Raw genomic sequence first — 57,671 nt, 5'->3', positions numbered from 1 at the left:
GCCTCGTCGGCCAGCAGGGTGCAGGCGATGCCATGGCGCTCGACGAACTCGTCGCGCAAGCCCTGCAGCGCGAAATACAGGCCGCCTTCGTCGAGGGCGCGCGGGCGCAGGTTGGTGGCGATGCGGCGCAGCGAGACGATGGCGGTGAGCAGATTGGTTTCCATGCCGGCGATCAGGCGTAGGCTGTCGTCGGGCAGTTGATCGACCCGGGTCAGCAGGGTCAGGTCCATGCGCAGCGAGGCCAGCAACTGGCCGAGGTCGTCGTGCAGCTCGCGCGCGATGTGGGTGCGTTCTTCTTCGCGGATGCTCTGCAGCGCCGAAGACAACTGGCGCAGCTGGTCGTGCGAGCGCGCCAGCTTTTGCTGCACCAGGTGGCGCTCGGAAACGTCGCGCAGGATCACCGTAAAGACAGGGTGGCCCTCGTGTTCGACGCTGGAGATCGATCCTTCGATCGGAAACAGCTGGCCGCCGGCGCGGATGCCGGTGACGGCGTAGTCGGTCGCGCGCCGGCCCGCGCGGCCGCCGCCGGCCGGGAAATAATCGAACGGGGTGCGCGCGTCTGGCGAGGGCGGCTGGATAAAGCGCGACAGGCGGCTGCCCTGCATGGCGCTCACGCTCGAATTGAACATCTGCGCCGCAGCCGGGTTGGCCAGCAGGATGGTGGCGTCTTCGTCGACCGACAGGATGGCGTCGCTGGCGCTGTGGACGATGCGGCGGCTGTCGAAGCCGCGCCCGTTGCGCTGCGGACCGCGGGCGCGCCGCAAGGCGGCGGCCATATTGCCAGCGCAATAGCCGCCCAGGAAGCCTGCCACCAGCACGGTCGGGCCGGTGCGGCGACTGCGTGCCCTGCGCTGAGATCTCATGCGGGATCGTTAGAGAGAGGAAGGCCGCGGACGCGGACCTGTCCTCTACATTACGCGCATGGAGGAGTGCGGGCGTTGAGACGAGACAAGGCCCTGGCGCTCGGGCGCGCCAGGGCCGGTTTTACATCTGCTTGAACAGGTGCAGGAAGCTGCGGCTGACCTCAAGCTTCTCCGGTCGGCCCTTGACCAGCACGAGGTGGCGGCCGCGGATGTCGCGCGTCACGCCCTCGATCGCATTCACATTGACCAAGGTTGCGCGGTGGATCTGCCAGAACAGCGAGGGATCGAGCTCATCGGCGAGGTCGCGCACCGGCTTGCGGATCAGCGCTTCGAAGCCGGCCGTCTGCACGGCCGTGTATTTCTCGTCCGAACGGAAGAACAGGATCTCCTCGACCGGGATCATGCGCAGGTCCTGGCCGATGCTGGCCTGGATCCATTGCAGGTGTTTCTGCTTCGGCGCGGCGATCTTCTCGGCCAGCTGGTTCAGCATGGCCGACACGCTGTCATTGACGCTGCCGGCGACCTGCGGCTTGTCCAGGCGCTCCTTGAGGCGGTCGACCGTGATCTTCAGTCGGTCCGGCTCGGTCGGCTTGAGCACGTAGTCGATCGCGCCGCGTTCGAAGGCTTCCACCGCGTACTGGTCATAGGCGGTAACGAACACGATCTGGCTGCCGTCGCCGATCTCGCGCGCCGCTTCCATGCCGGTCTTGCCCGGCATGCGGATATCGAGGAAGGTGAGGTCGGGATTCAGCTCGGCGACCAGTTGCACGGCTTCTTCGCCATTCTTCGCTTCGCCGACGATCTGCAGTTCGGGCCAGGCTTCCTGCAGGCGCATGCGCAGCTGGTCGCGCATCAGTCTTTCGTCATCGGCAATAATCGCGGTAGGCATGGTGAGTCTCTTCTCAGGTTTATTATGCAATGATTATTCAATGAAACCGGGCGTCAGGCAAGCCGGGCCGCCAGCCAACGCGAATTTCGAGCCCGAATCTCAAACCCGAATCTCAAGCTCTACCTTCAGGCCTGTTTCGACAGCTGATAAGGCACTTCGATCGTCGCGATCACGCCGCTCGGGCTGTTGGCGCCGATGTGCAGGCGGGCGCTGTCGCCGTGCAGCAGCTTGAGGCGGTCGCGGATCGTCTGCAATCCCAGGCCGGTGCCGTCGCTCGGCACCACGCCGAAGCCCACGCCGTCGTCGGTCACGGTCACGCGCAGCTTGCTGTCGGCCACCTCGGCCACGATCCTGAGGGTGCCGCCTTCGGGCTTGCACTCCAGGCCGTGCTTGATCGCGTTCTCGACCATCGACTGCAGCATCATCGGCGGGAAGGCCGCACTGCGCAGGCCGTCCGGGATCTGCAAGTCGACCGTCAGGCGTTCTTCCATCCGCATCTTGAGCAGGGCCAGATAGGCGCTGACCATGTCCACCTCGCGCCCGAGGCCGGTGAGCACCGCGTTGTCGCGCATCTGCGGCAGCACCGCCCGCAGGTACTGGATCAGGCTGCGCTGCATGGCCGAGGCGCGCGGCGGGTCGACCCGGATCAGGTGCTCGACCGAGGCCAGCGTGTTGAACAGGAAGTGCGGCTCCACCTGGGCCTGCATCATCTGCATCTTGGTTTCCGACAGCTGGCGCTGCATGGCTTCGCGCTCGGCGGCGGCGTTGGCGACCTGGGCCTCGGCATCGGCGCGCTTCTTGCCGCCGACCAGGGCCTTGGTCCCGAACAGGGCGAGCAAGAGGAGCAGCACGAAGTTCATGAACCAGGTAGAGGCCTGCTTGTGGTAGCGCGACACCTTCTGCTCGGCGGCGTCCTCGACCGCAGCTTCGATCGCGTTCGACAGTTCTTCGCCGATCTGGGGCGGCAGCTCGATGTGGACCGAATCGTCACCCGGGTGGATATTGACGCCGCTGCCGCCGATGGCGGGCGGTTTCGGTGGCAGCGGCGGACGGGGCGCCTCCGGCGCATCCGGATCGGCTGGCGGAACCGGTTCGGCAGGTTCGGCAGCTTCCGCCGGCTCGGCCGCGCCGCCGCGCGCACGGGTGCGCGGATTGAAGCGGATGCCGCTCTCGTCGATCAGGATGCTGGCTTCGCTGCGCCGCCCGGCCTCGCGCTCGGCGCGCGCGATCTCTTCCTGGGCCGGACCGTTGAACAGCTCTTCCTGCAAGATGCCGGCGGCGGTCAGGGTCAGGCAGGCGAACAGGAGGAACTTCCACCACGATAGCTGGGTGACCCAGGTCGCCACCGCGTCGAAGGCCCGGTAGAGCCAGGACAGGATGCCCGTCAAATACTGTTGTGTCGAACTGCGTGCTTGCATGGTCGTCAATCTTGTATGTCCGCCATCATCGATCGTCGCGGATGGAGCGTTGGAATGATGCAACTTTAACGCGCCGGACGCGTCAGGGCCAGCCCCCTGCGACAGCCTGCAGGATTCGGGGAATGGACGGTACTCATGCGCTGGAAATGATCGAACTCAACAGCTATTAATTAGAAACATTGCAAGGTATGATGATCTTCTCCGATGGCCGGGCCATGCCGGGACCAATCACAACCGATGAGAAAGGGTGTGCTAGATGTCCGCTATTCCCCATAAATTCCGCCTCGTGACCCGCAGCGACTTCGACGGTCTCGTTTGCGCCGTGCTGCTCAGGCACCTCGAACTGATCGACGACATCCTGTTTGTCCATCCCAAGGACATGCAGGACGGCAAGATCGTGATCACCGCCCGCGACATCACGACCAATCTGCCTTATGTCGCCGGCGCCCACCTGGTGTTCGACCACCATCTGTCGGAAACCATCCGCAACACCGGCCGCCGCGAGAACCACATCATCCACCCCGAAGCGCCTTCTGCGGCGCGCGTGGTGTATGACCACTACGGCGGCGCGCGCACCTTCCCGGCCGCCTGGAACACCATGATGGCGGCGGTCGACAAGGGCGATTCGGCGCGGTTTACACGCGAAGAGGTGCTCGATCCGCAAGGCTGGGACCTGCTGAACTTCCTGATGGATGCGCGCACCGGCCTCGGGCGCTTCCACGATTTCCGCATCTCCAACTACCAGCTCATGATGGACCTGATCGGCTACTCCGCCACCCTGGACATCGAACAACTGATGGCGCTGCCGGACGTGGTCGAGCGCAGCACCCTGTACCGCGAGCACAGCGAGCGTTGCAAGGAGCAGATCCGGCGCTGCGCGGTAGTCGAAGGCAACCTGGTGGTGCTCGACCTGCGCGAAGAACCCGTGATCTATGCCGGCAACCGCTTCATCATCTATGCTCTGTTTCCCGAGACGAACATCTCGATCCACGTGCTGTGGGGCGTCAAGCAGCAAAACACCGTGTTCGCCACCGGCAAGTCGATCCTCAACCGTAGCTCGAAGACGAATATCGGCGCGCTGATGCTGGAATATGGTGGCGGCGGGCACGAGAATGCCGGTACCTGCCAGGTGGATAACGAGCTGGCCGAGGACGTGCTTGGGGCGTTGGTCAGGCGGATTACCAGGGAGGGGTAGGAGCGGCCAGTACCGCCAGCCCGTCATTCCCGCGCAGGCGCACTGCTGTCCGGAATATTCATACGCAAAGTATGCATCGTCATCCCCGCGAAGGCGGGAATCCAAGTGAAGTCACAGAATGTTCATGCTCTTGCGTGGCCCGACCGTTCATCGGAGGTCGATTTTTAGGCCACTGACCAGGCACACTTAGGTTCCCGCCTGCGCGGGAACGACGTGCTGGCGCTGCTGGCTGATGTCTGGCGGCACAAGTGCACGCCCGCCCGACTACGCCATATGCTGCCGCTGCGCCAGCAAATGCCGCGCCGCGTCGGCCGACAGCGGTTCGCAGAACCATTGGCCCTGCATCTGGTCGCAGCCGTGGCTGCGCAGGAATTCCACCTGGGCCTCGGTCTCGACCGCTTCACCGACCACCGTGATGTCGAGGTTGCGGCCGATGTCGATCAGGGCCTTGGCCAGCGAGCCGCCGCGGCCGTGGTCGGCGATATTGTGCACCGCCGCCTTCGATAGCTTGACCTGGCGCACCGACAACTGCTGCAGGAAGTTCAGGTCGGAGATGCCGCGCCCGAACTGGTCGATCGACAGCATGGCGCCGACGTCGCGCAACTGGGCCGCCAGGTCGCGTCCCAGTCCTGGATTCCAGATCAGGTCGGCCTCGGGGATTTCGATCTCGATGGTGCCGGGCGGCAGGCCGTAGCGCGACATGCGTTCGGCGATGCCGGCGATGAAGGTGGGCCGGCTGTATTCGCGGTGCGAGACGTTGACCGCGACCGGAAGCGCCGTATAGCCGGCATGGCGCAGATCGCGCGCGAAGGCGCAGGCCTGGTCCAGCACCCGATTGCCGATCTCGACGATCTGTCCACTTTCCTCGGCCTCGGCCAGGAAGGCCGCCGGCAGCATCACCCCGTTGACCGGATGGCGCCAGCGCAGCAGCGCCTCGAAGCCGCGCACCTTGCCGCTGCGCGCGTCCATCCGCGGCTGGAACAGCAGGAACAGTTCGTCGTCGTCGAGCGCGCTCTTCATATTGCAGGCCAGGGTCGCGCGCGCCTCGCTGGCCAGGCGCATCTCGCTGGAATAGAAATGCACGCCGCCGCCATTGTTCTTGGCCCGGTACATGGCCATGTCGGCCGCGCGCACCAGGTCGGGCGCGGTGCGGCCGTCGTGCGGGAAGGCCGCCACGCCCAGGCTGGCGCCGACCGGGATTTCGCTGCCGCCGAAGGCCACCGGCATGGTCAGCGCGCGGCGCACGCGTTCGACCATGCGCAGCGTGAAGCGCAGGCTGGGCTGGTCGACCAGCACCATCACGAACTCGTCGCCCGACATGCGCGCCACGGTGTCGCTGTCGCGCACGCTCGCCTGCAGGCGCCGCGCCACCACCTTCAGCACCGCATCGCCGGCGTCGTGGCCGAAGGTGTCGTTGATGGCCTTGAAGTTGTCGAGGTCGATCAGCACGGCCGCCACCAGCGTCTGGTGGCGCTGGGCCAGGTGCACCGCGTGGTCGAGCCGGTCCCACATCAGGGTGCGGTTGGCCAGGCCCGTCAGGCTGTCGTGGTTGACCTCGTGCTCGAGGCGGTCGGCGCGCTGCTTGCTGGCAGTGACGTCGACCAGGATGCCGACGAAGTGCGTCACCAGGCCATTGTCATCGTGCACCGGCGTGATGTGCAGGTCGTTCCAAAATACTTCGCCGTTCTTGCGCAGGTTGCGCATCACCACGTGCACCGAGCGCTGCGCGTGCAGCGCCTGGCGCATGCGGCTGCGCTCGTCCGTGTCCATCCCGGGCGCTGCCATGAAGCGCGAGTCGCGGCCGATGACCTCGTCGGCCCCGTAGCCGGTGATGCGTTCGAAGGCCGGGTTGACGTATTCGATCGGATGGTCGGCGCCGCCGTTCTGGGCGATGATCACGCCGTTGCTGGCGGCGTTCAGGGCCCGCTTGTACAGGTTCAACTGGCGCTCGTGCGCGCGGCGCTTGGAGATGTCGATCCCCATGCCGAACAGGTACTGGCCCCCGGTGCAGTCGATGCGGGCGCCCCGCAGCAGGACAGGGGTCTCGCGGCCGCTGCGCGCGACGTAGTCGACTTCCATCTCGAGTTCGGTATTGTCCTCGAACATGCGATGGACCCTGTCGGCGAATTCGACCCGGTCGCGCGCGTCGAGCATCTCGAAAGCATTGGCTGTCGCGAGTTCCTCGGGCATCATTTCACAAACGCGCTCGAGGTTATCGTTCCACATCAGGATGCGGCCCTCGGGGTTCAGGATGTAGAAGGTGCCGGGCAACAGGTCGACCACGTCCCTGAGCGCGGTGGCGCCGAGGCGTTCACTTTCGGACGGCGCGCCGGCGACCGGGATGACGGTGACGCTGTAGCCGCGCGCAGCGCCGCTCGCATCGAGTTGGGCGGCCAGCGCGACGATGGCCGTGCGTGGCGACGGGGCAGGAAAGTCGACCCGGGCCGTGCCATCCTCGCGCAGGACCGGCCATGGGGGTGAACCCAGCAACTGGGCGGCGTCCCGGCCGAGGGCGTCCGCGGCGGGTAGACCGAACAGTGTGGCGCACTGGGGATTCCAGGTAATGATCGTACCTGCCTCATCGGCCAGGAAGCTGGCCTGCTCGGAGGGGTCGAACGCTGACATGTCGGTCCGCCTTTCTTGCAACGCAGTGCGTGCCGCAGCAGCTCGCGCTTGCGTGAAGCCAGCTTACACCTGTTCCAAATTCGCTTGGCAAGCGTTATGTGACGTGCGCAACAGGTACGCCATCCAGACGCTGTGGATGCGTGTAGACCACGTGGCGGCCTGCGCGCACGAAACCGGCCAGGGTCAGCCCGGCGCGGTCCGCCAGCCGAACCGCCATCGCTGTCGGGGCGGAGATGGCGGCCAGCAAGCCAATGCCGGCGCGCGCCGCCTTCTGCACCATCTCGAAGCTGGCGCGGCTGGTGACGAGCGCGAAGCCGTCTCCGGCGTCGATGCCGGCGCGCGCCAGCGCCCCGACCAGTTTATCCAGCGCGTTGTGGCGGCCTACGTCTTCGCGCACCAGCAGCAGGCGGCCGTCGCGGTCGGCCCAGCCGGCCGCATGCATGGCGCCGGTGGCCTGGTGCAGGCGCTGCTGGCCGGCCATGGCCGCCATGGCGCGCTGCAGCGCCTGCGGTGTGAACGGGCTGCCGGTCTCGTGAGCGCCGCCGCCGCGCGGGTCGTGCAGTTCGGTTTCGCGCCCGAACCAGGCCAGGCTGTCGATGCCGCACAGGCCGCAGCCGGTCTGGCCCAGTCGCGCGCGCCGCGTCGCCTTCAGGCGCGCCATGGCGCCGGGCGCGATGTGGATGGCGAGCGCGATGCCGTGCGGGCCGGCTTCGACCTCGACTTCGCGCACGTCTTGCGCCGCGCGGACGATGCGTTCGGACAGCGAGAAGCCGATGGCGAAGTCTTCCAGGTCTTGCGGAGACGCCAGCATCACGGCATGGCTGATGCCGTTATAGACCAGGGCCACCGGCACTTCCTCGGCCAGCAGCTCACTGCCGTGGTCGATCGCGCCGTCGTGCCAGCTTGCCGCCGGCACGCTGCTGGCGAGGGCGAACGCGGCATCGCCGGTCCCCGTAAAAGGTGCGCGCGCGTTCATGGCGCGGCCACGGCGGCGCCGCGTTCGAGCAGCACGTCGATCGACTTGGCTGCCGGCACCTTGCTTTCCTTGGCGTGGTGCCATAGCGGAATCAGGGGATTGCACTCCGGGTAGTAACCGGCGATGCAGCCCGCCGGCACGTCGTAGGGCACGATCTGCAGGCCGTCGACGCGGCGCTCGACGCCGTCGTCGGCTTTGGTGCGCAGCGCCACCACGTCGCCCTTGTTCAGGCCGTATTTCGCCATGTCGGCTTCTCCCATGAACAGCACCATACGGCTGCCGTGCACGCCGCGGAAGCGGTCGTCGTGACTATAGATCGTGGTGTTGAACTGGCCGTCGCTGCGGATCGTGAACAGGCGCAGCACCTCGGGGCCGCCGTCCATGTCCGGGTTGCCGGGCAGCTCGTCCGGCGTCGTGAATTCGGCCTTGCCGCTTTCGGTCTTCCAGATCCGTTCGGCCGCGCCGATGGGCTTGCGGAAGCCGCCAGGCGTCCACATGCGTTGGTTGAAGTCGTGGAAGATCTCCGGGAAGGTGACGCCGATGGCGTCGCGGATCGTGGCGTAATCCGCCACCCAGGCGTCCCAGTCGACGCGCGGGTTCGGATCGAGCGTGGCCTTGGCGATGCCGGCCACGATGGCGGGCTCGGACAGCAGGGTAGGGGCGGCCGGCTCGGCCATGCCGCGCGAACCGTGCATGCACGAGGTACTGTCCTCGACCGTCACCGCCTGCTCGCCCGTGCGCTGGCGGTCGATCTCGATCCGTCCCAGGCAGGGCAGCAGGTAGGCGGCCTTGCCGTGGATGACGTGATTGCGGTTGAGCTTGGTTGCCACCTGCACCGTCAGCGGCAGTTCGCGCCAGGCCGCTTCCATCAGGCGGGTCTCCGGCACCGCGCGCAAGAAATTGCCTCCCAGCCCGACGAAGGCTTGCAGCTCGTGCTTCAGGATCGCTGCGCAGGCATCGACCGTGGTCAATCCCTCCTCGCGCGGCGGCTCGAAGCCGTACTGTTCCTTGAGTTGATCGAGCGGGGCGAGTTCGGGCTTTTCGGTGATGCCGACCGTGCGCTGGCCCTGCACGTTCGAGTGGCCGCGCACCGGGCAGATGCCGGCCCCGGGCTTGCCGATATTGCCGCGCAAGAGCAGCAGGTTGACCAGCATGGTCACGTTCTGCACGCCGTTGCGGTGCTGGGTCATGCCCATGCCGTACACGCCCATCGCGGCGCCGGCCTGGCAATAGACTTCGGCCGCCTGTTCCAGCGCGGCGCGCGGCAGGCCCGATTCGCGCTCGATCGCATCCCAGCCGCAGGCATGCACGGCGCGCTCGAATTGGTCGAAGCCGTGGGTGTGCTCCTGGATGAAGGCGACGTCGATCACGCGCTGCGCGCCGCTTTCCCTGGCGACGTCGTCCAGCGCGAAGACGGTCTTGCACATGCCCATGATGGCGGCCGTGTCGCCGCCCGGCCTGATCTGGTGGTACTGGGTGCTGATCACGGTCTCGTGCCCGGTCAGCATCTCGACCGGCGATTGCGGATTGGTAAAGCTCACCAGGCCGCGCTCGCGCAGCGGATTGAAGGTGACGATCGGCACGTCGCGCTCGCGCACTTCTTGCAACTGGTGCAGCATGCGCGGGCTGTTCACGCCCACGTTCTGGCCGAAGAACAGGATGCAGTCGGTGTGCTTGAAGTCATTGAGCCCCACGGTGCCGACGCCGACGCCAATGGTCTTTTGCAGGCCGACCGAGGTGCTTTCGTGGCACATATTCGAGCTGTCCGGCAGGTTGTTGTTGCCGTACATGCGCGCCAGCAGCTGGTACATATACGAGGTTTCCAGCGAGGCGCGGCCGGACGCATAGAACACCACCTGCTTGCGCTCGCAGGCGCGCAGTGCGGCGCCGATCTCGGCGAACGCCACGTCCCAGTCGACCGGACGGTACTTGTCGCTGGCGGCGTCGTAACGCAGCGGCACCGTCAGGCGGCCGTGGTCTTCCAGGTCGTGGTCGCTCCAGCTTTCGAGCTCGGTCAGCGTGTGGCGGTCGAAGAAGTCAGGGCCGATCGCACGGCTTGTGGTTTCCCAGGCGGTGGCCTTCGCGCCGCTGGCACAGAATTCGAAGGGATGCGGATCGGCCGGCTTGGCCCAGGCGCAGCTGACGCAGGCAAAGCCGTCGGACTTGTTCTGCTTGAGCAGCAGGCGCGTGTCCTTGAGCACCACATGCTGGCTGCTCAGGGCGTTCTTGACGTCGTCGACCGATCCCCAGCCGCCGGCGGGCATGGTGGCGGCTTCGATGCGGACGGTTTTTTCTGGCGGGCTCATGGGCGTCTCCCTGCTGGTGGAAGGTCTACCGTAGCGGTGTGGGCCGCATGGCTCGGTGCGTCCCCGCACGTTAGCCGGCAATCATGGACATTGAGCGGGACAAGCGCCGGTCGTTCGGGGCTACCCGCTGCGCATTGCTTTCGTATTAACACGGTGGCACACTCGACGGCTTCATTCCATCGAGACATTTCATGCAAACTTATATCCGGCGCGGCGCATGCGTACTCTCTCTCCTGGCCATCACGGCGGGCGCGCATGCCGCGCCTGCTGTTCAGCAGGAAAGCTTTAGTTTTGGCACCTGGGGCATCAACCGGGTGACCTTGCCGCGCAGCGAAGGAGCGCCGGTGAGCTACTACCTGTCGACGCCGAAGGCGAAGGCGCCGCTGGTGCTGTTCGTGCAGGGATCGGGCTGCACGCCGCCGTTCAGCGGCCTCGGCACGCAAGAGCGCAGCGCCTCGATCCTGCCATGGGTGCCGCTCGCGCAAGGCGGACGCTATGCAGTGATGTCGGTGGACAAGCCTCATCAGCCAGCGCAGCAGAGCGGGCAGGGCGGCAGCGCCGATGGCTGCGGCGCCGACTTCAACAATCAGTTTTCGTACGATACCTGGCTGGCCACCTTGAGCACGGCGCTGCGCCACGCCCTGGCGCGGCCCGAGATCGATGCCACGCGCGTCCTAGTGGTCGGGATTTCCGAAGGTGGCGTGATGGCGGCCGGGCTCGCCCGCGCCGTGCCCGAAGTGCGCGCGGTGGCGCTGGCAGGTGTCTCCGGCACCACGCAGCTGTTCGACAGCATCGCGCGCATCCACCAGGGCGGCGGCAGCGATGACGACAAGCTGCGCGAGCTGGCGTCGCTCGACGCCACGCTCAAGGATATCCAGGCCAATCCGGGCAGTGGCAGCAAGTTCGACTGGGGCCATTCATACCGGCGCTGGAGCAGTTTCCTTGCCCAGTCGCCGGGTGACAATCTGCTGCAATCGAAGGCCCGGGTCTACATCGTGAGCGGGATGCGCGATGCGAGCGTGCCGATCCTGTCGACCGAAGTGATGTACGCGCAGCTACGCGCGCAAGGCCGGGATGTGACGATACGGCGCCTGCCTGGCGCCAACCATGACCTGGTGGCGGAAGGGGGCGGCGCTGAGCAGGTGATGGGTGAGTATGGCGCGATCATGCGCTGGTTCGATGCGAGCTGAAGCAGGGCGTGAGAAATAAGAACAGCCACGGCCTGGGCTGTAATTGCCTTAAGTTAAGCTGCTGAGCTAACTGTCAAATACGTCGTTACTGCCACTGGCAGTAACGACTCCCCGCGGAGGCGGGGACCCAAGTTCTGCAAGCGTCGTCGAAACGCTTGCAACTTAGGTCCCCGCCTGCGCGGGGACGACGTTTTTATGCTAACTCAAGAAGACTTTCGCCTTAACTTAACGCCATCACGACCTGGGTCGTGGCGTTCATGGGAAAGGCAGGGCGCTTACGCCGCTGCGACTTCCTGCTTCACCGGCAGCGCGATCTCGTTGTTCACGCTGAACTGGTAATCCTTGAACACGTGTTCCGCGCTCAGGATCTGGTAATTGCCGTCCGCCAGCAGGTGGGTGGTGTCCTTCAGGCGGTAGGTGTAGTGGCCGCAGGTCCAGCAATTGAAGTTGCGCATGTGCGTGCACAGGCAGGTCTTGTCCATCACGACCACTTTTTTCTGGTCGGGATGGGCCTGCACCTCGCGATTGTACGAGTTGATGTAGGCGCAGTTGCCGGTGGCGTCCAGCAGGTAGCCGTAGGATTCGCAGCCGGGACGGATGCCCGAGCCGATTGCCGGGGTATTCTTGAGCATGCGCATCGGATAGCCGGTCGGCGAGACGCCGTTGACTTCAATGTCCTCTTCGCTGGCGCGGAAGTATTCCTGCTTGACGCTGTCCGGCAGGCCGCACTCGTGGGTGACGGTGAAGCGGGTCGCCACCTGCACGCCGGCGGCGCCTTTCTCCATGAAGCCGGCCGCGTCCGAACCCGTAAACACGCCGCCGGCCGCGATCACCGGGATGCCCAGCTGCTCGGCCTGCATGAAGGCGTGGATCTCGTCCATGATGGTGTGCAGGTCATACTGCTTCCAGTCATCGAGACCGAAGCCCAGGTGGCCGCCGGCCAGCGGGCCTTCGACGATGACGAAGTCCGGCTTGCGGTCCAAGCGCGACACTTTCTTGAGGAACAATTGCAGCGCGCGCACCGAGGACACGATGATGCCCAGGTGGGCGTCGCGGAAGCGCGGGTGGTCCTTGATCAGCTCGAACGAACCCAGGTGCAGGCCGGCCGACAGGGTGATGCCGTCGATGCCGGCGTCCAGCGCCGCGCCCAGGCGCACGCGCAGGGTTTCCTTCGGCGCGTTCATGGTCAGCTTTTCCATGCAATTGACGTAGATAAGGCCATCGCCTTTCTTCGCTTCCATGGTCGAACCGACGTGGCGACGGGTCGCCTCGGCCAGGTGATCCAGGTCGAACTGGACCACCGCCTTGTTCATATTGTTGATGTTGAACTTGTAGGTCTTCGTCTTGTCTTTAACGAAGGTGGTGTCGAACTTGCGGTCGGACACGTCCTGGGACATGGCGTCGGAGATATGACCGATACCACCGAGGCGGGCCGCTTCGAGGGCCAGCTCGGACGTCGAAATGTCCACACCCATTCCGCCAATCATGATGGGCACATATTCCTTGTTGCCCATACGTAGGCGGAAATCATCAACACGTTTCATTGCTATCCTTAGACTACCTAATCTGCCCGGGTTTGCGGCGGCGCACAGCGTCACGAAAACGCATGAATTTCAAGGCGCCATTCTACTCCAAGCGGGGCAAGGCGCCGCGGAACCTGTCCACGCGTGCCTTGCTCTCAAGCCGGTCATGCCGGCCACATGCGACTCAGTTCTAAATGTCAGTCGCGGAAATTATTGAAGGCCAGCGGCAGCTCTTGCACGTCCTTGCGCAGCATCGCCATCGCCGTCTGCAGGTCGTCGCGCTTAGCACCAGTAACGCGCACCGACTCGCCCTGGATGCTGGCTTGCACCTTCATTTTGCTTTCCTTGATCAGTTTGGTGATCTTTTTCGCGTCTTCGGTCTCGATACCGTTGCGCACCTTGATCACCTGCTTGACCTTGTCGCCGCCGATCTTCTCGACCTTGCCTTCGTCGAGGAAGCGTACGTCGACCTTGCGCTTCGACATCTTGTTGATGAGCACGTCCTTGACCTGGCTGAGCTGGAAATCGGAATCGGCCAGCAGCGTCAGTTCGCGCTCTTTTTGTTCGACATTGGCCGAGCTGCCCTTGAAGTCGAAACGGGTCGTGATTTCCTTGTTCGATTGCTCGACCGCGTTCTTGACTTCGACCATGTCTGCTTCGCAGACCACATCAAACGATGGCATGGAGTGTCCTTATTTTATAAAGCATTAGAGCCTGTCCCGGTAGGTGGGAGTCGCTCCTGGCGCGCCTGGCAGGCGTGTGCTGCGTTGCTCGTCGTTGCATGGCGCGCCATGCGGCCTCCTCGCGCCTTGCCCACGCCCGCCATGCATCGCCATGAGCTTTCCCCCACCTACCGGGACAGGCTCTTAGATTAATCCCTCTATTTTAGCGGACAACGGCCCGAATCGCGACCGTTTTGCCAGGCTGGAAAGTCGGGAATGCGTGAACCACTATAATGAAACGACATTTTTTATCCCACACGTCATGCATCCAGACCTGCCCATCGTCCACGACCAGCCGCTCGCCGGGCTGAATACCTTCCGCATCCCCGTCACCGCCCGTCAATACTTGCGCGTCACGGGCGCCGAGCAATTGACGGCGCTGCGCGCCGATCCCGCCCTGTCCGGTTTGCCGCGCCTGGTGCTGGGCGGCGGCAGCAACCTGCTGTTCACCCAGGACTTCGACGGCCTGGTGCTGCACATGGCCGGCCAGGGTCGGGATATCCTGGGCGAGCAGGACGGCAAGATCCTGGTGCGCGCCCAGGCCGGCGAGAACTGGCACGCCTTCGTCGGATTCACCCTGGCGCAGGGGCTGGGCGGCCTGGAAAACCTGTCCCTGATCCCCGGCACGGTCGGCGCCGCACCCATCCAGAACGTGGGGGCGTATGGCGTCGAAACCAAGGATGTGTTCCACAGCCTGACGGCCTTCGACATGGCCAGCGGCCAGATCCACACCCTGGACGCCGCCGCCTGCCGCTTCGGCTACCGCGACAGCATCTTCAAGCACGCCATTGGCCGCGATCTGATCGTGCTGGACGTCACCTTCGCCCTACCGGCGGCCTGGCAGCCGAACCTGCGCTATGCCGAACTGGCCAATGCGGTGCAGGAGGCGGGGCTGGCGGCGCCGACGCCGCGCGATATCGGCGCCATCGTGGAAGCGATCCGCCGCCGCAAGCTGCCCGATCCACTGGAGATCGGCAATGCCGGCAGTTTCTTCAAGAACCCTGTGGTCTCGGGCGAGGAATGCCGGCGCCTGCTCGAGATGTATCCGAATCTCGTCCACCATGCCCAGCCCGATGGCAGCGAGAAGCTGGCGGCGGGTTGGCTGATCGACCAGTGCGGCTGGAAGGGGAAGAACATCGGCCCGGCCGGTGTCTACCACAAGCAGGCGCTGGTCCTGGTGAACCTCGGCGGCGCGGTGGGGACCGATGTGGTGCGCCTGGCCCAGGCCATCCAGTCCGACGTGGCGGCCCGCTATGGCGTGGCGCTCGAACCCGAACCCGTTTTCGTCTAAGGACGAACTTAAGAGGACTACAGTATGAAGAAGGCAATCGTCACCGGCCACACCCGCGGCCTCGGGGCCGCGGTCGCGGCCGAACTGCAGGCGCGCGGCATCGCCGTGCTGGGCCTGGCGCGCGGCCGTTCGCCACTGGCCGGCATCGAACAGATCGAACTCGACATGGCCGATCCGGCCGCCTTGCAGGCCTGGCTCGCGGGCGATGCGCTGCGCGATTTTCTGCAGGATGCAGGCGATGCGCTCCTGGTGAACAATGCCGGCGTGGTCACGCCGGTCGGCCCGCTTGCCGCGCAGGATCCCGCCGAGGTGCTGCGCGCCGTCGCGCTCAACGTCGGCGCGCCGCTGGCGCTGGCCGCCGCCTTCGTGCGGGCCGCGCCAAAGGCCCAGCGCCGCATCCTGCACGTTTCGAGCGGCGCTGCGCGCAATGCCTATCCCGGCTGGGCCGTGTATTGCGCGACCAAGGCGGCGCTCGACCAGCATGCGCGCGCGGTCCTGCTCGACGGCGACACGGGCGTGCGCGCCTGCAGCCTGGCGCCGGGCGTGATCGACACCGATATGCAGGCCGCGATCCGCGCCACGCCGGATGTCGATTTCCCGATGCGCGAGCGGTTCGTCGCGCTCAAGGAGGGCGGCGCGCTGGATTCGCCCGAGGCATGCGCCAGGAAGCTGGTCGATTACCTGCTGGCGCCGGGATTCGGCAGCGAGCCGGTGGATGACTTGCGTAACTAGTTGACAGCATTGCGACACTTGTCGCATGATTGTGGCTATCGTCGCAATCTGGAGTGTTGTTCATGGCCGTCCCCTCGATCTCCGAACTGAGCCTGCTGAAAGCGCTGTGGCGCCGGCAGCCATTGAGCGCCCGCGAAATCCATGACGCGGTGGTGGATGAACTGGCGTGGTCGTATTCGTCGACCCGCAAGACGCTCGAGCGCATGCTCGAGAAAAACATGGTGCGCCAGGAAGTTCGCCATGGCGTGCAGGTGTACGAGGCGGTAAGTGACAAGGTCGACACCCTGGCCGCCTTCGCCCACGACTTCGGGCGGCGCGTGATGGAAATCGATACGCCGCTGCCGGTCAATATGTTCACCGGCAGCAAGCTGGTCGACGATGCGGAGCTGGCGCGCCTGGAGCAGCTCCTGAACGACTGGCCGCTGGACACGGACGGCGCCCCATGACTGCGCTCGACCAGCTCGCCATCCGCTTCCTGTTCGCCAGCGCCGGCTGCCTGGCGGCCGGGCTGGCGGTATGGGGCGCGACCCGGCTGGCGCGGCGCGCGCTGCCCGCACTGGGCATGCAGCGCTCGACCTGGCTGCTGGGCCAGGCCGCGATCGCGGCCACCTTCTTGCTGCTGTTGATCGCTCCTGCGCGGCAGGCGAATATGCAACCGGTGTTCGAAGTCGACGTGAGCGCGGCGGCGGCGAACCTGCCCGTTGTCGACAGGGCCCCCGAGACCGTCGCCGGCATGCTGGCGGCCGCCGTGGATGGGCGTTCCCCGCTGGCCTGGCTGGCCTGGGCCTGGGTGCTGGCCTACGCGCTGGGCCTGGCATGGATGCTGGGCCGGCTCTGGCGCGGCCAGCGGACGCTGAACCGGCTGATGCGCGGCGGCGCGCGCCAGCCAGGTGCAGTCGGGCCGGGCATCGTCGAAGTCGACGCCCCGATCCCGCCCATGCTGGTCGGTCCGTTCAAACCGCGCCTGCTGCTGCCGCTATCCTTGCGCGACATCGATCCGCTGCAGCGCGAGCTGATCGTGGCCCACGAACTGACGCACTGGCGTCGCGGCGACCTGTGGTGGCTGACGGCCGGCGCGATACTGCAGGCGCTGTGCTGGTTCAATCCCGCGATGCGCCTGCTGCGCGAAAAACTCACTTGGGCGCAGGAACTCGGCTGCGACCGCGACGTGTTGCGCGGCCGGCCGCCGCTCGAGCGCCGCGCCTATGCCGCGGCCCTGGTCGCGCAGCTGCGCATGCAGCACCATGCTCACCGAGACATGAGCGGGGCGCTGGCGTTCGGCGGCGTCACCCCGGACACGCTGGCGGCCCGGGTCGAACTGATCCGCGCTCCGGGCGCGGCGCGGCACGCGGCATGGGCGCGCGGCGCCGGACTCGCAATCCTGGCGCTGGCCTTCGCCGGCAACCTCGCGCTGCAGCCTGCGCTGGCCTGGAGCAGCCATCCGACGACGCTCGATTGCACCCTCATGCTCGACGCCGCGAGCGGCGCGCGCCTGGTCGAGCAGGGCGATTGCGGCGTGCGCGCCACGCCGGCCTCCACGTTCAATATCGTCGTCAGCCTGATGGGCTATGACGCGGGCATCCTGCTCGACGCCCACACGCCGGCGCTGCCGTTCAAGAAGGGCTATATCGACTGGCTGCCGGCGTGGCGCACCACCACCGACCCCACGGGCTGGATCCGCAACTCGACCGTGTGGTATGCGCAGCAGGTGACTTCGCGCCTCGGTGTCGACGGCCTGCAATCGTATCTGCAGCGTTTCGACTACGGCAACCGGGATTTGTCGGGCGGCGTGACCGATGCCTGGATCGGTTCCTCGCTGCAGATTTCGGCGCAGGAGCAGGCGGCCTTCCTGCGCAAGGTCGTCAACCGCGAGCTGGGCTTGAGTGCGCAGGCCTACGACACGACGGCGACCCTGCTGCGCCTGCCCACGCTGCCGAACGGCTGGGACGTGTATGCAAAGACCGGGACCGCCGTGCTGGAGCAGCCGGCTGGGACGACAGAGCCGCCGCGTTCCTACGGCTGGTTCGTCGGCTGGGCCGTCAAGGATGGCCGCACGGTCGTGTTCACGCGCCTGACCCTCGACCGGCAGCACCCGCAGCGCGCAGCCGGACCGCTATTGAAAGAAGCCTTCCTGCGCGAACTGCCGTCAAGGCTGGACGCGCTTTAATTACTCACTGAGGACCCTTCATGAAGATCACAAGCCTGGCATGGGCCGCGGCTGGACTCGTCACGTGCATGCCTTTGGCATCCGCCGACGACTGGAACACGCCGCAGGAACCCTTCGCCCTGTCCAGCGACAGCTATTACGTCGGCACGCGTGGCCTCAGCGCGGTGCTGATCGCCTCGAAGCAGGGACACATCCTGATCGATGGCGCCACTCCCGAGGCGGCAAGCCAGATCGCGGCCAACGTCCGCAAGCTCGGTTTCAAGGTCGAGGACATCCGCATCATCCTCAATTCGCACGAGCACTTCGACCACGCGGGCGGGATCACCGAGTTGCAGCGGCTGTCCGGCGCCGAAGTCAAGGCGACTGCCGCCGCGGCGCCGGTCCTGCGCTCCGGCAAGGCTAGTCGCGGCGATCCGCAATATGCCGGTCTGCTCGAACACGACATGGCGCCGGTGGCCAAGGTCGGCATCGTGCGCGATGGCGACACGGTCAAGGTTGGCCCGCTGGCCGTCACCCTGCATGCGACGCCCGGCCATACCCAGGGCGGCTCGACCTGGACCTGGACCTCGAACGATCGCGGCAAGCGCGTGAACATGGTGTACGCCGACAGCCTGAACGCCATCGCCGCCGGGGCCTTCCGCTACAGCGGCGACCCGGCCTATCCGAGCGCGCGCAGGGACGTCGAGCGCTCGATCGCGAAGGTCGCGGCGCTGCCTTGCGATGTGCTGGTCTCGGCCCACCCGGATGGGAGCGATTTATGGAAGCGTCATGCGCAGCGCGCCAGGCTGGGTAATGCGGCCTTCGTCGACAAGACCGCTTGCCGTACCTATGCCGACAAGGGGCGGATGCAACTGGCAAAGACGCTCGCGGCGGAAGCGAAGACGCCGGCTATCGTGTGGCACGACAATGCGAAGATCACCGAGATATTCGAGAAGGCTGGCGTCACAGGCACCTTCGTCGTGCACGATGTCGCCACCGGTGAATACACGGGTCACGACCGCCAGCGCGCCAGCATCCGCTATGTCCCGGCGTCGACCTACAAGATTCCCAATTCGCTGATCGCCCTGGCCACCGGCGCCGTCTCCAGCGTCGACGAAGTGCTGCCGTATGGCGGCGGGCCGACCTATCTGCCGCAATGGGCCAGGGACATGCCGCTGCGCGAGGCGATCAGGGTATCGAATGTCCCGGTGTACAAGGAGCTAGCGCGGCGTATCGGCATGCCAAGGATGCGGGAAGGCCTGCGGCAGCTCGATTACGGAAATATGAACGCGGGGTCGGTCATCGACGCCTTCTGGCTCGAGGGGCCGTTGAAGATCAGTGCGGTCGAGCAGACGCGCTTTTTGGGCCGTCTTGCGCAAGGCAAGCTGCCGTTCCCGGAGCCGGCGATGGCGGCGGTGCGGGAGATCGTGCGCCAGGAGGATCACGCGAACCTGTACGCGAAGACTGGGTGGTATATGCCGGATGACCGCAAGAACCAGATCGGCTGGTGGGTGGGCTGGGTCGAGAAGGACGGCAAGGTGTATGCGTTCGCGCTCAATGCCGACATCACCGACGATACGGTCGGCGCCAAGCGGGTGCCGCTGGGGAAGGCGGCGTTGCAGGCGCTGGGACTCTTGTGAACGAGGGGGCTAGCCGCAGATCTCGTGAAAGAGATCGCGCCAGGATGGGTTGAGTGACTGGATCAGGTTGATTTTCCAGTCGCGGTTCCAGCGTTTGAGTTGTTTTTCGCGGGTGATGGCAGCGGTGATGTCGGTGTGGATTTCGTACCAGACCAGGTGTTTGACGTCGTACTTCTTCGTGAAGCTGGCGACTGCGGCTTCCTTGTGCTGCCAGATACGTTTGATCAGGTCGGACGTGACGCCGATGTACAGGGTGCCGTAAGGACGGCTGGCTAGCATGTAGACGTAGGAGGGCTTGTCCATGGGGCCAGTTTGTGCTGGCGGTCATGGGTGGCGTTTGTGGCTGGTCAAATGGACTTGGGTTCCCGCCTGCGCGGGAACGACGTCAATGCTGGCTGCATTGTGCCGACAACGCGATTCCTGCCACGTACTCGAACACGTCGTTCCCGCGAAGGCGGGAACCCAAGCCCGCAGCACACCACCACAATCCCCGCCCACAAAAAAAGCCGCCCAAAGGCGGCTTCCCATCGCAGCCGAAACCAGCTATCAAGCCGGTTCCAACCGCCTTACTGCCCGCGCTTCGCGCGCGCCTTGGCCGCAATGCGCATGCGCAGCGCGTTCAGCTTGATGAAGCCGCCCGCATCCGCCTGGTTGTAGGCGCCGCCGTCTTCGTCGAAGGTCGCGATGTTCATGTCGAACAGCGAATCGGTCTTCGAATCGCGCGACACGACAATCACATTGCCCTTGTACAGCTTGATGCGCACCCAGCCGTTGACGGTGGCCTGGGTGTGGTCGATCAGGGTCTGCAGCGCGACGCGTTCCGGCGCCCACCAGTAGCCGTTATAGATCAGCGAGGCGTAGCGCGGCATCAGGTCGTCCTTCAGGTGCGCCACTTCGCGGTCCAGCGTGATCGATTCGATCGCGCGGTGCGCGCGCAGCATGATGGTGCCGCCCGGGGTTTCGTAGCAGCCGCGCGACTTCATGCCGACGTAGCGGTTTTCCACCAGGTCCAGGCGGCCGATGCCGTGCTTGCCGCCCAGGCGGTTCAGCTCGGTGAGGACGGCGGCCGGCGACAGGCGCTTGCCGTTCAGGCCGACGATGTCGCCTTTTTCGAATTCGACATCGAGGTATTCCGCTTCATCCGGCGCCTGCTCGGGCGACACGGTCCAGCGCCACATCGATTCCTCGGCTTCGGCGCTCGGGTTTTCCAGGTGGCGGCCTTCGAACGAGATGTGCAGCAGGTTGGCGTCCATCGAGTATGGCGCGCCGCCGTTCTTGTGCTTCATGTCGACCGCGATGCCGGCGTCTTCCGCGTATTTCAGCAGTTTTTCGCGCGACAGCAGGTCCCATTCGCGCCATGGGGCGATGATCTTGACGTCGGGTTTGAGCGCATAGGCGCCCAGCTCGAAGCGCACCTGGTCGTTGCCCTTGCCGGTCGCGCCGTGCGAGACGGCGTCGGCGCCGGTCTCGTTGGCGATCTCGATCAGGCGCTTGGCGATCAGCGGACGCGCGATCGAGGTACCGAGCAGGTATTCGCCTTCATACACGGTGTTGGCGCGGAACATCGGGAACACGAAGTCGCGCACGAACTCTTCGCGCACATCGTCGATATAGATATTCTCTGGCTTGATGCCGAACTTCAGCGCCTTGGCGCGCGCCGGTTCCAGCTCTTCACCTTGGCCGAGGTCGGCGGTAAAGGTGACGATTTCGCAGCCATAATTGTCTTGCAGCCATTTCAGGATGACGGAGGTGTCGAGGCCGCCGGAATAGGCAAGTACTACTTTCTTGATGTCGCTCATGGGAGTTCCAGTGATGGAGGGATGGTAGAGGAGTAATGGTCAGCTGGCGCGCAAATCCATCCTGTGATTACGACAGGACGGATGGCCAACGATCAAGCTTCAGGGGTAAAAAATTTAATCTTCAATGCGACCGAGCAGCAGGTATTCGATCAGGGCTTTTTGTACGTGCAGGCGGTTTTCGGCTTCGTCCCAGACCACCGATTGCGGGCCGTCGATGACGCCGGCCGAGACTTCCTCGCCGCGGTGTGCGGGCAGGCAGTGCATGAACAGGGCGTCGCTGGCCGCGCGCGCCATCTTGGCTTCGTCGACGATGAAGCCGTCGAAGGCTTTCAGGCGCTCTGCGTTTTCCTTCTCGTAGCCCATGCTGGTCCAGACGTCGGTATTGACCAGGTGGGCACCTAGACAGGCGTCCGACGGGTTGTCGAACAGGGTGTAGCGCGTGGTGTTGACCAGGCCCGGATCCATCTCGTAGCCCTTCGGCGTCGAGACGTTCAGGTGGAAGCCGAACACCTCGGCCGCCTGCAGCCACGAGTACAGCATATTGTTGGCGTCGCCGATCCATGCCACCGTCTTGCCGGCGATCGAGCCGCGATGTTCCCAGAAGGTGAACACGTCGGCGAGCACCTGGCAGGGATGGTGTTCGTTGGTGAGGCCATTGATGACCGGGACGCGCGAATTGGCGGCGAAGCGGTCGATGATGTCCTGGCCGAAGGTGCGGACCATGATGATGTCGCACATGCGGCTCATCACCTGGCCGGCGTCTTCGACCGGCTCGCCACGGCCAAGCTGGCTGTCGCGGGTGTTCAGGTAGATGGCGGCGCCGCCCAGCTGGTGCATGCCGGCCTCGAAAGAGAGGCGGGTACGGGTCGAGCTCTTTTCGAACACCATCACCAGGGTGCGGTCGACCAGCGGATGATAGACCTCATAGGCCTTGAACTTGCGCTTGATGATCGCCGCGCGCTTGATGACGTATTCGAACTCGTCGCGCGTGAAGTCGGAGAATTGCAGGAAGTGCTTGATCGGAGTGGTGCCTGGCATAATCTGGTCTACTCGTTTGTTGTCCCTTGAATTATAAGGGCTTTTTCTTTCCGCTAGGGAAAGTGACGGTTTCTATTTCCTAGTTTCTAATTCCCAGTTTCTAATTCCTAATATAGCGTCTGGGCCGACTCGTGCAGCAACTGCCCATACAGCTCGTGGCGCATGCGCGCGATCTTGCCTTCGGCGACCGCGTCCAGCACGGCGCACTGCGGCTCGGCCAGGTGGCGGCAGTTATAGTACTTGCAACCACCCAGATAGGGCTTGAACTCGACGAAGGCGCGCTCGAGCATCCCTTCCGTCAGGTGGTACAGGCCGAACTCCTGGAAACCGGGCGAATCGATGATCGCCGAGGTCTTGCCGTCGACCTCGGGCAGCCAGTACAGCCTGGTAAACGTCGTGGTGTGCTTGCCGGTGTCGAGGGCGGCCGAGATTTCGCGCACCGCGATGTCGGCGTCCGGCACCAAGAGGTTGATCATCGACGACTTGCCCATGCCGGATTGGCCGATGAAGATCGACGAGTGGCCTTCGAGCAGCGGGGCCAGCGTCGCCACAGTCTGTTCGGGGTTCCCGGTGGCCGACACCTCATGCACCGGATAGCCCAGTGCGGCATACGGCGCCACGCGCTCGCGTGCGCGCGGCAGCAGGTCTTCGACGTCGGTCTTGTTCAGGATGAGGTGGGCCTCGATGCCGGCCGCCTCGCAGGCGACCAGCGCGCGCGACACCAGGTCGTCGGTAAAGCCCGGCTCGGTGGCGACGACGATGAACAGGCGCGAGATGTTCGCCGCCAGCAGCTTCGATTTGTATTGGTCGGAGCGATAGAGCAGGGTGGTGCGGTCCGCGATCTTTTCGATTACGGCCTGGTCGTTCGAGGTGCGCTTGAGGTGCACCACGTCGCCAACAGCCACATTGGTCTTCTTGCCGCGCGTGACGCATTGCAGCTTTTCGCCGCCGGCGTCGGCCAGGTAGTGGCGGCCGTGGGCTGCGATGATGGTGCCGGTCAATTCACTGTTCTTGTCGCTCATGCGCTGGTCATTCCAAGGTAAAGCGCATTCACTTTCGCGGCGCAGATAAAATCGTTTTCAGTCAGGGCGCCGCCGGCCGAGTGGGTGCTCCAGGTCACGCGGCAGGTGGCGTATCCGACCGTCATGTCGGGGTGGTGATCCTGCGTGTCGGAGACCTGCGCCACCGCATTCACGAAAGCGATGGTGGCGCGGTAGTCCGGCAGCTTGAATTGGCGCGACAGGATGCCGTCGATCGCGGTCCAGCCGGGTACGTCGGCAAGCAGGGCATCGATCACCCACGGATCGAGCGCCCTGGCGTTATGGATGCAGTCGCGATGTTCCAGCTTCATGCGCCCGCCATCGTCAGGTGTTTCACGCGCACCGAGGCCGGCGGATGCGAATCGTAGAAGGCCGAGTGCAGCGGGTCCGGGGTAAGCGTGGAGGCGTTGTCTTCGTACATCTTGACCAGGGCCGACACCAGGTGGCGGCTATCGGTATGCTGGGCCGCGAAGGCGTCGGCCTCGAATTCGTGCTTGCGCGAGGTGATCGACGACAGCGGCGCCAGCGGGAAAGTAAACACCGGCAGCACCAGCATGAACAGGATCAGGGCCATGCCATCGTTCGAGGCGTTCATGAAGGGCAGCACGCCCAGGCCCGTATAGAACCAGGCCTGGCCTTTCAGGTAGCCGAGCAGGGCCAGGAAGGCCAGCGACATGGCGAAGATGACGACGATGCGCTTGACGATGTGGCGCAGCTTGAAGTGGCCCAACTCGTGCGCCAGCACAGCTTCGATCTCTTGCGGCTCGAGGCGCGACAGCAGGGTGTCGAAGAACACGATGCGCTTGGCGCGGCCGAAGCCCGAGAAATAGGCGTTGCCGTGGGCGCTGCGCTTGGAGCCGTCCATCACGAACAGGCCGCGCGATGCGAAGCCGACGCGCGCCATCAGGCCCTCGATGCGCTGCTTGAGGCTGACATCTTCGAGCGGGGTGAACTTGTTGAACATCGGCGCGATCACACTCGGGTAGAACGCAATCATGAGCAACTGGAAGCCGCTCCACACCAGCCAGGTATAGAACCACCACAGGTCGCCCGATTGCTCCATGAGGGTGAGCACGACCCACAGCAGCGGCAGGCCGATGACGGCGCCCACGACCGTGCTCTTGACCAGGTCGCTGAGCCACAGGCCCGGGGTCATCTTGTTGAAGCCAAAGCGCTGCTCCAGCACGAACTGGCGGTACCAGTCCAGCGGCAGGTCGAGCAGGCTGGAAATCACGCCGAAGGCCACCACCAGCGCCATCTGGTGCCACAGGCCGGGCCCGGTCAACGGCAACAGGGCCAGCGACAGCAGCTGCAGGCCGCCCAGCAGGGTGAAGCCGATCAGGACCGCGCCACCCCACAGCGTGCCCATCAAGCCGAGGCGGGTCTTGGCAACGGTATAGTCGGCCGCTTTCTGGTGCGCCGCCAGCGGCACCTTTGGCGCAAACTCGGCCGGCACGCTGGCGCGATGGCGCGCGATGTGCCGGATATGGCGCGCGGCCAGCCAGGTGCGCAGCACCATGGTGAGCACGAAGAAAACGACGAACAAAACCGAAAACCCGAATGATGACATTCTGTGCCTGTGAGAAAATGCAGGATTAAGTGTAAAACACGACTAGGCAAAGAGAGAATTATGTCACAAGCTACACCAACCACCGAGTCCGCCGCAGCCCAGCGTCCAAACGAGTTCAACCTGGTCTGGGTCGACATGGAAATGACCGGCCTGGACCCGGACAACGACCGCATCATCGAAGTGGCGGTGGTCGTTACCGATCCCGAGCTGAACATCATCGCCGAAGGCCCGGTGTTCGCCATCCACCAGTCGGATGCAACGCTGGACAAGATGGACAACTGGAACAAGGGCACCCACGGCAAGTCGGGCCTGATCGACCGCGTGAAAGCCTCGACCGTGACCGAAGCCCAGGCCGAGCAGGAACTGATCGCCTTCCTCAAGCAGTACGTGCCCTCGAACAAATCGCCGATGTGCGGCAACTCGATCTGCCAGGACCGCCGCTTCATGGCGCGCGGCATGCCCAAGCTCGAAGCGTTCTTCCATTACCGTAACCTGGACGTATCGACGCTGAAGGAACTGTGCCGCCGCTGGAAGCCCGAGGTTGCCACCGGTTTCAAGAAGCACCAGAAGCACACGGCCCTGGCCGACATCACCGAATCGATCGAAGAACTGCGCTATTACCGCGAGCACTTCATCCAGAAGTAATGTTGCAAAAATCGCAGCAAAAAACTGCGATGTATTGATAAGAAGGTATGCGACAATCGGCGGTATGGTTCCGCTCCCGCATACCGCTTTCTCGAGTGACGGCCAGGTTGCTTCGCGCATGCGCGGCCACGACTGGCAGGCGTCCAGCCTCGGCCCGGCCGACGGCTGGCCGCCATCCCTGCGCACCGCAGTGGACATGATGCTGCATTCGTCCTTCCCGATGTTCATCGCGTGGGGACCGCAGTTCGCCTTCCTGTTCAACGACGCCTACATCCCCATCCTGGGCGAACGCTATCCGTGCGCGCCCGGCCTGCCGTTCGCCGAGGTGTGGCCCGAAGCCTGGCCAGACCTGCGGCCGCTGCTCGAGCGCACCATGGCGGGCGAGGCGGTGTTCTTCGAAGACTTCGAGCTGAACCTGCAGCGCAACGGCTATCCCGAGCGCGCCTGGTTCACCTTCTCGTATGCCCCGCTGGTCGACGCGGCCGGCCAGGTCGGCGGCCTGTTCTGCACCTGCATGGAAACCACCGGCCGCGTGCTGGCCGAGCGGCGCGCCGCCTTCCAGCTCAGGGTGTCCGATGCGCTGGGCCCGATCGACGATCCGGGGGAGGTGATCGCCACCGCCAGCGCCTTGCTGGGCGTGGAGCTCGGCGCCGCCCGGGTGCTGTATGCCGAGATCGATCCGCTCAGCGGCCAGCTGGACGTGCCGCGCCTGTGGTCCCAGGATGGCGCAAATGCGCCGGCCGCGCTGCGCTCGCCGCTGCACGATTTTAGCCCCGCAGTGGTGGACGAGCTGCGCAGCGGCGCCGTGGTGCAGATCCACGACGCGGCCAACGACCCGCGCGCGCAAGGCCTGCGCGCCGCCTGGCGCGACGAGCGCATCGGCGCCCTGCTGGTGGTGCCGCTGGTGAAAGCCGGCCGCCTGATCGCCTGCCTGGGCGTCGATGCGCCGAACCCGCGGTCCTGGACCGCCCACGACGTCCAGCTCGCGCGCGACGTGGCCGAGCGCACCTGGGCCGCGGCCGAGACCGCGCGCGCCCAGGCGCTGCTGCGCGAAGAGCGCGACCGCAGCCGCGACATCTTCGACAATATCTCCGAAGGCTTCGCGCTGTTCGACCGCAACTGGATTATGCTGCGCATGAACGCCGAGGGCCTGCGCATCTGCGCCGTCACGCGCGAGGAAGTCATCGGCCGCAACCACTGGGAAGTGTTCACCGCCATGGCCGACAGCGAGGCCGGCCGCATGTACCACCGCGTGATGGACACGCGCCGCGCCGGCGCCGCCGAGCAATGCCACACCTTCCCCGACGGGCGCCGCATCTGGACCGATATCCGCGCCTACCCGACCCAGGACGGCGGCATCGCCAGCTTCTTCCGCGACATCACCGACCGCAAGCTGGCTGAAGAAAAACTGATGGACGCCGACCGCCGCAAGGACGAATTCCTGGCCATGCTGGCGCACGAGCTGAGGAACCCGCTGGCGCCGATCAGCGCCGCCGCCGAGCTGCTCCGTATGGGCAATATGGACGAGCGCCGCGTGCACCAGAGCAGCACCATCATCGGCCGCCAGGTGCGCCACATGACACGCCTGGTGGACGACCTGCTCGACGTGTCGCGCGTCACGCGCGGCCTGATCACGCTGGGTCAGGCGCGGGTGCCGGCGCGCGCCGTGGTCGAAGAAGCGGTGGAGCAGGTGCGGCCGACGATCGACGCGCGCTCGCAGCAGCTTGGCGTGCGCCTGCCTCCCGAACACGCCGCAGTGCGCGGCGACAAGGCGCGCCTGGTGCAGGTGGTGGCCAATGTGCTGGGCAATGCCGCCAAGTACACGCCGCCGGGGCGCGGCATCGACCTGCGCGCCGAGGTACTGGGCACGCGCCTGGTGCTCAGTGTGCGCGACGAAGGCATCGGCATGGACCGCGAGCTCACCGGCCGCGTATTCGACCTGTTCACCCAGGCCGAGCGTTCGTCCGACCGCTCGCAGGGCGGGCTTGGGCTGGGACTGGCCCTGGTCAAGCACCTGGTCGAGCTGCATGGCGGCACGGTGGGCTGTTCCAGCCCCGGGTTAGGGAAGGGCAGCACCTTCGTGATCAGCCTGCCGCTGCTGCAGGAAGAAGAAACGCCGGCGCCCGCACCGGGCGCCGCCTGCGCGGCCGGCGCCGCGTCCTTGCGCGTGCTGGTGGTGGACGACAATCACGACGCCGCCGAGACGCTGGGCCTGTTGCTGTCGGCGCAGGGGCATGAGGTGGCGATCGAGCACGCCTCTCTGCCGGCACTCGAACGCGCGCGGGGTATGAGGCCGGACGTCTGTCTGCTCGACATCGGCCTGCCGGAGATGGATGGGCGCGAACTGGCGCGCCGGCTGAAGGCCGATCCTGCGACGCGCGATGCGACCCTGATCGCGATTACTGGCTACGGCCAGCAGCAGGACCGCGATGCGGCGCTGGCCGCGGGCTTCGCGCATCATTTGGTCAAGCCGGTCAATGTCGACGTGCTGCTGCGGGTGCTGGACGGCGTGCGCACAAAAGAACATGCCAATCAGTCAGAGACGTTTGCCGACGTCGTTCCCGCGCAGGCGGGAATCTAAGTAATTGGAGTAGCCACAAGAACAATCGAAGGAGACTAGATGAAAACAAAACGCACTGTCATCGCAAAATCACTGGCGCTTGTATTACTCTCCACCCTGGGCATTGCTTCCCACGCCGCCAACCCGATCGTCCCCGGCTGGTACGCCGACCCCGAAATCCGCATCTACGGCAACAAATACTGGATCTATCCCACTTACTCGGACCACTACGGCGCCCCGCGCACCTCGCGCGGATTCACTCCAGAGCAGGACGCCATGCGTGCCAAGTCCGACCTGATCTGGGAGCCCTACCTGAAGCAGACCTTCCTCGATGCCTTCTCGTCGACCGACCTGGTCAACTGGACCAGGCACACCCACGTGCTCGACGTCGAAAACGTCTCGTGGGCGGCGTATGCGGTGTGGGCTCCGTCCGCCATCGAGCACAACGGCAAGTACTACCTGTTCTTCGGCGCCAACGACATCAAGGCCAACGGCCAACTGGGCGGCATCGGCGTGGCGGTCAGCGACCGGCCCGAAGGCCCGTTCAAGGATGCGCTCGGCCGCCCGCTGATCGACAAGATCCACAACGGGGCCCAGCCGATCGACCAGATGGTGTTCAAGGACGACGACGGCCAGGTGTATATGTATTACGGCGGCTGGAAGCATGCCAACGTTGTCAAGCTGGCGCCGGACTTGCTGAGCGTGGTGCCGTTCCCGGATGGGGCAACCTTCAAGGAGATCACGCCTGATCCAGCCTATGTGGAGGGCTCGTTCATGGCCAAGCGCAATGGCGTGTACTACTTCATGTGGTCGGAAGGCGGGTGGACGAGGCCGGATTATCGTGTTGCCTATGCGATGAGCAAGTCGCCGTTCGGGCCGTTCAAGCGGATTGGTACGATCTTGCAGCAAGATACGACCATCGCCAATGGGGCGGGACATCATTCGGTGGCGAATATTCCGGGTACGGACGACTGGTACATCGTTTATCACCGCCGGCCGTTGGGCGACAAGGACGGGCATCATCGTGAGACGGCCATCGAGCATTTGTACTTTAATGCGGATGGCACGATCAAGCCGGTGATCATGACGAAGGAAGGAGTGGCGCCGCGGCCGATTTCGACTGGAGGCTGAAAGTGGCGAGCGGCTGAGAAGACCGCTCCACGCGCTTGCAAGAGACCACGAAGCAGCCAAAGCAACGGTATTCGGGCGAAGAACGTGCGGGCAGTGCTATCGCTGATCGCTTTGTATGGCCGCTATCGACCCATAACGGACGTTCATGTGTGTCGTAGCATGCCGGGAATCGCGCGCCGTCCTCTCATATCGCCGTTACAGCAGGAACAGCCGCTGGCTGCCCTTGGCGCGGTTGTCGGCCGCCCAGAGCGGACGTAGGTTGGTGAAGCAAAACAGCGCGACCACCTCCTCCGGCGTGCACGCGCTCGACAGCGGCACGATATGGTCGACGTGCCAGCGGGCCCGGTTGTGCCATCCCATGCGGGGAAGGAACTGGCGCTCGAGGTGACGCATGAACTCGGCCATGCGTTGAACCCAAAGATCAACCACCTCGGCTGAAATACACGTATATAAGCTCGATGAGTTGCCAGGCCAGTTGGAATGGCCGCTACCTCGGCATGGTCAAACGTGGAAGCCGCCAGCACGGCGATATGGCTCATATCGTTACTCCCATTGCTTCGTCATGCGCGCGAGATCGTCCCAGCAGCGCAAACACCACTATCGCAGTCAGTGCCGACGATGCGGCCAGGATGTAAAGCACGAGGCGGAAGGCATTGTCGTAGGTCGTTAACACCAATGAGCGCACACCCGGCAGAAGTGCGGTGGACTGGTTCAGATCGCCAAGCGCCGCGCGATTGGCCGCCTCGGTCACAGTTGCCGGATCGGCCGTACACAAGGCGCCCAGCAGTCCACCTTGAATCAGGATTGCCAGCAGTGCGCCTGCGATGGCGATGGCGATTCCATCGGCCGATACGCGGACGGCATTGAAGATGCCCGTCGCCATGCCGGCGCGCTCATTTTCGACCACGCTCACGGCCATGCCATCCATCAATCCCCAAGGCAGGCCAATGCCAATGCCGATAAGGGCCATCGGCATCACTAGAGTCGGCCCCGCCCCATCGGACAATGCCCTTCCTAGCCACGCCAATCCCACCGCGACAAGCAGCAGTCCGATGCCAGACAACATGCCCGATGTAAACCAGCGCGACAGCAGTGCTGCCAGGAACGGTACGACCAGCAGCGGTATGGCCAGGGGAATCATCATCTGCCCGGCTTCGAGGGCACTAAGCCCGTCAATGCCGATGAAGCGACCTGGCAGCATCACGATCAGCGTTACGAAAAAAAAGGCGGGCGAGGCGGCCAGCACCTGCACTCCAACGAAGCGCGCGCTTCTGAAAAGCGATAGATCAAGCATGGGACGTGCTACGCGGAGCTCGATGTAGATGAATGCGATGAACAGGGCGACAGATGACAGCAATGCGCCGAGCACATATCCGCTCTGCCAACCTTCTTCGGGCGCCAGCAGGATTCCGTAGGTGAACAAGGTGAGTGCTGCTGTGAAGCTGATTGCGCCCGGCCAATCTAGTCCGGTGGAGTAAGGGTCGCGAGATTCCGTGGCGCTTGTCCACACCAGCAGGAACCCCGCCACGCCGATCAATGCTGTAGCCAGGAACACCCACTGCCAGCTCAGCGCCTCGACCAGCCAGCCCGATGCCAGCGGCCCGAATGCCAAGCCGATGCCGAACGTCGTGCCGAGCAGGCTAAAGACGCGCGTGCGGATGGGGCCTTTGAAGGTCTGCGCCAGGGAGGACATGGCGCCCGCGAAGGCTGCGGCGCCGCCCAAGCCCTGAAACAGACGCAGGATGTCGATCCAGATCACGGACCGCACCAGCGCGATGGAGAACGTGACCAGTGCGAACAGCGCCAGTCCGAGGAGCCAGACACGCTTGCGACCATAGGTATCGGTCAGGCTTCCGGCGGCCATCATGGCGCTGCCGTAGGTCAGGATGTAGCCGTTGACCACCCAGTTCAATTGAGTAGCCGTACCGCCCAGTTCCTGGCTGATGGAGGGCAGTACGACGGCCGGCCCAGTAAAGCACAAGGGGATCAGTATCCCAGTGAGGCAGGCGGCCAGCAGTTGGACCCAGTCGCGGGGTGTGGTGCCGCCTGTGGCGGCTTTGGTTTGAGTCATGGAAAACGTCCGTAAAGAGTCAGTGAGAAGCAAGCAGACGTCGAAGCCGTGATCTCGCAACGATCCAACCCATTCAGTCTGCGCAGTCGTCAGGATAGGGGCGCGCACACAAAAGAAAAATAGGTTAAAGTTCTTAAAATATCGGACAAATTTTCTTAAATCGGCGATGAAATGGAATCTCTCAACGGCATCGCCTTCTTCGTGCAGGCGGCGGAAAACCGAAGCTTTTCGGAAGCCGGGCGCGTGCTCGGTATATCGTCTTCCGCCGTGGGAAAGAGCGTGGCCCGGCTGGAAGAACGGCTGGGCGTGCGCCTGTTCCATCGCAGCACCCGCAGCATCACGCTGACGGCGGAGGGCGCGCTGTTTCTTGAGCGTTGTCGCCGCATCCTCAGCGAGATCGAAGCAGCGGAACTGGAGCTATCGGAGACCCGGTTGGCGCCTCGGGGCAAGCTGCGCGTAAGCCTGCCGCTAGTCAGCGGCCTGGTCATGCCGGCGCTTACGGCATTCATGCACCGCTACCCGGCCATCGAACTGGATGTGGATTTCTCGGACCGGCTGGTGGATGTGATTACGGAAGGCTTCGATGCGGTCATTCGCACCGGAGAACCGACGGATTCCCGGCTGATGTCCCGTCAGTTGGGAACATTCAAACTCCTGCTTGTAGCTTCGCCTGAGTATCTATTAAGGCATGGTAGGCCCCGAGTGCCTGCCGACCTGGTCCAGCATGCCTGCCTTCAACACAAGTTCCCAAGTAATGGCAAGTTCGAGCCGTGGCCTTTACGTGGTGCACTGGGAGAAGCGGAACCCGTTCTGCCAGCGTCCATGGTGTGCAACACCACGGAAGTGTTGATTCACGTCGCCCGTGACGGCTTGGGGATTGCCTGCCTGCCGGATTTCATGGTGCGCAACGCCATCGCATCGGGCGAGTTGATAACGGTGCTGGATGACTTCAACCAGCATCAGGGAACCTTCCGCATGCTCTGGCCTTCCAGCAAGCACCTTGCGCCGAAGCTGCGCGTGTTCGTCGACTTCATGGAAGCGAAGCTTTTCAAAAGCTGATGGGATGGGATCAACGGCAAAGAATATCCGCAATAGAATTCGGCGATTCCTTCGGCGGCGCGTTAGGTCCCTTGCCACTCCTTAGAACCGCTTGCGCGGGGCCAAGTCCGCCGCCGGTCGTGTAGCCATTCGTCAGTGCCAGAGCGAGGTCCGCTATGCCGGACCCGCCGTCAACAAACAGCAAAGCCCCCCCTGGCGCAATCCGTCGTCGAGCAGCTCGAGCTGAACTTCGCCGTCGCCAGCGTATTTAATAGCGTTACGAGCCAGTTCGCTTGTCGCCGTGACTAGCTTGGTTTGATCGACAAGGGTTAGCTTGAGGGCGAGTGCACGTTCGCGCACCTCGTGGCGTAGCGGGACAACATCTTCGTCGGTATGCAGCGGCACCAGAACGCAATCCTTGCTCACACTGCGGAAGCGATCGCGCAGATGTGTGTCGATCAGCCGAGCCGGATGACGCCCTGTGAAAATCAACGGAAACTATTGCGAAGCAGCACCATGTCGTTTTCTCGGATCAGGTCGCTGAAGCGGCCTGCGTGAGCGGTAATCATCTTTTCCCTACTTCTTGGTCAGTGTCGAAGTCAGCGCTATGTTGCGACAGCATACCGCAGGTCGAACTTCCGCTTTTGGCCGTTAGCGGAAGTCCTAGGAATGAAGTGTATGTGGTCGTTGCCCGTGAATCAACTTGAACCTGCGCAATACATCGCCATTTGATCGCCTGCACTGTTTTTGGATGGCGCTGCACCTATTTCGTGCAAATGTGATGTAATGACGCTCTCTGCGCTCATCCTTGGTGCAATGCCATCCTTTCTTTTATCCATCCTGAGGCGGCCGCACCCGGTCGTCTTGCCGCCGATCGGCCAGGCGCGGGCTGCGTTCGGCGCGCTGTTCGGCCTCGCCCTGTCCGGCGTGCTGAGCCAGGTCGTGCTGGCTTGGAGCGCCCCGGGCGCCCACGTGGCCTGGCTGGTCGCCCCCATGGCCGCCTCCGCCGTGTTGCTGTTCTGCGTCCCCGCCAGCCCCCTGGCCCAGCCCTGGCCCGTCATCGGCGGCAATGTCGTCTCAGCCCTGGTCGGCGTCCTCTGCGTCCAGTTGCTGCCCGATCCGATGATCGCCGCGCCACTGGCGGGCGGCCTGTCGATCGCCATGATGTTCCTGCTGCGCTGCCTGCATCCGCCCGGCGGGGCGGTGGCGATGACGGCGGTGCTGGGCGGGCCGGCGGTGCATGAGGCCGGCCTGTCGTTCGCGCTGGCGCCGGTGGGCCTGAACACCGTACTGCTGGTGCTGGCGGCGATGCTGTACAACCGGGTAACCGGCGCCCATCACGTGCACAAGCCCGCGCCGGCGCCGCTAGATGTGGCGGCAGAGGACATCGACGCCGCGCTGGAACACTTTGGCGAAGCGCTCGACGTCTCGCGCGAAGACCTGGCCGTCATCGTCAACGATGCCGAGCACCATGCGGCCGAGCGGCGCGTGCGTCGACTGCATGCCGGCGACGTTGTGGTACCGCCGCTGGCGCTGCTCGAACCCGACATGCCGCTGGCGACGGCGCGCGCCATCCTGCTCGAACATGGATTGCCTTCATTGCCGGTGGTGGATGGGGAAGGGCGGCTGCTTGGCGTGCTGACCTTGAATTCCCTGCTGCGGGCGGCGGCCGAGGCGGAGGCGTGGAGCATCAAGGCGCGGGCGCTGATTGTGCTGCGCGGCCGCAAGGATGCCGAGCGGGTGGTGGAGCTGATGATTGTCGGGATTGCAGTGCAGGCCGGGCAGCCGGCGAGTGATGTGGCCACGCTGGCGGGCCGCCATGGCCTGGCGCGGGTGCCGGTGGTCGATGCGGCGGGAATGCTGGTGGGGATGGCAGGGCCGGTCGAAGTGCTCGATGCCTTGCATGGGGTGGCGTTGGCGACGCAGGGGTGGCGGTTGCGGCGTCGACGTGGGGATTGATATTGGCGCGGCTCTGATTTCGTAGACGATGATCGCGCTGTCAACGATCACCGCGTCGGCGGCATAGCCGCCGACCCTACAGGTGGATCAGGACGATAAAAGTGAATCAGGCCGATCCAGGTGAATCAAGCCGATTCAGCCCCACAGCACTTCTTGAACTTCTTGCCGCTGCCGCAAGGGCAGTCGTCATTGCGGCCGACTTTCGGCTCTTCGCGTACCACGGTCTCGACCGCGGCCTTGCGCAGCGGCAGCCAGTAGCGGTAGATGTCCGGCACGTTGGCCTCGATCTGCAGCGCCAGGGCGTGGATCTGGTGCGGACTGTCGACCAGGTCCAGCTCTTCTTCCTCGATCTCGTCGGCGCCGAGCAGGTAGATCGGGCGGATCAGTTCGGCAACGTCCGAGTTCTTGATCGGATCCCAGGAACCGGCGCGCAGTTCGACGCCTTCCCAGAAGCCCCAGCACCAGGCTTCCGGATCGATCAGCACTTTGCCTTCGAATTCATGTTCGACGAACAAAGGCTCGAATTCCTTGGGCGAGACTTCGAATGTGATCAGGATTTCGTTCATGAACCGCATAATCAGGTTCATGATCTTTTCCAACTCGCGCGGATTCTTCCACTTCGGCGCATCCGCCTCGCTTTCGCCCCACACCTTCGGCAGCCATTCGGAAGGCATGATGGTTTCCGGACCGATCGCGATCGCGGTCAGGTAGCCGTGCAGGGTGTCCATCGTCATCGCGTCGTCGGAGCAACGGTCGGACAAGAGGAACTGGTCGAGTTCGTCGAATTCTTTTTCGGAGAGGGGCTGTTCGAGATGCATGGGAGTGTCTGGTGATGGCGCGTGGGCGCCGGTTTTGCGTAAAGGCGCCAGTGTAACCGCTGCGCCGCCGGGCGACAGCAAAAACCTCGATCGGTATGGCAAGTGGCGGGGAGATGGCGCCGCGGCGCAACGGCCGCGGCGCCGGGACGGCATCAACGCTTGGCGTTGAAGGCCTTGGTCAGCTCGTCGGCCGCGAACTGCTGCGCTTCCTTGGCTTTCGGCACCACCGCGCCCATGCCGAAGAATTCGTGGGTCACGCCGGTGAAGTGGCGGTAGTTGACGGTCACGCCTTCCTTCTTGAGGCGGTCGGCGTAGGCCTTACCCTCGGTCATCAGCGGGTCGATCTCGGCCGTGATCACGGTGGCCGGCGGCAGGCCCTTGAGCGAGGTCGCCTTCAGCGGCAGGGCGTAGGGGCTCTTCGGATCGGCGCCGTAGTGCTTGAAGAACCAGCCCATCATCGCCTTGTTCAGCGGCTTGGCGTTGGCGTTCTTCTTGTACGACGCGTTGTTCATGTCGTTGTCGACTACTGGATACACCAGCAGCTGGTGCACCGGCAGCTGGGCTTTCTGGTCGCGCGCCATCATCGAGACCACGGTCGCCAGGTTGCCGCCAGCCGATTCGCCGGCTACCGCCACGCGGGTGGCGTCGCCATTGAAGCTCTTGGCGTTTTCGATCGCCCATTTGTAGGCGGCGAAAGCGTCTTCCGGCTGGGTTGGAAACTTATGTTTCGGCGCCAGGCGGTAGTCGGCCGAGACCACGATCGCCTTGGCCCCCTTGGCCAGCGCGCGCACCGACGCTTCATAGACCTTGGTGTCGGCAATCACGAAGCCGCCGCCGTGGTAGTACACGATGACGGGGAACGGGCCCTTGCCTTCTGGGGTGAAGATATGGACCGGGAAGCTGCCGCCCTTGCCCTCTACCGTCTGGGTCTTCATGGTCACGCCCGGCTCCGGTGCAGTGCTCTGGCCGGCATCGGACAGCACTTTTTTCACCGCATCGGCGGCCGACGGCTGCTTGCGCGCTTCTTCCGGGCTCAGGGTCTCGATCGGCTTCGGTTTCAGCGATGCCATCGCGTCGAGCACCTTCTGCATGCTCGGCTCGGCCTTCGGCGGCTGGGCGGCGGTCTGGGCAATCGCGGTGCCGGCCAGCATGCCGGCGGCCAGTGCAACCATGGTCAGGGTCAGTTTCTTCATGTTTTTCCTTATCGGGTTTCTCGCCTGGCGCGACATGCGCCAAGGATGTTTCTGACATGAGACCTTGTAACAAAGCCGCACTCCGTGCGTAAACGAACTCAGCGCGGGTGAATTGCGGGCCATTTCCGCTTCGTGGTGCGCCGCCGTACAATAGGGACATGGATAACTTAACCACCGACAACGAAACGCCCGAGCATCCGTATGCGCGCCTCGATCCCGCCCTGGTGCTGGACGCGCTCGACAGCGTCGGCATGCATGGCGACGGCCGCCTGCTGGCCCTGAACAGCTACGAGAACCGCGTGTATCAGGTCGGCCGCGAAGAGGGCGGGCCGGTGGTGGTCAAGTTCTATCGTCCCGAACGCTGGAGCGACGCCGCCATCCTCGAAGAACACGGCTTCGTGGCCGAACTGGTGGAGCGGGAAATCCCGGTGGTGCCCGCGCTGCAGATCGACGGCAAGACCCTGCATACCTTCCAGGGCTTCCGTTTTTCGGTCTTCCCGCGCCGCGGCGGACGCGCGCCCGAGCTGGGCGACCCGGCGGTGCTGGAGTGGATCGGCCGTTTCATCGGCCGCATCCACGCCCAGGGCGCGGTCAAGGCATATGAACACCGGCCGGCGCTCGATCCGGTTACTTTCGGCCGCCAGCCGTACGACTTTCTGCGCCAGCACGATTTCATCCCACCCGAGCTGATGGCGGCCTGGTCGAGCGTGGTCGAGCAGGCGCTGGATGGCGTGGCGCGCTGCTACGAGCGCGCAGGAGAACTGCCGCTGCTGCGCCTGCACGGCGACTGCCACGGCGGTAACGTGCTGTGGACGCCGGACGGCCCCCATTTTGTCGATTTCGACGACAGCCGCATGGGCCCGGCCGTGCAGGACTTGTGGATGCTGCTCTCGGGCGAGCGCCAGGAAATGGTCGGCCAGATGGCCGACGTGCTGGCCGGCTATGAGGACTTCTCCGATTTCCACCCGCGCCAGCTGTACCTCGTCGAGGCGCTGCGCACGCTGCGCCTGATTCATTATGCGGCGTGGCTGGCGATGCGCTGGAGCGATCCTGCTTTCCCGGCCGCCTTCCCCTGGTTTAATACCCAGCGCTACTGGCAGGACCGTATTCTGGAGCTGCGCGAGCAGGTGGCCCTGATGGACGAACCGCCCCTATGGCCGGTGTAAGGGGTCGAATGGATGAGCTGAGCCCATATTGCCTTCCAGTTCCGCGTAGCATACTGAACGGATTTGCCGGATAATCGAACCGACCGCCGCCATTGAGACCTCGCATGGAACCAAACCCAGCCAAGCAAGACGAAGCCGACTTCTCGATCGACCTGTCGCAGGCCGCCGGCATGGCGCCGCCCGAGACGCCGCCGGAAACACCTGATCCGTCGCCCGAATCCCCGCCCGAAGCTCCAGTGGCCGCTCCGGCGCCAGCCGCGCGCAAGCCCCTCGAGATGCGCGAAATCCAGGAAGCGATTGCGCGCGTGGAAGCCGAGGCCAAGGCCAACGTCGCCTCTGAAAATCGCCAGACCGCCGAATCGCGCGCACGCACGCTGGCCGACGAGCGCGCCGCCATCGATGTGGCCGCCGCCGCCGCCGCAGTGGCCAATTCGCAGGCATCCGAAGACGCGATCGCGGCCAACCGCGACCGCCTGGAATCCCTGCGCGCCGCCTCCAAGGCATCCGCCGAGCGCCTGGAAGCGATCCGGCAAGAGACCGCCGAGCTGCGCGCGCGGGTCAAGAGCGACACCGAGATCCGGCTGGCGCTAGAGGCCCGTTCGCGCTCCGAAGAAGAAGCGCGGCGCCGCGCCGCGGTCCAGATGGAAGCCGAGGCCGAACTGGCGGCCAAGGCCGCCCGCGCCGCCGACGAGCTGGTGGCGCATACCGAACAGGCCAGGCTGCAGGCCGCCGAGCGCATGGCGGCGGTGGAAGCGGCCAAGGAAGAAGTGCTGCATAACGCCAGCGCCGATGCCCGCATCGCGATCCTGGCGCGCGAACGCGAGCGTGCCGAAAAAGCCGCGCGCCAGACCGCCGAGAAACTGGCCGAAGCCGAAGCCGAGGCGCTCGACCTGACCCAGCAGCGCGAACGCGCCGACCAGGTGGCCCTGGCCTCGGCGTTCCAGCGTGCGGCGGCCGAGGCGCGTGCGCTGGAAGAAGCGCGCGCGATGGCCCATATCGAACAGGAGCGCGAGGCGATTGCGCTGGCCCAGGCCGAGTCCGAGCGCGTCGCGGCCCAGTCGCTGCGCATGCGCCTGCAGACCGAAAAGGAATTGCGCGACGCCGCCACCCACCGTGAGCGCCTGGAGCAAATGGCGGCCGCCAGCGCCGAGGCGCGGCGCGAGGCCGAGACCCGCATCCTGGCCGCGACCGAGGCCCGGATCGAGACCGACCGCAAGCTGCGCCTGGTGGCTGAAGACCGCGTGCGCGCCGAGGAAGAAGCGGACGAGCAGGTGCAAGCCCGGCTCGAGGCCGAGGCCGAGGCGGCGCTGGACGCGCGCGCGCGCCGCGCGGCCGACGAGGCGGCGGCAGCGGCGGCACTGCGCGAGGCCGAGGAACATCGACGCGAGCAGGCGCTGGCCGAAGAAAAAGCGGCGCTGGCCCAGGCCGCGGCCGACGTACAGGCCGCGCGCAATGCCGATGAAGCCGAAGCGGTCGCATTCGAGGCCGAACTGGTCGAACTGCAGCGCCAGGCGGCGCAACTGGCGGCGAGTAAGCGCGAAGAAACCGAACGCCTGGCCCAGCTCGAACGCGAGCGGGTGGCCGCCGAATCCCAGGCTCTCCTTGAGCTCGAGCAGAAAGTGGCGGCCGAGCGCGAATTGATGCTGGCGGCCCAGGCGCGCAGCGAAGCCGAGGCTGCCGCTGCGGCGGCGCTGGCCGCCAAGGCGCAGGCCGAGCGCCGTCTGGAAGAAGCCCAGCGCGCAACGTTCGAAGCGCAGCAGACCCAGACGGATGCGGTGGCCGAAGAAGCCGCGCAAGCCGAGGCCACGCGCGACGCCCAGCAGGCGCATGCGCGCCGGGCGCAGGAGCTGGCCCAGGCCCAGCAGGAGCGCACCGAAGTCGAGCGCCAGCAGGTAGCACTCACCGAGCAGGCGATCGGCGCCGAGCGCGAAGCCACGCAGGCCGCGCGCGAATCGTTGGCCCTGGTCGAGCGCAAGCTGGCCGCCCAGCGCGCCCAGGCCACGGCCGATGCCCGCGCCAACGAGGCGCAGGCGGCGCGGCTGGCGTCGGAACACGCCGCCGCCCAGGCTGCCGAAGCGCGGGCCGAGGCCGAGGAAGCGCAGGCCCGGCTGGCGCGCGAGCGCGAGCTGGTCGAGCAGGCGGCGGTGCAGGCGGCGGTCGAGAAACGCGAAGCCCAGCGCGCGCTGCTGGAACACGCCCAGGCCCACGCCGAAATGCAGCGCAAGGCGGCGCACGCCACCCTGCAGATGGCCGATGCGCGCAAGCACCTGGTGAATTTGGAAAGCAAGCGCCAGGACGAACAGGCCGCCGAACTGGCGGCCACCGAGCGCGTCATTGGCGAGCGCAAGGTGGAAGCCGGCCAGCGTTCGGTGTCGGCCGACCTGACGCGCGAGGTGTTGGGACGGTTCAAGCAGTCGCAGGCGAGGGCCGGCGACACCTCGGCCGCGCAGGCGGCGGCGAGGTTGGCGGAAGTGATTGCTGCCCAGCGCGAACTGGACCGGGATCTGGATGGTAAAACGGACCGGGACTAACGGCGTGGGCTGCGATACGGCTCACATCACCGCCCACTTCACCGCCAGCCCGCACCCCACGCACGTCGTTCCCGCGCAGGCGGGAACCCAAGTTTGCCGGCACTGGTGGCACGTTCGAGGTAGCCGGCGACGCGAATAACTTGGGTTCCCGCCTGCGCGGGAACGACGGTGTGTTTATTGTGCAGGCGCCGCCTGCACCGGCGCCCGATTCTCCATCCCACCCTGCGCCTGGCTCGGCGACACCGGATCCACCGGCCCGGTAATGGCGCGCTTGACGAAATACTCGGTATCGCCAAAGCAGCTCGTCGGCACGCCCTTGTGCTGCTCGTACGAGATCTGCACGCGGCGGCCGATATTGCTGTTCAGTTGCTGAACCACCGTCTCATCGCGCACGGTGAAGGCGAAGCGCTCGGGAATCGCTCCCGGCATGCTCGACAGCAGGATCTCGCCCTCCCAGGTCTTGCACAGCCAGCCTTTCTTGGAGAACGTCTGCAGGTAGCCGGCGCGGTCGCCCTCGGAATACGCCCAGGTCAGGGTGAACCAGGTGTACAGGGAACCGAGCACCGCCACGACGGCGACGACGGACAGCAGGATGGCGGTAGAACGGGCTTTGGGCATGGTCGGGCAGGCGATCAAAAAGGTTGGAACGGGTTGTCAATATTGCAGCGCAAACGCGGTGCGCGCTCATTCTGCCATGCCTTGCAGTAATCGCAAACCGCGAATCTCATCCGGGCCGGTATTTAACCGGTCCGAGCCGCCACCTCGGCCTCCTGGGCCGCGATCCTCCGGCGGTGGCGTATGGACGACCACAGCGACACCAGGATGAAGGCCAGACCCGACAGCCCTGTAAACCATTCCGGGATGTGGTAGTGCACGCTGGCGAACATGATCAGGGCCAGGATGCCGATTGCATAGTGCGCCCCGTGTTCTAGATAGACGAATTCCTGCAACGTGCCCTTGTAGACCAGGAACACCGTCATCGAGCGCACGAACATGGCGCCGATGGCCAGGCCCAGCATGATGATCACGACGTCGTTGGTGATGGCGAAGGCACCGATCACGCCGTCGAAGCTGAACGAAGCGTCCAGCACTTCCAGGTAGAGAAAGCCGCCGATGCTGCCTTGCGAGATCATGGCGCCGACCGAAGGGTCTTGCTCCTTCTCTTCGAGCAGTCCGCTCAGCCATTTGACGCCGATATAGATCAGCACCCCGGTCACGCCGGCGATCAGCACCGCCAGCTTGCGTGCCTCGGGCATCAGGCGCATGGCGCCGATCACGCACAGCAGGGTGAGCAGCACGGCCAGTCCCTCGGAACCGTACTTGCCGACTTTTTTCTCGAACCAGGTGATCCAATGCAGTTCTTTTTCCTCGTCGAAGAGGAAGTTCAGGAACACCAGCATCAGGAAGGCGCCGCCGAAGGCCGCGACCTCGGCATGGTGTTCGGTCAGGTGGCGCGAATACTCATTGGGATTGTCGATCGCCATATGCCAGACGTCGAACAGGCCGAGGCCGGTGGCGGCGGCGACAATCACCAGCGGAAACAGCAAACGCATGCCGAACACCGCCACCAGGATCCCAACGGTCAGGAACAATTTGCGCCAGAACTCGTTCCAGTGCTTGAGCACCGAGGCATTGACGACGGCATTGTCGAAAGAAAGCGACACTTCCAGCACGCCGAGGATGGCGGTGATCCACAGGGCCTGCAGCAGGCCAGGCAGCCCCCGGTGCTCGTAGCCCCACCAGCCGGCAAGCGCCATCAGGACGGCCGTGACGATGAAAGACCAGCGGAAGTGCCGCATACATACCTCTTGTCTGTATTGACTCGTTGGGTCAATATTACCGTTTCCCGGCCTGATGCGTCCGTTCCAAAAGTCTCCCACCACGCCTTGCTTCTGAGATAATTCCGCCCAGCATTTTCACCTATAAGACATCATGGAAATTATCTACCTCGCGACGCCCATACTGACCTGGATGGTGGTCGGTCCGATCAAGTTTCTCATTTCCAGCGTCCGCCTGCGACGCTGGGCCTTCGACCTGGTCGGCAATGGCGGCTTTCCCAGCAACCATAGCGCGGTCGTTTCCAGCATGGCCACCCTGATCGCCCTGCGCGAAGGCATGGACAATCCGGCCTTCGGCGTGGCGTGTGCGCTCGCCTTCATCGTCATGATCGACGCCAACAGCCTGCGCCAGCACGTCGGGCGCCACGCGGTGTCGATCAATCGCCTGCACGACGGCAAAGAAGACTACGTCATCCTGCGCGAACGCATGGGCCATACCAAGATCGAGATCGCTGGCGGCGTCCTGACCGGCATCGGCATGGGCTTCCTGATCAATGCCGTCTTCGGCGGCTTCTGATCATGTACATACAGCGGGCGTCCACTTCCCGGACGTCCGCCTGTCCGTTTTACCCTGCATCTCGTCCGGGCTGGAATGCAGCTCATCGCCAAAAAACGCAGTTCATCCATCGAATTCGGCGTTATACAGGTTCGTCAATTGACGCCATCAGGGGCCTCCTGAATACTGCGCGCTGAGTACCTATTCTCATTTTTATAAAAACGATCAAGTCCTACTCTGGAGAATCACAATGCTGCGCAAAACCCTCCTCGTTCTAGCCATCGCCTCAAGCCTCGTCGCCTGCGGCAAGGATTCCGCCAAGGCCCCCGGCCAGGGCAAGGACAACAAGCCGACGCAGCTGACGGTGGCGCCCGAGGATGTATTGACGATCCAGAGCGATTCGATTTCGTCGGGCCCGGTGGTCACGGGCTCGATCCAGCCGGAACGCAAGGCCGACCTGCGCGCCGAAGTCTCGGCCATCGTGCTGCAGGTGCTCAAGGAAAACGGCGAGCCGGTCAAGCGCGGCGACGTGCTGGTGCGTCTCGACGAGACCTCGATCCGCGACACCCTGACGTCGGCCGAGGATGCGCAGCGCGCCGCGAGCCTGGCGCTGGAACAGGCCAATCGCCAGCTCGAACGCCTCAAGACCCTGACCGCTTCGGGCATGACCTCGGCCAAGGCCCTGGACGACGCCGAGATGGCGCGCAATAACGCCCTGAGCGAGCTGTCGGGCGCCCGGAGCCGCGTCGCCACCGCGCGCCAGCAACTGGCCCGCACCACCGTGCGCGCGCCGTTCGACGGCATCGTCTCCGAGCGCAAGGTCTCCAACGGCGACACCGCCAATATCGGCAAGGAACTGGTCAAAGTGATCGACCCGACCAGCATGCGCTTCGAGGGTGCGGTGTCGGCCGATTCGGTCAGCACCGTCAAGGTCGGCCAGAAGGTCAATTTCCGCGTCAACGGCTATGGCGAGCAGCAGTTCGCCGGCATCGTCAAGCGCATCGATCCCGCAGCCAACCCGGTCACCCGCCAGGTCGAAGTGCTGGTGGGCTTCGCCGACAAGGCCCAGCCGCGCGTGGCCGGCCTGTACGCCGAAGGCCGCGTCGACGCCTCCTCGAGCGATGCGTTGACCCTGCCCGAGTCCGCGCTGGTGCGGGTGGGCGACAACAACCACACCTGGCGCATCAAGGACAAGACGCTGTCGAAGGTCGCCCTGGTGGTCGGCGCGCGTGACCCGCGCACCGGCAACGTCGAGATCAAGCAGGGCCTGGCCGCCGGCGACATCGTGCTGCGTTCGCCGACGTCGAACCTGAAGGACGGCCAGAAGGTCGACATGCCGGCCGCGCGCGTGGCCAGCGCCAGCGCCCCGGCCCAAGGCAAGTAACGCAGGAAAAGAATAAGGAAAACAACGATGTTCCTGTCTAATTTCAGTGTCAAGAATCCGATCCCGACGGTCGTCATCATCGTCGCGATGATGGCGATCGGCCTTCTGGCCTTGTCCAAGTTGAAGGTCAACCAAGAGCCCGATGTCGAGATCCCGATCATCGTGGTCCAGATTCCCTATCCGGGCGCGTCGCCCGAGACCGCCGAGCGCGAGATCGTCAACCGCCTCGAGAAGCAGATGCTCGCGATCCAGGGCGTCAACGACGTCAATTCCGAATCCTACGAAGGCGGCGCCTCGATCTGGATGGAATTCGACTTCGACCGCAACCTGATCGAGGCGTCCGACGATGTCCGCAATGCGATCGCCGCGGTGCGCTACAAGCTGCCGATCGAGATGCGCGAACCGGTGCTGCGCCGGGTCGATCCCTCGGCCCAGCCGGTGATGTCGCTGGCGCTGTCCTCCAGCAGCCAGAGCCACGCCGAAATCTCGCGCTATGCCGAAGACGTGCTGGCCGACGAGTTCCGCGCCATCGACGGCGTCTCGACCGTCAACGTCAATGGCGCGCTGCGGCGCGAGCTGTCGGTGCTGCTCCGCTCGGAGAAACTGCGCGAATTTAACGTCTCGGCGTCAGATGTCACCAACGCCCTGCGCACCGGCAACACCAATGCCCCGGTGGGCAAGCTGCGCAGCGAACTCGACGAGAAAGGCATCCGCCTGATCGGCCGCATCGAGCGTCCGGAAGATTTCTCGCAGATTGTCGTCAAGCGCAATGGCGAACAGATCGTGCGCCTGAACCAGGTGGCCGAGATCCAGGACGGTTTTGCCGACATCAATACGCTGTCGATGCGCAGCGGCAAGCCGAACGTCGGCCTGCAGATTTCGCGTTCGCGTGACGCCTCGACCGTTTCGCTGGCCAAGAAGGTGCGCGAAGTGGTGGAGCGCGAGAATGCGCGGCTGCCGCAAGGCACCAAGCTCGAAGTGGTGCGCGACGGCGGCAAGGACGCCCAGTCGAGCCTGAACAACGTGATCGAAGCGCTGGTGCTCGGCGCCATCCTCACCGTGTTCGTGGTGTATGCCTTTCTTAATTCCTGGCGCTCGACGCTGATCACGGCGCTGGCGCTGCCAACCTCGGTGCTGGCCGCCTTCATCGCCGTGTGGTTGTGCGGCTTCACGCTCAACTTCATGACCTTGCTGGGGCTGTCGCTGGCGATCGGCGTGCTGATCGACGATGCGATCGTGGTGCGCGAAAACATCGTGCGCCATATGGAAATGGGTTCCGACCGCCGCACCGCCGCACTCGAGGGCACCGCCGAAATCGGCCTGGCGGTGGCTGCCACCACGTTCTCGATCATGGCCGTGTTCGTACCGGTGGCCTTCATGCCGGGCGTGTCCGGCGAGTGGTTCCGGCCGTTCGCCCTGACCGTGACGTGCTCGGTGATCGTGTCGCTGTTCATTTCGTTCACGCTCGATCCGATGATGTCGGCCTACTGGGGCGATCCTCCGGGCCACCACAGCGCGCCCAAGAAGGGCATCGGCGGTATGCTCGACAAGTTCAATGCCTGGTTCGATCACCAGGCCGACCGCTACGGCAACGTGATCGCCTGGGCGCTGCACCACCGTCGTTCGATGGCCGTGCTGGCGGTGGCGAGCCTGGTCGGCGCGATGGTCCTGCACCACTTCTTTGGCGGCTCGAGCTTCCTGCCCAAGCAGGATTCGGGCAACCTGCAGATCGAGGTGCGTACGCCGGCGTCGTCGTCGATCGAGTATTCGCGCCGCAAGCTGGAAGCGGCCGCCGAACTGGCGCGCACGCTGCCGGAAACCAAGGATACCAACAGCAACGTCAAGCTGTCCGGCGGGTCGATCTATGTCGACATCGGCAAGCGCGGCGAGCGCAAACGCAGCGCCAGCGAGATCGCGGTGGAATTGCGTGCCAAGGTCAGCCGCCTGGTGGGCGCCGAATACACGGTCATCGATGACCTGAACGGCAACGGCAAGCCGGTGCAGGTCGAATTCACCGGCCCGGATTCGCGCAAGCTCATGGAGCTGACCACCGCCTATATGGAGAAGCTGCGCGAAGTGCCGGGCGCGGTCGACGTCGCCCTGTCCGAGCAGGATCCGAAGAACGAGCTGCAGATCGTGCTCGACCGCGGCCTGGCCAATGCCATGGGCATCTCGGTCAACGACGCCGCCCAGTCGCTGCGCGTGGCCTTCGCCGGTATCGAGGTGGGCGACTGGGTCGATCCGACCAGCGAGACCCGCGACGTGGCCGTGCGCCTGCATCCGGACGACCGTGTCAATACCGAAAGCATCGAGCGCCTGCCGATTTCGGTCACCGGCACCGGCTTGATGGTGCCGCTCGAGCAGATCGCCACCATCACCATGGGCAAGGGCCCGTCGGCGATCCGCCACAAGAACGGCGAGCGCATGATCACGGTCTCGGCCAATGCACAGGGCCGTTCGCCCGGCGAAGTCACGGCCGACGCCATGAAACTGGCGCGCACCTTCGACTTCCCGCCGGGCTACGGGCTGGCGCTGGGCGGCTCCGGCGAAGACCAGGCCGAACTGTTCAACCAGATGCTCATCGCGCTGTTCTCGGGCATCGCCCTGATGTACCTGATCCTGGTGATGCAGTTCGGTTCGTTCACCGCACCGATCGGCGTGATGCTGTCGCTGCCTCTGTCGCTGATCGGCGTGGTGCTGGCGCTGATCGTGACCGGCAACACGCTCAATCTGATGAGCATGATCGGCATCCTGATGCTCATGGGGCTGGTGGCCAAGAATGCGATCCTGCTGCTCGACGCGGCCCGCGCCCTGGAACGCGAAGGCGTGGACCGCGAAGAAGCCCTGATGGCGGCCGGCCGCAAACGCCTGCGTCCGATCCTGATGACGACCTTCGCCCTGATCGCCGGCATGCTGCCGGTGGCGCTGGCCCTGGGCGACTCGGGCGAGTTCTACCAGCCGCTGGCGATCGCCATCATCGGCGGCACGATCACCTCGACCGTGCTGACCCTGCTGGTGGTGCCGACCTTCTACGACAGCATCGAGATCGCCCACGACCGCATGGTGGCCAAGTATGGCCGCCGCGCCGAGCGCTGGAACACGCTCCCGGCCTTCCTGATGACCTTTGTCGAAGCGATCCTGACCCTGACCCTGGTGCGCTTGGTCTATCGCGTGATCGTGCGCATCGGCCGCTTCGTGACCGGCCGCGGCAAGGCCGTGCCGGCCTGATCCTGTCCCTGAGGGCGGCGCCGGCCGCCTGCTGCACCCGACACGGCCAGCCATGCGCTGGCCGTGTCTTTTTGGCAACGGGTTCGGTGCGCTCGCCACCGGATCCGAGGTGTCGCGCTAGTGTTTCCTGTTGTTATGTTCTAATGGCGGGCGGCTCGTCGGTAATTCGATGCTGAACTACTTGCCTTGCAGTACACAGTTTCTCAAGAATCCCGTTTTCTATCTTCCGCCCTTAGGTCTCCCCATGTCCGCACTCCCATCTTCCCCCGTCCTGGGCGATTCCGACCTGAACTGGCTTGCCGGCGGTGGAGAAATGGGTGAGCTGATCCGCAGCATGGACTGGTCGCAGACGCCGCTTGGCCCCTTGTCCGACTGGCCGCAAAGCCTGCGCACCTCGGTCAGCCTGTGCCTGTCCTCGACCTTCCCGATCCTGGTGTGCTGGGGACCGGACGACATCCAGATCTATAACGACGCCTACCGCCCGATCTGCGGCGACCTGCATCCGGGGTCGATGGGGGCGCCGTTCAAGGTGGTGTGGGCATCGGCTTTGCCGGTGGTGGGCGCGGCCTTCGAGCGCGCGCACCAGGGGGAGGGCGCCTACATCAAGGACCAGCAGATGTTCCTCGATCGCAGCGGCTACCTCGAGGAGGCGAATATGACCTTCTCGTTCTCGCCGATCCGCGACGAGTCGGGGACGGTGGGCGGGGTGTTCCACCCGATCACCGAGACCACGGCCCAGGTGCTGGGCACGCGCCGTGCCCAGGGTCTGCGCGACCTGACGGCCAGCCTGGCCGCGACCCGTTCGATGGCCGAGATCGGCCAGCAGTTGACGATCCACGTCCAGCGCATGAAGGCCGACGTGCCGTTCCTGCTGTTCTACCAGATCGACCAGGACAGCGGAATGCTGGAACTGCGCGGCGGCGGTGGCTTGCCGCCGCATGGCGCGCTGGCGCCGGATTTGGCGCCACTGGACAACGCCTGCTGGCCGTTCGCGCGCTGCGCCGCCACGCATGCGGCCGCACAGGTGGACGACGTCGCAGCGCGCCTGGCCGGGCTCACTTGCGGACCTTACGAGGATCCGCCGCGCTCGGCCCTGGTGCTGCCGCTGTCGCTGCCGGGCCAGCAGGAGTTGTTCGGCTTCGTGGTCGCCGGCGTGAGCGTGCGCCGCGCGCTCGACGCCGACTACCGCAACTTCTACGAATTGCTGGGCGCGGCAGTGAACACGGCGGTCGGCAACGTGCTCGCCTACGAGCAGGAACAGCGCCGCGCCGAAGAACTGGCCAAGATCGACCGCGCCAAGACCGCCTTCTTCTCGAACGTGTCCCATGAATTCCGTACCCCGCTGACCCTGATCCTGGGGCCGCTCGAAGATGCCCTGGCCGACGACGCGGACAGCATGAGCGCGGCCCAGAGAAAGCGCATCGAGGTCACCCACCGCAACGCGCTGCGCCTGCTCAAGCTGGTCAATTCGCTGCTCGACTTCTCGCGCATCGAGGCCGGCCGGGTGCAGGCCAGCTACGTGCCAGTGGACCTGACGCAGCTGACGCTCGACCTGGCCGGGGTGTTCGAGTCGGCCATGGCCAAGGGCGGCCTGGAATACCGGATCGCGCTGCAGGACCTGGGGCAGCCGGTGTATATCGACCGCGATATGTGGGAAAAAATCGTCTTCAACCTGCTGTCGAACGCCTTCAAGTTCACCCTGCACGGGGGTGTCACGATCAGCCTGCGCGAACACGAGGGCATGGCGCGGCTGTCGGTGCAGGACACCGGCACCGGCATTCCCGAGCACGAACTGCCGCGCATGTTCGAGCGCTTCCACCGGATCGAGGGCGCGCCCGGGCGCACCTACGAAGGCACCGGCATCGGCCTGGCCCTGATCCAGGAACTGGTGCGCCTGCACGGCGGAACCATCGCCGTGTCCAGCACGTTCGGCGAAGGCACGCGCTTCGACGTCGACCTGCCGTTCGGCGATGCTCACCTGCCGCAGGACCGCATCCTGCGTGCCGCTGATGGCATGGAAGACCGCCAGCGCATGGGCGCCGCCTTCGTGGAAGAAGCGCTGCGCTGGCTGCCGGATGCCGAAGCCGCACCGCACGAGGAAGGGCCGGCGGCGCTGGTCGACATGGCCGGCCAGGCGCGTCCGCGCATTCTCATCGCGGACGATAACAACGATATGCGGGCCTACCTCAAGGCGCTGCTCGAGCCGCACGCCGACGTGCGGGCCTGCGCCGACGGCCAGGCCGCCTTCGAACTCGCGCTGGCCGACCCGCCCGACCTGCTGCTGAGCGACGTAATGATGCCGAAGCTCGATGGCTTCGGCCTGATCGCGCAGATCCGCGCCAGCGAGGCGCTGCGCCTGCTGCCGGTGATGCTGCTGTCGGCGCGCGCCGGCGAGGAAGCCAAGGTCGAAGGCCTGCAGGCCGGCGCCGACGATTACCTCGTCAAGCCGTTCTCGGCCAACGAACTGCTGGCGCGGGTGCATACCCAGGTGGCGATGGGGCGCGAGCGGCGCCAGATGGAGCGCGATGCGCGGGCCCGCGAAGCCCACGTACGGGCCCTGATCGACGCCTCGCCGGCGATGCTGTGGACCACCGATAACGAGGGCCAGTGCACCTATCTGAGCCAGCGCTGGTACGACTACACCGGCCGCACGCCGGAGCAGGACCTGGGCCTGGGCTGGTTGGAAAACACCCATCCCGACGACCGTCAGCGTTCAGGCGATATCTTCCTGGCCGCCAATGCGGCGCGCCAGCCGTTCTCGATCGACTACCGCTTGCGCTGCCGCGACGGCAGCTACCGCTGGTTCATCGACGCCGGGCTCCCGCGCACCAATGCGCAAGGGGACCCGGACGGCTATGTCGGCACCGTGATCGATGTCCACGCCCGCAAGCTGCTGCAGGAGCGTTTCGAACGGGTGTCCGAGGCCGGCGACATCGGCGTCTGGTATGCCGATGCGCCATTCACCCAGTTGCAGATCAACGCCGAGATGGCCGTGCACTTCGGTCTGGAAGGCGCGCGCCTGGCGTCGGTGGACGCGCTGCTGGATGCGGTCGAACCGGAAGACCGGGAACGGCTGGCCGCCAGCGTCGAACACGCGGTGCGCGCCGGCGCGCCGCTCGACCTGGAGTTTCGTACCATGGCGGGCGGCGCGCCGCGCTGGCTGCGGGCGATCGGCTGGTGTGGGCTGGACAAGCATGGCCAGCCGGAGCGTTTCGACGGCGTGACCCTCGACATCGACAGCCAGAAGCACGCCGAACAGGAGCTGCAGCGCCTGGCCAGCGAGCTGGGACGGAAGAACCGCGCGCAGAGCGACTTCCTGTTCACCCTGGCGCACGAGCTGCGCAACCCGCTGGCCCCGATCCGTTCGGGGCTGGAGCTGATGCGCATCGGCGCCGCCAGCGGCGACGTGCAGGCCATCATGCGGCGCCAGGTCGACCACATGGTGCACCTGGTCGACGACCTGCTCGACATGGCGCGCCTGGCCGAGGGCAAGGTCACACTGAAGCTCGAGCGGGTGCTGCTGGCCGACGTCGTGCGTGAGGCTGTCGACATGAGCATGCCGCTGATGGAGGCCCGCAAGCATGCGCTGACCGTCCGTCCACCCGACGCGTCGCTGGCGCTGCATGCCGACCGTCACCGCGTGGCGCAGGTGCTGAGCAACCTGCTCAACAATGCCGCCAAATACACGCCGCAAGGCGGCGCGATCGAGATCGTCGCCCGGATCGCGGCGCAGGAAGTGGCGATCACGGTATCTGACAACGGCATCGGCATCGCCGCGCCGGCGCTCGAGACGGTGTTCGACATGTATGCCCAGGCCCATCTCGGCACCGAGATGGCGCAGGGCGGGCTGGGCGTCGGCCTGAACCTGGTCCAGCGCCTGGTCAAGCTGCACGGCGGCCGGGTGGCCGCCAGCAGCGGCGGCGCCGGCATGGGCAGCCAGTTCACGGTGTGGCTACCGTTGCCGCAGGATGCGCTGGCTGGGCTGCCCGTCGCCGCCACGCCTGAACCGGCGACCGCGCCGGTCCCCGCCACGCCGGACGACGTGCTGCGCATCCTCGTGGTGGACGACAATGTCGACGCGGCCGAGACCTTGCAAGCCCTGCTCGAAATGAACGACCACACCGTCAGCGTCGCCAACGACGGCGCCGCGGCGTTGCGCCTCGCGGGAGAAGTCCTGCCGCAGGTGGTGTTCCTGGATATCGGCCTGCCCGACATGAGCGGCCATGAGGCGGCCGAGGCGATGCGCCGTATCCCGGGCATGGAAGACGCCACGCTGGTGGCGCTGACGGGATGGGGGGCGGAACAGGACCGGCGACGTTCGAGCGAAGCGGGGTTCGATCATCACCTGACCAAGCCGGCCGATTTCACGATGGTGGAGAATCTGATCCGCGACGTTGCAACGAAAAAGCGCACGACGGACTAGCCGACTGCGGCAGGTGCGGGCCTAAAAAAAACAACCCGGCCGTGAGGGGCCGGGTGCTTATATTGAGTTGGGCTCTACCCCGAATGCTGCCCCGAGCGCGCCCCGCGAGCAGGGCGCCGTTCGGTGGCTGGCCCAGTCGATTACTGGCCGGTGGTGCCGGTCGGCGGCGTGGTGGTGGTCGCCGGATCGGTGGTGGTGGTGCCGGTGGCGCCTTCCGCGGTGCCGGTGCCGGTGGTGCCGGTGGTGCCCGTTGCGCCGCTGGTGTCGCCTGCGGTGCCGGTTGCGCCGGTGGTGCCGCTGGTGCCCATGTCGGTGGTGCCGGTGCCGGTGGTGCCGGTGCCGGTAGCGCCGGTGCCCACGTCACCCGTGGTGCCGGTGGCGCCCGAGGTGCTGCTTGGCATGGTCGCCGAGGTGTCGGCCGGGGTGGTGGTGGTCGCTGCGTCGTCCTTCTTGCACGCGCCCAGCAGGGTGGCCAGGACGGCGGCGGTCAGCAGGATTTTTGGTGCTTTGGTCATTGCATTCATTGTTAACTCCTCGTTTACGTCTATCTTTGTGCCGCAGTTTCCAGCTCATTGTGGTGAGGCGCTGGAAGGTCTGCGGCGCCAGTTAGTTCCACCCCTTTGCAATTCAAGGGCGGAACACTCAGGGAACCGACGCAATACGCGGCCCCGGTGCGTACTTCAATCCAACTGTGCCCATTAGACCGGAAGCGCGGCTGCCGGTTCGTTAGATACCGCACTCTTGCGAAACTCCGTAACATTTTTTACAGAGTTTTCTTTCGCCGAGAATTAAGCTCCCAGCTGTTCGTCCCCCGGCACCGGCCGGATGTTCCTGTGATCGGCACTGGGCTTGATGTGGTCGGCGTGGCAGATCTGTTCCAGCAGCGCGGGTACTTCCATAGAAATTTCTCGCGCCAAATATCCCAAGGTGCCCAGGCGCTCTGCCAGGCGGTCGCCGGCGCGCGCATGCAAGGCCACGCCCCAGCAGGCCGCCTGTTCCGGGGCGGCGCCGCGCGCCAGCAGGCCGGCGATGATGCCGGCCAGGACGTCGCCCGAGCCGGAAATGGCCAGGCCAATATTGCCCGCGCCTTCGTGTTGCCATAGCGTGCCGTCCGGCGTTGCGATCACCGTGCGCGCGCCCTTTAGCGCGATCACCGCATTCCAGTCGCGCGCCGCCTGCAGCGCCGGAGCGTCGGGCTGGCCGACGATGCATTCTTTCTCGAGGCCGGTCAGGTGCGCCATTTCGCCGCAGTGCGGGGTCATGATCACGGGCCGCTCGAAGCGCATCGACTTGCCCTCGGGCCAGCCGTGCGGCATGTGCAGCATGACGTCCATGGCGCAGGCATCGAGCACCAGGCCGACGCCCGATGCGTCCAGGCGCGGCAGCAGCGCGTGGACCAGGCGCGCGGTGCAGGGGGCGTCGCGCATGCCGGGGCCGATCAGCACCGCGTCGACCTTGTCGGCCAGCGGATCCAGGCTATCCAGCGCGTCGAGGTGGAAACCGTCGGTGTCGTTTTCAGTCAGGCCGATCACGCGCGCCTCGGGCATCGCCAGCGCCACCAGCTGGGCCACGCTGGCCCCGGTGGCGATGGTCAGCTTGCCGGCGCCGGCGCGCAGGGCCGCGGTGGCCGCCAAAATGATGGCGCCCGGCATTTCGCGCGAGCCGCCCAGCACCAGCACGTGGCCGCGCAACTCCTTGTCACCCTCGGCCTGGGGTTGCGGCAGCGGCCATGCCGCCAGGCAGGCGGCGTCGACGTCGCGCACGGTGTGATTGCTGGAATCCATGGTGGGGCATCAAGCCTTGGGTGAGGTCGGCAAGTCCTTGGCGACGGTGACCGGGGTGCCGGTGGCTTCCAGCGGCGCCACGAAGTTCACCAGGCGCAGGGCCAGGTCGCCGCGCTTGCCGTGGTTGGGGTCGAATTCGTAGGAGGTGACCGAGCAGTTCGGCACGTCGCCGGCGCGGTCGAATTCCAGGATCTTCGCCTCGTCGAGATGCTCGAACAGGTAGCGGAAGCAATTGACGGTGACCTGGTGCGCGACGATCAGCACGCGCTCGCCGCAAAAGTCGCGCTCGAGGGTATCCATCACGCTGCGCAGGCGCAGGATGACGTCGCACCAGCTTTCGCCGCCGGGCGGGCGAAAATAAAACTTGCCCACGTGCTGGCGTTGCTCATACAGGTCGGGGAAATGGTGGGCGATGCCGTGCGTGGTGAGACGGTCGAGCACGCCAAATTCTTTCTCGCGCAGGCGCTCGTCGGCCAGCACGCAGAGCAGCTCGTCGCGCTCCAGGCGCTGCATCAGGATGTTGGCGGTCTCGGCCGCGCGGACGTAGGGCGAATGCAGCACCACGTTGGGACGCTGGTGCGGCGGCAGGGCGGCGAACCAGGCGCCGAGGGCTTCGGACTGGCGCTCGCCCAGCTCGGACAGCGGCACGTCGACGTCGCGATCGGCGATGTCGATGCGGTGCCCGGCGGCGGCTTCTGCCAGGTCACGCGCGACATTGCCCGCGCTTTGTCCGTGCCTGACCAGCCATATTTCTTGTGGCCACTTCTGTTCCATCGCCGTCCGCCGAAAAGTTGACATGGCGTCATCATGACGGATTCGGCAAGGCGTCAGCGCACGATTGCTGCCACCCGCGGGGATGTTTACTGGTGTTTACACGGCCTGTTCTTCGCCGTCGAGGTTGACGTCGGCGTCGTCCTGGAACACCCGCATATCGGTCTGGCCCAGCACCCGGCTGGTGACGCTGCCGGCCGCGATCGAGCCGCTGACGTTGAGCGCCGTGCGGCCCATGTCGATCAGCGGTTCGACCGAGATCAGCAGGCCCGCCAGCGCCACCGGCAAGTCCATCGCCGACAGCACGATCAGGGCCGCGAAGGTGGCGCCGCCGCCCACGCCGGCCACGCCGATCGAGCCGAAGGCGACGATCGCCAGCAGCGGCAAGAGAAAAGCGGCCGTGAACGGATCGATGCCGACCGTCGGCGCGATCATCACCGCCAGCATCGCCGGATAGATGCCGGCGCAGCCGTTTTGCCCGATGGTGGCGCCGAACGAGGCGGCGAAGTTGGCCGTGCCTTCCGGCGTGCCCAGGCGCGCGGTCTGGGTCGCCACGCTCATCGGGATCGAGCCGGCGCTGGTGCGCGAGGTGAAGGCGAACACCAACACCGGGAAGATTTTCTTCACGTAGCGCAGCGGGTTGAGCCCGACGCCGGCCACCATCGCCAGGTGCACGCAGAACATCAGCGCCAGTGCCGCATACGAGGCGACCACGAAATTGAGCAGTCCCAGGATGTCCTGCAGGCTGGAACCGGCCACCATCTTGGCCATCAGCGCGAACACGCCGAACGGCGTCAGGCGCAGCACCAGGGTGACCATCCGCATCACGATCACGTGGGCCACGTGCACGAAGCCGCTGAAGGACTGGAACACTTCCGGCTTCTTGCCGGCGATACCGACCGCGGAAATGCCGATGAAGACCGCGAACACCACCACCGCGATGGTCGAGGTCTTGCGCGCGCCCGTCATGTCGAGGAAGGGATTGGCCGGGATGAAGGACAGCAGCAGCGACGGCAGCGACAGCTGCTGCGCCGTGGCCAGGTTGCCCTGCAGGTATTCGCCGCGCGCGACTTCGGCGCTCGACGCGGTCAGGCCCACGGCCGACAGGCCGAACAGCTTGGCCATCGCGATGCCGATGATGGCCGCGACCACGGTCGTGACGAGCAGGATGCCGATGGTGAGGGTGCTGATCTTGCCGAGCGACGCGGCGTCGCGCAATTTGAGGATGGCCTGCACGATAGAGACCATGATCAGGGGGATGACGATCATCTGCAACAACTTGACGTAGCCGCTGCCGATCACATCCAGCCAGGCATTGGTCGCCACGATTTCGCTCGCTCCCGCGCCATACACGGCCTGCAGCCCGGCGCCGAGCACGACGCCCAGGCCGAGGCCGGCGAACACGCGCTTGGTGAACGATGCATGACGGGCCTGCATGCCATACAGGAGTGCGCAGATGGCCAGGGCGAGGGCCAGGTTCAGGAGGACGGGAAAGGTCATGACACTTGGGTTGAAGCAGGGAATCGCGCCATTCTATCGGCAAAGTTGCCTTGCCGTAGTGTTAATGTCACATTTGCTTATGCGGTCAGCGCATATTGACGGAGGATTATGATGTCATGCTGCATCTGTTGCTGCACTGCGACGGAAGACGAGTCATAACGCAAGGAAATACTCAATGCTTCCCATAAAGGGAACAATGTTTCTATAATCCAATGGATACCACATTTTTTATCCATGGGCTTAAGGCCAGCGAATCATGTTCAAACATCTCAGTATCAAGTCGCGCCTCATCTTCGTCATCGCCTTCCTGGCAGTCGAGCTGATTGCCGGTGCGGTTATCGGCATCTATAACCTCGGCATCGCGAACACCGAACTCAAGCAGATGTACGACCACCGCCTGGTGGGCCTGAACCAGGTGGGGCAGGTCACCCAGCTGATCACCGCCAACCAGCTGGCCATCGCCAAGGCCGTCAACGTCGAGGATCCCGGCCAGCGCAATGCGGCCCTGACCTCGATCGACGCCAACATCGCCACGGTCAACAAGCTGTGGGGCGAGTACACGAAGATGGTCAACAACGACGCCGAGCGCGCCCTGATCGAGCAATTCACCACGGCGCGCAAGGCATTCCTGGAGCAGGGCCTGCTGCCGGCGGCAGCGGCGATCCGCGCCAACGACAATATCGGGGCGATCGCGCTGCTGAACGGTCCGATGACCCGCCTGTACCTGCCGCTGAACGGCCTGGGCGCCAAGCTGATCAAGGAACAGCAGGACGCCGCGCTGAAGGAATACCAGGCTTCGCAATCGACCTTCGAGATCGTGCGCGCGGTCTGCCTGGCCGGCCTGGTGTTCGGCCTGATCATGGCCGCCTTCGTCGGCTGGGTGCTGGTGCGCGCCATCGTGCGTCCGCTGGAGCAGGCGGTCGCGATCGCCGGCGCCGTGGCCAAGGGCGACCTGACCCAGACCATCGAAGTGACCTCGAACGACGAGACCGGCCGCCTGCTCAAGGCGCTGAAAGAGATGAACGATTCGCTGGTGAAGATCGTGAGCCAGGTCCGCACCGGCACCGACAACATCGCCACCGCCTCGAGCCAGATCGCGGCCGGCAACCTGGACCTGTCCTCGCGCACCGAGCAGCAGGCCGGTTCGCTGGAAGAAACCGCCTCGTCGATGGAAGAACTGACCTCGACCGTCAAGCAGAACGCGGACAACGCACGCCAGGCCAACGCCCTGGCCACCTCGGCCTCGGAAGTGGCGGGCAAGGGCGGCGCGGTGGTCGAGCAGGTGGTGCAGACGATGGGGGCGATCAATGCCTCGTCGACCCGCATCGTGGACATCATCGCCGTCATCGACGGCATCGCCTTCCAGACCAATATCCTGGCGCTGAACGCGGCGGTCGAAGCGGCGCGCGCCGGCGAGCAGGGCCGCGGCTTCGCGGTCGTGGCGGGCGAAGTGCGCAGCCTGGCGCAACGTTCTGCGGCAGCGGCCAAGGAAATCAAGCTCTTGATCGACGACTCGGTCGACAAGGTGCACCACGGCTCCGAGCTGGTCGAACGCGCCGGCGCCACGATGCAGGAAATCGTGCAGAGCGTGAACCGCGTGACCGACATCATGTCCGAGATCACCGCCGCCAGCCAGGAACAGACCGCCGGCATCGAACAGATCAACGGCGCCGTGGCCCAGATGGACCAGGTGACCACGCAGAACGCGGCGCTGGTGGAAGAAGCATCGGCCGCAGCGGCCTCGCTGCAGGAAGAAGCGACCGCGCTGGCGCATACCGTGGGCGCGTTCAAGTTGAATCAGGCGGGCACCAGCCGCGCCAGTGCCGCCATGGCCCCGGCGCCGCGCGTGACCACGACCTTGCCGGCGGTGGTGGCGAAGGCGACGGTGAAGGCGGCAGCGAAGCCGGCCAAGGCCGCAGCGTCGACCAAGCCGAAGGCGGAAGTCGCGCCGGCTGCCGCTGCGAAGCCGAAGAAGGCCGAAACCGCGGATGTCGGCGACGGTTGGGAAGAGTTCTGATGCAGTAAGGAGGTTGGCGAGCTCACGGCCTCCAACATTTAGTTAGCCATGCCACGTCGTCCCCGCGCAGGCGCACTGGTGTCCGGAATATTTATACGCAAAGTATGCATCGTCATCCCCGCGAAGGCGGGGATCCAAGTGAAATCACAGAATGT

General features: G+C 65.1%; 44 protein-coding genes (1 of these 44 running past the window's edge). 19 read left to right on the top strand and 25 right to left on the bottom strand.

From position 1 onward, the window contains the following. The 3 genes from SOM61_RS15060 to SOM61_RS15050 form a co-directional block, all read right to left on the bottom strand. On the bottom strand, window positions 1-863 hold the 5' portion of the coding sequence (locus SOM61_RS15060) for a PAS domain-containing sensor histidine kinase (RefSeq protein ID WP_320474830.1). 316 nt of this gene lie to the left of the window's left edge; 863 of the gene's 1,179 nt are visible here — the first part of the coding sequence; its start codon is at window positions 861-863; its stop codon lies off the left edge, out of view. Window positions 864-984: 121 nt separating this feature from the next. Beyond that, window positions 985-1,752: a LytR/AlgR family response regulator transcription factor gene (locus SOM61_RS15055; protein WP_320474829.1), complete on the bottom strand. Its 768-nt coding sequence runs from the start codon at window positions 1,750-1,752 to the stop codon at window positions 985-987. Between the two features lie 125 nt (window positions 1,753-1,877). Beyond that, on the bottom strand, window positions 1,878-3,170 hold the full coding sequence (locus SOM61_RS15050) for a sensor histidine kinase (RefSeq protein WP_320474828.1): 1,293 nt from the start codon (window positions 3,168-3,170) through the stop codon (window positions 1,878-1,880). 256 nt (window positions 3,171-3,426) lie between these two features. Between SOM61_RS15050 and SOM61_RS15045 the strand changes: the two genes are divergently transcribed. Beyond that, the gene (locus SOM61_RS15045) at window positions 3,427-4,365 is read left to right on the top strand and encodes an exopolyphosphatase (protein WP_320474827.1); all 939 of its coding nucleotides are present in this window, start codon (window positions 3,427-3,429) and stop codon (window positions 4,363-4,365) included. A 264-nt stretch (window positions 4,366-4,629) separates the two neighbouring features. Here the strand turns inward: SOM61_RS15045 and SOM61_RS15040 are convergent, their stop codons facing one another. The 3 genes from SOM61_RS15040 to SOM61_RS15030 form a co-directional block, all read right to left on the bottom strand. Beyond that, window positions 4,630-6,990: a sensor domain-containing protein gene (locus SOM61_RS15040; RefSeq protein ID WP_320474826.1), complete on the bottom strand. Its 2,361-nt coding sequence runs from the start codon at window positions 6,988-6,990 to the stop codon at window positions 4,630-4,632. Between the two features lie 94 nt (window positions 6,991-7,084). Then, entirely contained in the window at window positions 7,085-7,966 is an 882-nt protein-coding gene (fdhD, locus tag SOM61_RS15035) for a formate dehydrogenase accessory sulfurtransferase FdhD (protein ID WP_320474825.1), read from the bottom strand. Continuing rightward, complete coding sequence (locus SOM61_RS15030; RefSeq protein ID WP_320474824.1) at window positions 7,963-10,272, bottom strand: FdhF/YdeP family oxidoreductase; 2,310 nt, start codon at window positions 10,270-10,272, stop codon at window positions 7,963-7,965. The genes fdhD and SOM61_RS15030 overlap by 4 nt, the downstream gene beginning before the upstream one ends. A 191-nt stretch (window positions 10,273-10,463) precedes the next feature. On the opposite strand from SOM61_RS15030, the gene SOM61_RS15025 reads away from it, so the two are divergent. Next, complete coding sequence (locus SOM61_RS15025; protein WP_320474823.1) at window positions 10,464-11,462, top strand: alpha/beta hydrolase family protein; 999 nt, start codon at window positions 10,464-10,466, stop codon at window positions 11,460-11,462. 275 nt (window positions 11,463-11,737) lie between these two features. Here the strand turns inward: SOM61_RS15025 and SOM61_RS15020 are convergent, their stop codons facing one another. Further along, window positions 11,738-13,006, bottom strand: coding sequence for a nitronate monooxygenase (locus tag SOM61_RS15020; protein WP_147934673.1), 1,269 nt, complete (start codon window positions 13,004-13,006; stop codon window positions 11,738-11,740). 176 nt (window positions 13,007-13,182) lie between these two features. Beyond that, window positions 13,183-13,668 carry a YajQ family cyclic di-GMP-binding protein gene (locus tag SOM61_RS15015; RefSeq protein WP_123070872.1) on the bottom strand — a complete coding sequence of 162 codons (486 nt, stop codon included), beginning with the start codon at window positions 13,666-13,668 and terminating at the stop codon, window positions 13,183-13,185. Between the two features lie 301 nt (window positions 13,669-13,969). Between SOM61_RS15015 and murB the strand changes: the two genes are divergently transcribed. The 5 genes from murB (at window position 13,970) to bla (ending at window position 19,516) form a co-directional block, all read left to right on the top strand. Next, window positions 13,970-14,998, top strand: a complete 1,029-nt coding sequence (gene murB / locus SOM61_RS15010) for a UDP-N-acetylmuramate dehydrogenase (protein WP_320474822.1) — start codon at window positions 13,970-13,972, stop codon at window positions 14,996-14,998. Window positions 14,999-15,022: 24 nt separating this feature from the next. After that, entirely contained in the window at window positions 15,023-15,730 is a 708-nt protein-coding gene (locus SOM61_RS15005) for an SDR family oxidoreductase (RefSeq protein WP_320474821.1), read from the top strand. A 62-nt stretch (window positions 15,731-15,792) separates the two neighbouring features. Beyond that, window positions 15,793-16,176 carry a BlaI/MecI/CopY family transcriptional regulator gene (locus tag SOM61_RS15000; protein ID WP_320474820.1) on the top strand — a complete coding sequence of 128 codons (384 nt, stop codon included), beginning with the start codon at window positions 15,793-15,795 and terminating at the stop codon, window positions 16,174-16,176. After that, window positions 16,173-17,897, top strand: coding sequence for a penicillin-binding transpeptidase domain-containing protein (locus SOM61_RS14995; protein WP_320474819.1), 1,725 nt, complete (start codon window positions 16,173-16,175; stop codon window positions 17,895-17,897). Before SOM61_RS15000 ends, SOM61_RS14995 begins: the two co-directional genes overlap by 4 nt. A gap of 20 nt (window positions 17,898-17,917) precedes the next feature. Further along, entirely contained in the window at window positions 17,918-19,516 is a 1,599-nt protein-coding gene (bla, locus tag SOM61_RS14990) for a subclass B3 metallo-beta-lactamase (RefSeq protein ID WP_320474818.1), read from the top strand. A 9-nt stretch (window positions 19,517-19,525) separates the two neighbouring features. Here the strand turns inward: bla and SOM61_RS14985 are convergent, their stop codons facing one another. The 6 genes from SOM61_RS14985 to SOM61_RS14960 form a co-directional block, all read right to left on the bottom strand. Beyond that, a complete protein-coding gene (locus tag SOM61_RS14985; RefSeq protein WP_320474817.1) occupies window positions 19,526-19,819 on the bottom strand; it encodes a GIY-YIG nuclease family protein in 294 nt (97 codons plus the stop codon). Between the two features lie 263 nt (window positions 19,820-20,082). Next, window positions 20,083-21,315, bottom strand: coding sequence for an argininosuccinate synthase (locus SOM61_RS14980; protein ID WP_123072145.1), 1,233 nt, complete (start codon window positions 21,313-21,315; stop codon window positions 20,083-20,085). A 114-nt stretch (window positions 21,316-21,429) separates the two neighbouring features. Next, entirely contained in the window at window positions 21,430-22,353 is a 924-nt protein-coding gene (gene argF / locus SOM61_RS14975; protein ID WP_320474816.1) for an ornithine carbamoyltransferase, read from the bottom strand. 107 nt (window positions 22,354-22,460) lie between these two features. Further along, complete coding sequence (rsgA, locus tag SOM61_RS14970; RefSeq protein ID WP_320474815.1) at window positions 22,461-23,375, bottom strand: ribosome small subunit-dependent GTPase A; 915 nt, start codon at window positions 23,373-23,375, stop codon at window positions 22,461-22,463. Next, window positions 23,372-23,704, bottom strand: coding sequence for a 4a-hydroxytetrahydrobiopterin dehydratase (locus SOM61_RS14965; protein WP_320474814.1), 333 nt, complete (start codon window positions 23,702-23,704; stop codon window positions 23,372-23,374). The genes rsgA and SOM61_RS14965 overlap by 4 nt, the downstream gene beginning before the upstream one ends. Continuing rightward, a complete protein-coding gene (locus SOM61_RS14960; protein WP_320474813.1) occupies window positions 23,701-24,963 on the bottom strand; it encodes a M48 family metallopeptidase in 1,263 nt (420 codons plus the stop codon). The genes SOM61_RS14965 and SOM61_RS14960 overlap by 4 nt, the downstream gene beginning before the upstream one ends. A 60-nt stretch (window positions 24,964-25,023) precedes the next feature. Here SOM61_RS14960 and orn point away from each other — a divergent pair, with 60 nt between their 5' ends. The 3 genes from orn to SOM61_RS14945 all read left to right on the top strand — a co-directional run bounded on the left by orn (window position 25,024) and on the right by SOM61_RS14945 (window position 29,299). Continuing rightward, on the top strand, window positions 25,024-25,608 hold the full coding sequence (gene orn, locus SOM61_RS14955; RefSeq protein ID WP_123072140.1) for an oligoribonuclease: 585 nt from the start codon (window positions 25,024-25,026) through the stop codon (window positions 25,606-25,608). A 64-nt stretch (window positions 25,609-25,672) separates the two neighbouring features. Then, entirely contained in the window at window positions 25,673-28,189 is a 2,517-nt protein-coding gene (locus SOM61_RS14950) for a hybrid sensor histidine kinase/response regulator (RefSeq protein ID WP_320474812.1), read from the top strand. Window positions 28,190-28,228: 39 nt separating this feature from the next. Then, window positions 28,229-29,299, top strand: a complete 1,071-nt coding sequence (locus SOM61_RS14945) for a glycoside hydrolase family 43 protein (protein ID WP_123072139.1) — start codon at window positions 28,229-28,231, stop codon at window positions 29,297-29,299. 195 nt (window positions 29,300-29,494) lie between these two features. Here SOM61_RS14945 and SOM61_RS14940 read toward each other — a convergent pair whose 3' ends face one another. After that, window positions 29,495-29,704, bottom strand: a complete 210-nt coding sequence (locus SOM61_RS14940; RefSeq protein ID WP_320474811.1) for a hypothetical protein — start codon at window positions 29,702-29,704, stop codon at window positions 29,495-29,497. Between the two features lie 130 nt (window positions 29,705-29,834). Continuing rightward, on the bottom strand, window positions 29,835-31,370 hold the full coding sequence (locus SOM61_RS14935) for an MFS transporter (RefSeq protein WP_320474810.1): 1,536 nt from the start codon (window positions 31,368-31,370) through the stop codon (window positions 29,835-29,837). 171 nt (window positions 31,371-31,541) lie between these two features. Here SOM61_RS14935 and SOM61_RS14930 point away from each other — a divergent pair, with 171 nt between their 5' ends. Then, window positions 31,542-32,429 carry a LysR family transcriptional regulator gene (locus SOM61_RS14930; protein WP_320474809.1) on the top strand — a complete coding sequence of 296 codons (888 nt, stop codon included), beginning with the start codon at window positions 31,542-31,544 and terminating at the stop codon, window positions 32,427-32,429. Between the two features lie 153 nt (window positions 32,430-32,582). On the opposite strand, the gene SOM61_RS14925 is transcribed toward SOM61_RS14930, so the two are convergent. Then, on the bottom strand, window positions 32,583-32,900 hold the full coding sequence (locus SOM61_RS14925; RefSeq protein ID WP_320474808.1) for an ATP-binding protein: 318 nt from the start codon (window positions 32,898-32,900) through the stop codon (window positions 32,583-32,585). A gap of 294 nt (window positions 32,901-33,194) precedes the next feature. Here SOM61_RS14925 and SOM61_RS14920 point away from each other — a divergent pair, with 294 nt between their 5' ends. Further along, entirely contained in the window at window positions 33,195-34,367 is a 1,173-nt protein-coding gene (locus SOM61_RS14920; RefSeq protein ID WP_320474807.1) for an HPP family protein, read from the top strand. 125 nt (window positions 34,368-34,492) lie between these two features. Here SOM61_RS14920 and SOM61_RS14915 read toward each other — a convergent pair whose 3' ends face one another. After that, window positions 34,493-35,185: a UPF0149 family protein gene (locus SOM61_RS14915; RefSeq protein ID WP_320469161.1), complete on the bottom strand. Its 693-nt coding sequence runs from the start codon at window positions 35,183-35,185 to the stop codon at window positions 34,493-34,495. Between the two features lie 152 nt (window positions 35,186-35,337). Further along, a complete protein-coding gene (locus tag SOM61_RS14910; protein WP_320474806.1) occupies window positions 35,338-36,378 on the bottom strand; it encodes an alpha/beta hydrolase in 1,041 nt (346 codons plus the stop codon). A 158-nt stretch (window positions 36,379-36,536) separates the two neighbouring features. Between SOM61_RS14910 and SOM61_RS14905 the strand changes: the two genes are divergently transcribed. Further along, window positions 36,537-37,544, top strand: coding sequence for a serine/threonine protein kinase (locus SOM61_RS14905; RefSeq protein ID WP_320474805.1), 1,008 nt, complete (start codon window positions 36,537-36,539; stop codon window positions 37,542-37,544). A 104-nt stretch (window positions 37,545-37,648) separates the two neighbouring features. After that, window positions 37,649-40,075 carry a coiled-coil domain-containing protein gene (locus SOM61_RS14900; RefSeq protein ID WP_320474804.1) on the top strand — a complete coding sequence of 809 codons (2,427 nt, stop codon included), beginning with the start codon at window positions 37,649-37,651 and terminating at the stop codon, window positions 40,073-40,075. Between the two features lie 174 nt (window positions 40,076-40,249). Here SOM61_RS14900 and SOM61_RS14895 read toward each other — a convergent pair whose 3' ends face one another. Continuing rightward, on the bottom strand, window positions 40,250-40,693 hold the full coding sequence (locus tag SOM61_RS14895) for a hypothetical protein (protein WP_320474803.1): 444 nt from the start codon (window positions 40,691-40,693) through the stop codon (window positions 40,250-40,252). 122 nt (window positions 40,694-40,815) lie between these two features. Beyond that, window positions 40,816-41,874 carry a DUF475 domain-containing protein gene (locus tag SOM61_RS14890; RefSeq protein ID WP_320474802.1) on the bottom strand — a complete coding sequence of 353 codons (1,059 nt, stop codon included), beginning with the start codon at window positions 41,872-41,874 and terminating at the stop codon, window positions 40,816-40,818. Window positions 41,875-42,007: 133 nt separating this feature from the next. Here SOM61_RS14890 and SOM61_RS14885 point away from each other — a divergent pair, with 133 nt between their 5' ends. From SOM61_RS14885 to SOM61_RS14870, 4 genes are all read left to right on the top strand, one after another. Then, entirely contained in the window at window positions 42,008-42,430 is a 423-nt protein-coding gene (locus SOM61_RS14885; RefSeq protein WP_320474801.1) for a divergent PAP2 family protein, read from the top strand. 229 nt (window positions 42,431-42,659) lie between these two features. Continuing rightward, window positions 42,660-43,793, top strand: a complete 1,134-nt coding sequence (locus SOM61_RS14880; RefSeq protein WP_320474800.1) for an efflux RND transporter periplasmic adaptor subunit — start codon at window positions 42,660-42,662, stop codon at window positions 43,791-43,793. Between the two features lie 27 nt (window positions 43,794-43,820). Then, on the top strand, window positions 43,821-47,021 hold the full coding sequence (locus SOM61_RS14875) for an efflux RND transporter permease subunit (RefSeq protein ID WP_320474799.1): 3,201 nt from the start codon (window positions 43,821-43,823) through the stop codon (window positions 47,019-47,021). Between the two features lie 244 nt (window positions 47,022-47,265). Next, window positions 47,266-51,444 (top strand): ATP-binding protein, encoded by a 4,179-nt coding sequence (locus SOM61_RS14870; RefSeq protein ID WP_320474798.1) that lies wholly within the window; start codon window positions 47,266-47,268, stop codon window positions 51,442-51,444. Window positions 51,445-51,584: 140 nt separating this feature from the next. Here the strand turns inward: SOM61_RS14870 and SOM61_RS14865 are convergent, their stop codons facing one another. The 4 genes from SOM61_RS14865 to SOM61_RS14850 form a co-directional block, all read right to left on the bottom strand. After that, complete coding sequence (locus SOM61_RS14865; protein ID WP_320474797.1) at window positions 51,585-51,968, bottom strand: hypothetical protein; 384 nt, start codon at window positions 51,966-51,968, stop codon at window positions 51,585-51,587. 264 nt (window positions 51,969-52,232) lie between these two features. After that, window positions 52,233-53,228: an NAD(P)H-hydrate dehydratase gene (locus tag SOM61_RS14860; RefSeq protein WP_320474796.1), complete on the bottom strand. Its 996-nt coding sequence runs from the start codon at window positions 53,226-53,228 to the stop codon at window positions 52,233-52,235. A gap of 9 nt (window positions 53,229-53,237) precedes the next feature. Beyond that, complete coding sequence (locus SOM61_RS14855) at window positions 53,238-54,002, bottom strand: histidine phosphatase family protein (protein ID WP_320474795.1); 765 nt, start codon at window positions 54,000-54,002, stop codon at window positions 53,238-53,240. A gap of 96 nt (window positions 54,003-54,098) precedes the next feature. Next, window positions 54,099-55,499, bottom strand: coding sequence for an L-cystine transporter (locus SOM61_RS14850; RefSeq protein ID WP_320474794.1), 1,401 nt, complete (start codon window positions 55,497-55,499; stop codon window positions 54,099-54,101). Between the two features lie 256 nt (window positions 55,500-55,755). Here SOM61_RS14850 and SOM61_RS14845 point away from each other — a divergent pair, with 256 nt between their 5' ends. Continuing rightward, window positions 55,756-57,516, top strand: a complete 1,761-nt coding sequence (locus SOM61_RS14845; protein ID WP_320474793.1) for a methyl-accepting chemotaxis protein — start codon at window positions 55,756-55,758, stop codon at window positions 57,514-57,516. Window positions 57,517-57,671 lie beyond the last annotated feature (155 nt).

Source organism: Massilia sp. CFBP9012 (assembly GCF_034045115.1).
Taxonomy (GTDB): domain Bacteria; phylum Pseudomonadota; class Gammaproteobacteria; order Burkholderiales; family Burkholderiaceae_D; genus Telluria.
This window is presented reverse-complemented; position numbering and strand designations above follow the sequence as displayed.

Excerpts from the sequence above, each read along its gene's own strand:
- SOM61_RS15055 (WP_320474829.1), bottom strand. The coding sequence starts at position 1,752 with ATGCCTACCGCGATTATTGCCGATGACGAAAGACTGATGCGCGACCAG.
- SOM61_RS15050 (WP_320474828.1), bottom strand. The coding sequence starts at position 3,170 with ATGCAAGCACGCAGTTCGACACAACAGTATTTGACGGGCATCCTGTCC.
- SOM61_RS15045 (WP_320474827.1), top strand. The coding sequence starts at position 3,427 with ATGTCCGCTATTCCCCATAAATTCCGCCTCGTGACCCGCAGCGACTTC.
- SOM61_RS15040 (WP_320474826.1), bottom strand. The coding sequence starts at position 6,990 with ATGTCAGCGTTCGACCCCTCCGAGCAGGCCAGCTTCCTGGCCGATGAG.
- fdhD (WP_320474825.1), bottom strand. The coding sequence starts at position 7,966 with ATGAACGCGCGCGCACCTTTTACGGGGACCGGCGATGCCGCGTTCGCC.
- SOM61_RS15030 (WP_320474824.1), bottom strand. The coding sequence starts at position 10,272 with ATGAGCCCGCCAGAAAAAACCGTCCGCATCGAAGCCGCCACCATGCCC.
- SOM61_RS15025 (WP_320474823.1), top strand. The coding sequence starts at position 10,464 with ATGCAAACTTATATCCGGCGCGGCGCATGCGTACTCTCTCTCCTGGCC.
- SOM61_RS15020 (WP_147934673.1), bottom strand. The coding sequence starts at position 13,006 with ATGAAACGTGTTGATGATTTCCGCCTACGTATGGGCAACAAGGAATAT.
- SOM61_RS15015 (WP_123070872.1), bottom strand. The coding sequence starts at position 13,668 with ATGCCATCGTTTGATGTGGTCTGCGAAGCAGACATGGTCGAAGTCAAG.
- murB (WP_320474822.1), top strand. The coding sequence starts at position 13,970 with ATGCATCCAGACCTGCCCATCGTCCACGACCAGCCGCTCGCCGGGCTG.
- SOM61_RS15005 (WP_320474821.1), top strand. The coding sequence starts at position 15,023 with ATGAAGAAGGCAATCGTCACCGGCCACACCCGCGGCCTCGGGGCCGCG.
- SOM61_RS15000 (WP_320474820.1), top strand. The coding sequence starts at position 15,793 with ATGGCCGTCCCCTCGATCTCCGAACTGAGCCTGCTGAAAGCGCTGTGG.
- SOM61_RS14995 (WP_320474819.1), top strand. The coding sequence starts at position 16,173 with ATGACTGCGCTCGACCAGCTCGCCATCCGCTTCCTGTTCGCCAGCGCC.
- bla (WP_320474818.1), top strand. The coding sequence starts at position 17,918 with ATGAAGATCACAAGCCTGGCATGGGCCGCGGCTGGACTCGTCACGTGC.
- SOM61_RS14985 (WP_320474817.1), bottom strand. The coding sequence starts at position 19,819 with ATGGACAAGCCCTCCTACGTCTACATGCTAGCCAGCCGTCCTTACGGC.
- SOM61_RS14980 (WP_123072145.1), bottom strand. The coding sequence starts at position 21,315 with ATGAGCGACATCAAGAAAGTAGTACTTGCCTATTCCGGCGGCCTCGAC.
- argF (WP_320474816.1), bottom strand. The coding sequence starts at position 22,353 with ATGCCAGGCACCACTCCGATCAAGCACTTCCTGCAATTCTCCGACTTC.
- rsgA (WP_320474815.1), bottom strand. The coding sequence starts at position 23,375 with ATGAGCGACAAGAACAGTGAATTGACCGGCACCATCATCGCAGCCCAC.
- SOM61_RS14965 (WP_320474814.1), bottom strand. The coding sequence starts at position 23,704 with ATGAAGCTGGAACATCGCGACTGCATCCATAACGCCAGGGCGCTCGAT.
- SOM61_RS14960 (WP_320474813.1), bottom strand. The coding sequence starts at position 24,963 with ATGTCATCATTCGGGTTTTCGGTTTTGTTCGTCGTTTTCTTCGTGCTC.
- orn (WP_123072140.1), top strand. The coding sequence starts at position 25,024 with ATGTCACAAGCTACACCAACCACCGAGTCCGCCGCAGCCCAGCGTCCA.
- SOM61_RS14950 (WP_320474812.1), top strand. The coding sequence starts at position 25,673 with ATGGTTCCGCTCCCGCATACCGCTTTCTCGAGTGACGGCCAGGTTGCT.
- SOM61_RS14945 (WP_123072139.1), top strand. The coding sequence starts at position 28,229 with ATGAAAACAAAACGCACTGTCATCGCAAAATCACTGGCGCTTGTATTA.
- SOM61_RS14940 (WP_320474811.1), bottom strand. The coding sequence starts at position 29,704 with ATGGCCGAGTTCATGCGTCACCTCGAGCGCCAGTTCCTTCCCCGCATG.
- SOM61_RS14935 (WP_320474810.1), bottom strand. The coding sequence starts at position 31,370 with ATGACTCAAACCAAAGCCGCCACAGGCGGCACCACACCCCGCGACTGG.
- SOM61_RS14930 (WP_320474809.1), top strand. The coding sequence starts at position 31,542 with ATGGAATCTCTCAACGGCATCGCCTTCTTCGTGCAGGCGGCGGAAAAC.
- SOM61_RS14920 (WP_320474807.1), top strand. The coding sequence starts at position 33,195 with ATGACGCTCTCTGCGCTCATCCTTGGTGCAATGCCATCCTTTCTTTTA.
- SOM61_RS14915 (WP_320469161.1), bottom strand. The coding sequence starts at position 35,185 with ATGCATCTCGAACAGCCCCTCTCCGAAAAAGAATTCGACGAACTCGAC.
- SOM61_RS14910 (WP_320474806.1), bottom strand. The coding sequence starts at position 36,378 with ATGAAGAAACTGACCCTGACCATGGTTGCACTGGCCGCCGGCATGCTG.
- SOM61_RS14905 (WP_320474805.1), top strand. The coding sequence starts at position 36,537 with ATGGATAACTTAACCACCGACAACGAAACGCCCGAGCATCCGTATGCG.
- SOM61_RS14900 (WP_320474804.1), top strand. The coding sequence starts at position 37,649 with ATGGAACCAAACCCAGCCAAGCAAGACGAAGCCGACTTCTCGATCGAC.
- SOM61_RS14895 (WP_320474803.1), bottom strand. The coding sequence starts at position 40,693 with ATGCCCAAAGCCCGTTCTACCGCCATCCTGCTGTCCGTCGTCGCCGTC.
- SOM61_RS14890 (WP_320474802.1), bottom strand. The coding sequence starts at position 41,874 with ATGCGGCACTTCCGCTGGTCTTTCATCGTCACGGCCGTCCTGATGGCG.
- SOM61_RS14885 (WP_320474801.1), top strand. The coding sequence starts at position 42,008 with ATGGAAATTATCTACCTCGCGACGCCCATACTGACCTGGATGGTGGTC.
- SOM61_RS14880 (WP_320474800.1), top strand. The coding sequence starts at position 42,660 with ATGCTGCGCAAAACCCTCCTCGTTCTAGCCATCGCCTCAAGCCTCGTC.
- SOM61_RS14875 (WP_320474799.1), top strand. The coding sequence starts at position 43,821 with ATGTTCCTGTCTAATTTCAGTGTCAAGAATCCGATCCCGACGGTCGTC.
- SOM61_RS14870 (WP_320474798.1), top strand. The coding sequence starts at position 47,266 with ATGTCCGCACTCCCATCTTCCCCCGTCCTGGGCGATTCCGACCTGAAC.
- SOM61_RS14865 (WP_320474797.1), bottom strand. The coding sequence starts at position 51,968 with ATGAATGCAATGACCAAAGCACCAAAAATCCTGCTGACCGCCGCCGTC.
- SOM61_RS14860 (WP_320474796.1), bottom strand. The coding sequence starts at position 53,228 with ATGGATTCCAGCAATCACACCGTGCGCGACGTCGACGCCGCCTGCCTG.
- SOM61_RS14855 (WP_320474795.1), bottom strand. The coding sequence starts at position 54,002 with ATGGAACAGAAGTGGCCACAAGAAATATGGCTGGTCAGGCACGGACAA.
- SOM61_RS14850 (WP_320474794.1), bottom strand. The coding sequence starts at position 55,499 with ATGACCTTTCCCGTCCTCCTGAACCTGGCCCTCGCCCTGGCCATCTGC.
- SOM61_RS14845 (WP_320474793.1), top strand. The coding sequence starts at position 55,756 with ATGTTCAAACATCTCAGTATCAAGTCGCGCCTCATCTTCGTCATCGCC.